The sequence below is a fragment of the Pseudomonas sp. LS1212 genome, assembly GCF_024741815.1.
In the GTDB taxonomy this organism is placed as follows: Bacteria; Pseudomonadota; Gammaproteobacteria; order Pseudomonadales; family Pseudomonadaceae; genus Aquipseudomonas.
On sequence record NZ_CP102951.1, the window covers coordinates 5015376 to 5071248 of the forward strand.

Here is a 55873-nt window from a genome sequence, read left to right on the forward strand (position 1 = left end):
TGTGCCCGGTTGATGTCCAGCACGGGCTTGGCGCGGACCGGCGTGGCCTGCTGCTGCGGGCGACTGGTAGAGCAACTGGCCACCATCAGGGCCAGCGTTGCGCAGGTCAGCAGCTTCAACGGTGTGCGACTCGGCAGTGCCCGCATTATTTGACGCCCCGTGCTTGAACCAGCATTTCCGACAGTTGATGCACCGCCATAGCGTACATCACGCTGCGGTTATAGCGCGTGATCGCATAAAAGTTCTTCAGGCCCATCCAGTATTCGGGGCCGTTCTCACCTTCAAGCCGGAAAGCGGTGACCGGCAGATCGTTGCGCAGCGCATCATGACTCGACCAGCCCAGTGCTCGCAACTCCCCGGCTGTCTTGACCGGTTCGATGCCCGGGGTGAGCCCTTCGTCGACGCGCTCGCCGCGGACCTGCGCCCGGCTCACTACCCCTTCCCCCGCCACCCAGCCATGACGCTTGAAATAACTGGCGACACTGCCGATGGCATCGTCCGGGTTGTTCCAGATGTTGATGTGGCCGTCGCCGTCGAAATCCACCGCATAGGCCCTGAAGCTGCTCGGCATGAACTGCGGCAAGCCCATGGCCCCGGCGTAGGAGCCCTTGAGGGTCAGCGGGTCGAGCTGCTCTTCACGGGCCAGCAGGAGGAATTCACGCAGCTCCTTGCGGAAGAAGTCGGCACGCGGCGGATAATCGAAGCCCAGTGTCGAGAGGGCATCGATCACCCGGTAGTTACCGGTATTGCGGCCAAAAAAGGTCTCCACACCGATGATCGAGACGATCACCTGGGCGGGCACGCCATAGTCCTTTTCGGCACGGGCCAGGGCCACTTCATGCTGACGCCAGAAGTCGACGCCGCGGGCAATGCGCGCATCGGTGATGAACATGGGGCGGTATTCTTTCCACGGCTTGACTCGCTCGGCCGGGCGCGAAATGGCGTCGAGAATAGACTGCTTGCGCTCCACGTCGCGGAACACACTCATCAATTGCTCTCCTGCGAAGCCATAGTCGCGGGTCATCTCGCCCACGAACTCGGCCACTTGCGGCGAACCTTCATAGTCGCCGGCCGCCGCGTGTTGCGACGCGCCAAGGATGCTTACCAAGCCGACCCAAGGAACACATCGAGTCGCCCAGTTACGCACTACTTGCATGAAATTCTTCACCTTAATCAAACCTGTGCGATCCACTTGCGATGGGTATGGATCGACATTAGCACCCCAAACGCCGACAGCAGCGTCACCAGCGAAGTTCCGCCATAACTAATGAAGGGCAGCGGCACGCCTACGACGGGCAAGAGGCCACTGACCATACCGATATTGACGAAAACATAAACAAAAAAAGTCATGGTCAGGCTACCTGCCAGCAATTTGCCGAACAGGGTCTGCGCCTGGGCAGTGATCACCAGGCCGCGACCAATCAGCAGCAGGTAAATCAGCAACAACGCGCAAATACCGACCAGCCCGAACTCCTCGCCCATCACGGCAATGATGAAGTCGGTGTGGCTCTCGGGCAAAAAGTCCAGGTGCGACTGGGTACCCAGCAGCCAGCCCTTGCCGAATACACCGCCCGAGCCAATGGCCGCCTTCGACTGGATGATGTTCCAGCCGGTCCCCAGCGGATCGCTTTCGGGGTCGAGAAAGGTCAGCACGCGCTGCTTCTGATAGTCATGCATGACAAAGAACCACATGGCTATCGCGACCGGCACGGCCGCTGCGATAACGCTGATAATCCAGCGCCAGCGCAGGCCACCGATGAACAGCACGAAGGCCCCGGAAGCCAGAATCAGCAGCGACGTGCCGAGGTCCGGCTGGCGGACGATCAGAATGAAGGGAAGACCTATCAGCATCAGACTGATTGCGACATGCTTGAGATGCGGCGGCAGCGAGCGTTTGGCCAGGTACCAGGCGATAGTCGCCGGCATGATGATCTTCATGAATTCAGACGGCTGGAAGCGAATCACCCCTGGGATGTTGATCCAGCGGGTGGCCCCCATGGCGTTGTGCCCCATCACATCCACCACGACCAGCAATATCACCCCGAACACGTAGGCCAACGGCACCCACCGTGCCATGAAACGGGGTTCGAACTGGGCGATCACGAACATCGAGACCAGGCCGATACCGAAGGAGGTGGCCTGTTTTATCAGCAGGTCCCAGTTCTTGCCACTGGCCGAATACAGCACGAACAGGCTGCCAGCGGCCAACGTCAGCAGCAGGATCAGCAAGGGGCCGTCGATATGGATGCGCTGCAGCAGGCTGGCGCGGCGACGCATCACATCCTCGCTGGAGAGCATGCGGTCGAAATTACTCTTCACGGGCCGGAGCCTCCGCTACTGAAGCGCTGGTAAATTCCGGCTTGAGGTGTCCATCGGCGCCGAGCAGCCAGGCATCCATCACCTGACGCACCACGGGCGCAGCGACACCGGAGCCGGATTCGCCGTTCTCGACCATCACCGACACGACAATCTTCGGATTGTCGGCCGGGGCAAAGCCGACGAACAAGGCGTGGTCGCGATGGCGTTCCTGCACCTTGGAGCGGTCGTATTTCTCGCCCTGCTTGATCGCCACCACCTGGGCGGTACCACTCTTGCCGGCAATGCGGTATTGCGCGCCGATCGACGCCTTGCGCGCTGTACCACGCGCACCGTGCATGACCTGCTCCATGCCATGGGCGACCTTGTTCCAGTCCGATTTGTCGCGCAGCACGATATCTTCCATCGGGTTCTCGTCGACCGGCGGCAAGCCCTCGATGGTCTTGGCCAGGTGCGGACGATTCCACTTGCCCTTGCTGGCGATCAAGGCCGTGGCCTGGGCCAGCTGCAGGGGAGTGGCCTGCATATAACCCTGGCCGATCCCCAGGATCAGGGTTTCACCCGGGAACCAGGCCTGGCGCCGCGTTGCCCGCTTCCATTCACGCGAGGGCATCAAGCCGGGGGATTCTTCGAACATATCCAGGGAGACCTTCTGGCCGATGCCGAAACGGTTCATGTAACCGGACAACCGATCGATGCCCATCTTGTGCGCCAGGTCATAGAAGTAGGTGTCGTTGGAACGCATGATCGCGGTGTCCAGGTCCACCCAGCCATCGCCGGTACGGTTCCAGTTTCGGTACTTGTGGTCGTAGTTGGGCAGCTGATAATAGCCCGGGTCGTAGACCCGCGAAGCGGCGGTGACCACGCCACTGTCGAGGCCGGCAATCGCCACTGCCGGCTTGATCGTCGAGCCCGGTGGATACAGACCGCGCAGGACCCGGTTGAACAATGGCCGGTCGATCGAGTCGCGCAGCTCGGCATAGGCCTTGAATCCGATGCCGGTAACGAACAGGTTGGGATCGAAGCTCGGCTGGCTGACCATGGCCAGTACTTCCCCGGTGCTCGGATCGAGCGCCACGATCGCCCCCCGGCGACCGCCCAGGGCAGCCTCGGCTGCTTCCTGCAACTTGATGTCCAGGCTCAGGACGATGTCCTTGCCCGGAATCGGGTCGGTGCGCTTGAGCACGCGCAACACACGGCCGCGGGCGTTGGTCTCGACCTCTTCGTACCCCACCTGGCCATGCAGTTGCGGCTCGTAGAAGCGCTCGATACCTGTCTTGCCGATGTGGTGGGTGCCACTGTAATTGACCGGATCGAGGGTCTTGAGCTCTTTCTCGTTGATCCGCCCGACGTAGCCGACCGAATGCGCGAAATGCGCGCCCTGTGGATAGTGGCGAACCAGCTGCGCCACCACTTCGACGCCAGGCAGGCGGAACTGATTGACCGCAATCCGGGCGATCTGTTCTTCGGTCAGCTCGAACAGGATCGGCACCGGCTCGAATGGCCGGCGCCCTTGCTTCATGCGCTTTTCAAAGAGCGTGCGGTCTTCGGGCGTTAATTGCAGGACTTCGACGATGACATCGAGCACCTGCCGCCAGTCACCCGAACGCTCGCGCGTCATGCTCAGACTGAAGCTCGGCCGGTTGTCGGCAACGATTACCCCATTGCGGTCGAATATCAGCCCACGTGTCGGTGGAATCGGCTGCACATGCACCCGATTGTTCTCGGACAGGGTCGAGTGATACTCGTACTGGATCACCTGCAGGAAATACAGCCGGGCAATCAGCACGCAGATCAGCACGACGACCGCGACTGCGCCGACCATGACGCGGCCACGCACCAGACGGGCGTCTTTCTCGTGATCCTTTAGGCGAATCGGCTGCGACATTAAGAAAGGCTTACGGCTTATTTGTGATAAGGGTGCCCGGACAGGACGGTCCAGGCGCGATACAACTGCTCACCGATGAGTATCCGTACCAGCGGGTGTGGCAAGGTCAGCGGCGACAGCGACCAGCGCTGCTCGCTGCGCGCACAGACTTCCGGCGCCAGCCCCTCGGGGCCGCCGACCATGAAGTTCACGGTACGCGAATCCAGCCGCCAGCGGTCCAGCTCGACCGCCAGTTGCTCGGTACTCCAGGGCTTGCCATGGACCTCGAGCGTGACGATCCGTTCCCCCGGCTGGACCTTGGCCAGCATGGCCTCACCCTCCTGACGAATCAGGCGGGCCACGTCGGCATTCTTGCCACGGGTATTGAGCGGGATTTCCACCAGTTCCAGTGCCAGCTCGGAGGGCAGACGCTTGGCATATTCATGCCAGCCGTCTTCCACCCACTTGGGCATGCGCGAACCGACCGCGATCAGGCGCAGGCGCACAGCAGTCCCTTATTCCTGGTCTTTGTTGAGCTTGGTGAAATGCTCATGGGTGACCTCGGGGCTGTGATGCTTGCCGTCGGCGGCACGGCTTTGCTCGGCACCTTTCCACAGACGCTCGAGGTCGTAGAACTGACGAGCGGAGGCAGTCATCATGTGCACGATGACGTCGTCCAGGTCCAGCAGAACCCAATCGCTGTCGCCCTTGCCTTCTTCACCCAGCGGCTTGGCGCCCTGGGCCTTGACCATTTCGCGAACTTTTTCGAGCATCGCGTTGATCTGGCGGTTGGAGGTACCGGTGGCGATGATCATGTAATCGGTGATGCTCTGCTTGTCGCGAACATCGATCACCAGGACGTCCTGGGCTTTGACGTCTTCGAGAGCGGCGACTGCCACTTTGACCAGTTCTTCGCCTTTCATTACTTGGTTCTTCATATAAAACTCGTTCAGCTCGTATGTTTGGAACGCTTCAAAGCACAGGCTCGAAGCATTCCTTCAGTTCGACGCACGGTACAGACCGTGCGCATCGATGTAGGCCAGTACCGCGTCAGGCACCAGGAAACGTACCGACTTCCCGCTGGCCAGCAGTTGACGGATCTGGGTGGCCGACACCGCCAGGGGTGTCTGCCAGACGAATGCAATCTGCCCGCAGGAGCCCTTGAGGGCCTGCGGGTCACTGACCGAACGCGCCGCCAACAGGTTGCGCAGGGCATCCGGTGGCTCGATGTCGGCATCCGGTCGTTGCAGCACCAGGATATGACAGTACTGCAGCAGCTCTTCCCAGCGATGCCAGGTCGGCAAACCACAGAAGGCATCCCAGCCCAGCAACAGAAACAATTGGTCGTCAGCGGCCAGTTCGGCCCGCATCAGCTCCAGGGTGTCGATGGTGTAAGACGGCTTGTCCCGTTGCAATTCGCGGGCATCGACCGTCAAGGGCGCAACGCCTTGCACCGCGCATTCGACCATTGCCAACCGGTCCATTGCCGCGACCTGCGGCGTGTCCCGATGTGGCGGCCTTGCGTTGGGCGTCAGGCGCAGCTCATCGAGCCCGAGCATTTCGGCCACTTCCAGCGCACTGCGCAGGTGACCGATGTGCACCGGGTCGAAGGTCCCGCCGAGCACGCCAATGCGCCGAGCTAACGGCGCGGGCACAGCTTTGCTGGCTGACGGGCTGTGATGGGCCAAGTCAGATCGGCTCCTGACCGCGCAACTGGCCATCGCCGATGACCACGTACTTCTCGCAGGTCAGGCCTTCCAGGCCAACCGGGCCACGGGCGTGCAGCTTGTCCGTGGAAATGCCGATTTCCGCGCCCAGACCGTACTCGAAGCCATCGGCGAAGCAGGTTGGTGTGTTCAGCATTACCGAACTGGAGTCGACTTCGGCCATGAAGCGCCGGGCCTGGCCCTGGTGTTCGGTGACGATCGAATCCGTATGGTGCGAGCCATAGTGGTTGATGTGTTCGATGGCCTGGTCCAGCCCATCGACCACCCGAATCGACAGAATCGCCGCCAGGTATTCGGTGTGCCAGTCTTCTTCGCTGGCCGCCACGGCATCGATCAATTGGCGGGTGCGCTCGCAACCGCGCAACTCAACGCCTTTCTCCCGGAATTGTGCGGCCATCGCCGGCAAAAACTCGGCAGCAACGCGCTCATCGACCAGCAGGGTCTCCATCGCGCCGCAGATGCCGTAACGGTAGGTCTTGGCATTGAAGGCAATGCGCTGGGCCTTTTCCAGGTCGGCATCGGCGGCTACATAGACGTGGCAGATACCATCCAGGTGCTTGATCACTGGCACGCGTGCATCGCGGCTGACGCGTTCGATCAGGCCCTTGCCGCCACGCGGCACGATCACATCGACGTACTCGGGCATGCTGATCAGGGCACCGACAGCGGCGCGATCGGTCACTTCCACCACTTGCACCACGGCGGCCGGCAGACCGGCATCGGCCAGACCGCGCTGGATGCAGGCGGCAATGGCGCGGTTGGAGTGAATCGCTTCGGAGCCGCCACGCAGAATGGTCGCGTTGCCCGACTTCAGACACAGGCTGGCTGCATCGATGGTCACGTTCGGCCGCGACTCGTAGATGATTCCCACGACGCCCAGCGGCACGCGCATCTTGCCAACCTGGATACCCGATGGTCGGTAGCTCATGTCGCGGATCGCCCCGACCGGGTCCGGCAAGCTGGCTACCTGACGCAGACCGACGATCATGCCGTCGATACGTGCCGGCGTCAGCGCCAGACGTTCGAGCATGGCCGGCTCGAGCCCATTGGCCCGGCCTGCGGCCAGGTCCAGCTCGTTGGCGGCGGTCAATTCGGCGCGAGCCTGATCCAACGCAGTGGCGGCGGCCAGCAGGGCGCGGTTCTTCTGCGCGGTGCTGGCACGGCCGATCACGCGCGAAGCTTCGCGGGCGGCGCGACCCAAACGGGTCATGTAGTCAAGAACGGACTCAGTCATGGTCTCAGTGGTCTTGGCAAAGAGGAAAGCGGCTGATTATAGCTGTCGTACCCGTCCACGGACAGCGGTGGCAGGCGGATGGTCGAAATGAGCTGGAGGAAATCGTGCATTCAGCTGCGATTAAGCCAGAAATTGCTATCATCGACGTCCCGTTCTCCTGGTGACCGCCGATGCGCGACAAGCCCTGCGCCCTGCCTTGGCATGACGCTCGACAGCTGCCCGACGATTTTTTTGACCGTGACGCCCAGGTTCTGGCCAAGGAGCTGCTCGGCAAAGTCATCCGTCATCGTCATGGCCCGTATTGGCTTTCAGCACGCATCATCGAGACCGAAGCTTATTATTGCGCCGAAAAAGGCAGCCACGCCTCCCTCGGCTATACGGAAAAGCGTAAGGCGCTGTTTCTGGACGGCGGCCACATCTATATGTACTACGCCCGTGGTGGCGATTCGCTTAACTTTAGCGCCCAAGGGCCGGGCAACGCGGTATTGATCAAGGCAGGCTACCCTTGGCTCGATCAATACAGCGACAGCAACAGCCTGGCGCAGATGCAATTGAACAACCCCGACGCCAGCGGCAATCCGCGCCCGATCGAACGGCTGTGTGCGGGCCAGACCTTGCTGTGCAAGGCGCTGGGCCTGAAAGTGCCGGCCTGGGACGCCAAACGCTTCGACCCCGAGCAACTGTTCGTCGAAGACCGCGGCATTATCGTTCAACGCATTATCCAAACCACGCGCCTGGGTATACCGAGCGGTCGCGACGAACACTTGATGTACCGTTTCGTCGACGCAGACTTTGCCCGTCACTCTACCCGCAACCCCTTGCGACGGGGACAGGTCGAAGGTCGCGACTACATTTTACTGGCACAAGGAAACTGAAGCATGGGCCAATGGCTCGACAGCATGACCGGCTGGTTGACGGCAAATCCTCAATGGCTGGGGCTGGCAGTTTTTCTGGTGGCTTGTATCGAATGCCTGGCAATTGCCGGGATCATAGTGCCCGGCACCGTGCTGCTGTTCGCCATAGCAGTGCTGGCCGGCAGTGGCGCCCTGACCCTGGGCGAAACCTTGCTGCTGGGATACGTGGGCGGCATGCTCGGCGACGCGGTGTCCTACTTTCTGGGACGACGCTTCCACCAGAACATTCGACGCCTGCCGCTGCTCCGGCACCATCCTGAGTGGATCGGCAGCGCTGAGCTCTATTTCCAGCGCTATGGCATCGCCAGCCTGCTGGTCGGCCGCTTCATCGGCCCGCTGCGACCGATGCTGCCAATGGTGGCCGGAATGTTCGACATGCCGCTGCCGCGCTTCATTATTGTCAGCCTGATCGCGGGTGCTGGCTGGTCGGTCGCCTATCTCTTGCCCGGCTGGGCGACCGGGGCGGCCATGCGCTTGCCCCTGCCGGAAGGTTTCTGGCCTGAAGCGGGCGTTGTCGCCGGCGCACTGGCGTTGCTGCTGGGGCTGGGCATCAACAGCAGTCTGCGCAATCAGCCGAGGGCGACCCAAATGGTCGCGGTACTGTGCCTGAGCCTGCTTATCGCCCTGTTCATTGGCTGGCCGTATCTGACCCAGCTCGATCAAGGCTTGATGACCTTGATCCAGGAGCACCGAAGCAGTGCGATCGATAGCGCAGTGGTAGTGATCACACGGTTGGGCGATTTTCGTACCCAGCTCATGGTCGGTGGCTTGCTGACAGGGTTGTTGTTGCTGGCGCGGCAATTGCGACCAGCGCTCTTCGCCGGCTCCACCCTGCTTTTTACCGCCCTGGCCAATGGCAGCATCAAATGGCTGTTCGCCCGGGCACGCCCGGAAGTGCTGACGAGCCCGCTGACGACTTACAGCATGCCCAGCGGCCACAGCTCGGCATCCTTTGCGCTCTTTCTGGTACTGGCCGTCCTGGCAGGACGAGGACAACCGCCACGCATGCGCCTGACCTGGCTGCTGCTGGGCAGCCTGCCGGCCCTGTCGATTGCATTATCACGGGTGTATCTGGGCGTCCATTGGCCGACCGATATCCTCGCCGGCATGATGCTGGCCTGCAGCGTTTGCGCCATCAGCCTGAGCCTGATCCAGTTGCGCACGCCATTGGTTGCCATGCCGTTGCGAGTCTGGTGGCTGATCGTACCGGGCTGCGTTGCACTGCTGACATTTTCCGCCCTCTATGCACTGCCGCACGCCTTGGTGCGCTATCAGTACTAGCACGCCCTAAGCGAACAGTTCGCCCTGCAGATCATCGAGCAACGCCTGAATGGCATCCAGGCGTTGTTGCGGATCGTCGAGCGTCAGCAGATCGATCTTGTCCAGCTCCGAGAATGGCAACAGGTAAGCCAGCTGATTGGCCAGCGACTGTTGCCCGGTCGCCCTGGTACCCATATTCAGTGCCGCTACCATCGGGTGCTCGGCCAACGCATTGAGCAATGCGACCAGGTCGGCGTCCTCCTCCTGCAACGGCGCTTCAGGGAAATCCGGCAGCCATTGGACTTCTGCCAGAATCAACTGGTCGCGCTGGACCTCGGTACTTTCCACGCGAAAACGCCGCCCGCCCTCCACGCGAATGCCGAGCAAGCCGTTATCCTGCTGCTGGAAATCCCGAATCAACGCTTCACAGCCGATCAGGGCATAACCTTCGGGAGCTCGCCCAACCTCTTCGCCATCGAGGAGGCAGACCACGCCGAAGCCTGCGCCTTGCTTCATGCAGCGGCCAATCATGTCCAGGTAACGCGCCTCGAATATCTGCAAGTCGAGGATGCAGCCCGGAAACAGGACGGTATTGAGCGGAAACAGCGGCAACGTCATAACAATTTCCTTAGGCAATCAGGCTTACGGCCAATGGCAGGAAGACGGCGGTGGCGACACCCATCAGGCTCATTGCCAGGGCGGCGAACGCCCCGCACTCCTCTCCCTCCTGCAACGCCACGGACGTGCCGACGGCATGAGCAGTCATGCCCAGCGCCATGCCCCGGGCTGCCGGGCTATGAACACCACAACGGGACAACACAGCAGGACCGAAGATGGCACCGATCACGCCCGTGATCAGCACAAACACCGCCGCCAATGCCGCGACACCCCCCATCTGCTCAGCCACCAGCATGGCAATTGGCGAAGTCACCGACTTTGGCGCCATGGTCATGAGAATCATGTGTTCGGCACCAAACCACCAGCCCAGCAACAGGCAGGCCCCTGTAGCCACCACACCTCCCACTACCAGCGTAGTAAAAGTTGGCCAGAACAACTGACGGATGCGGCGCAAGTTGAGGTAGAGCGGAACCGCCAGCGCCACTGTGGCCGGCCCGAGCAAAATGCTGAGAATCTCGGTGCTTTTTCGGTATTCGGCGTAAGTCAGGCCACAACCCAGCAGTACGCCGATGACCAACAGCATCGAAACCAGCACCGGCTGCAGAAAAATCCAGCGGGTCTTTTCATACGCCGCAAGCACCAGCTGATAAGCCCCCAGGGTAATACCGATGCCGAACAGGGGATGGTGGACGACCGAGTCGAGCGCACCTTGCCAATCCAGCGTCATGAGCGCTCCTCTCGGCGCGCCTGACGCGTGATCAACTTTTGCATCAAGACCCCGGCAAAGGCGACCGATATCAGCAACGAGAGCACCAGTGCCCCGGCGATGGCCCAGAAGTCCGCGGCAATGTCGGCGGCATGGACCATCACCCCGACCGCCGGCGGTACCAGCAACAGCGGCAGGTAGCGCAACAGGCTCGAAGAGGCTTCGTTCAATGGCGCTCCCACTTCACCGCGGATCATGAGGTAGGCCAGGAGCAACACGAGACCGATGATCGGGCCCGGCAACACCGAGAGAAATAGATGATTGATCGCCGTGCCGAGCAATTGGAACAGCACCAGCCACGTCAAACCGCGTAACAGCATAGGAATCTCCATCAGGCTCGCCGGGCATTATAAGCACGCAGCCGCCGTGCCTATATATCGCCATTCGCCGCAGGCATTCGGGCTTGACCCGCGCGGGCTGCCATGCTGATCTAGGCGCGCTGAAGATATTTGCCAGAAAACTATAAAAGCAATGACATCAAGGAGAGTCTCTATGCCCCAAGTACCCGTTGCGGAGCTCAAGGATTATGTTGGAAAGGAACTCGGATATTCCGAGTGGCTCACCATCGATCAAGAGCGCATCAATCTCTTCGCCGAAGCCACTGGCGACTACCAGTTCATCCACGTAGACCCGGTCAAAGCCGCCCAGACCCCGTTCGGCAGCACCATCGCCCATGGCTTCCTGTCCTTGTCACTGATCCCGAAACTGATGGAAAACATCCTCGTCATGCCTGAAGGCCTGAAAATGGTCGTCAACTATGGCCTGGACAGCGTTCGTTTCCTTCAGCCGGTCAAGGTCAACTCCAAAGTCCGACTCAAGGTAGACCTCACTGAGGTCACTGAGAAAAAGCCTGGCCAGTGGCTGCTCAAGGCAACCGCCACCCTGGAAATCGAAGGCGAGGAAAAACCGGCCTATATCGCCGAACCCCTGTCGCTCTGCTTCGTTTAAGCGCGGCATGATGCGAAACAGCCATCGTGGCTGTTTCGCACAGGACATTCTGCGGCATACTCGAGCCCTTACTTGTCCGGACCCTGCCATGCGCTCACTCGTTCCTCTCGCCCTGACGTTATTGCTCACTGCCTGCGGTGACGGTGAACCCCTTTCACCTCCCGATGCACGCCTGCCCGACGGTGGCCGTTATCGGGGTGAAGTGGTCAACGGCGCTCTCCAGGGGCCAGGGCGCGTGGACTACCCCAATGGCAGCTGGTACGCCGGCAACTTCATCAACGGCCAATGGCAGGGCGAGGGCGAATGGCATGGCAGTAATGGCGAAGTCTATCGCGGCCAGTTCGAGCAGGGCCTGTTCCATGGCCAGGGCAGCCTGCTGGCCAACGGCAGCAGTTACACCGGGGGCTTTCGGATGGGCCGACGCGAAGGCGAAGGCACCCTCAAGGATGCAGACCTGACCTATCGCGGCGGTTTCAAGGCCGATCAGTATTCCGGTGCCGGTCACCTTGAACTTCAGGACGGCAGCCAGTACCAGGGCCTGTTCGCCCGAGGCAAACCCAACGGCGAAGGCATCCGCAGCGACGCCAGCGCCAATCAGTTCAGCGGCCACTTCGTCAATGGCCAGCTGGAAGGCAACGGCACCTTCAACAGCGCCGAGGGCGACCAGTACATCGGTGGTTTCCATCACAACCAGTTGCATGGCCGAGGCCGCTACGAGAACGCCAATGGCGATGTCTGGATCGGTCAGTTCAAGGAAGGCTCGCTCACCGGCAAGGGTGAGTTGATTGGCGCCGACGGCAGCCATTACAAAGGTTTTTTCCGCGACTGGCGCTTCTCTGGCCAAGGCCAACTGGCCCTGCCCGATGGCAGCGTCTATGTCGGCGGTTTCGAAAACGATACCTATCACGGCATCGGCCGCCTGACCCAGACCGACGGCAAAGTGCAGAGTGGGCGCTGGCTCAACGGCCAGCGCGTACGCGATGAAAAAGGTCGACTGCTGCCTGACCCACTGGAACTGGCCCTGCTCAATCAAGGTCGCCTGCTTGATCAGGCCCTGGCCGGCGTGCCCGCCTCGACCCCGAACATCGAACTCTACAGCCTGACCCTGGCCGGCGATGGCAAGCAGAGCGTGTTCCTGCGCGAAGCCGATTTTGTCAGCCGGATGCTCGCCAGCCGGTTTGGCGCCAACGGCCAGATCAGTCTGGTCAATCACCGCGACCACCTCGGTGACCGGCCGATGGCAACCCGGGAAAACCTCGGCCGCGCCGTCCAGACCCTGGCCGAGCGTAGCGGCCCGGAAGACCTGATATTCATCTACCTGACCAGTCATGGCACCCACGAGCATGAACTGGTACTGGATCAACCGCGTTTGCAACTGTCGGATCTGCCTGCCGACGAGTTGGCGACCGTCCTCGCCCCCTTGAAGAGCCGCAACAAGATAATTGTCATCTCGGCGTGTTATTCAGGAGGCTTCATCGAGCCGCTCAAGGATGAAAGAACCCTGATCATGACCGCCTCGCGCGCCGACCGGGTGTCCTTTGGCTGCTCGGAAGAGGCTGACTTCACCTACTTTGGCGACGCCCTGTTCGCCCGGGCCCTGAACCAGACCGACGACCTGCAGCAGGCTTTCGACCTTGCCAGGACTCACGTCGCCGAGCGGGAAACGAGCGAAAATTTTGACGCCTCGGAACCGCAGATCTGGGCCCCCAAAGGCGTGCTGGAACATTGGCAGCGGCTGCGCCAACAGCAGGCCCGTCAAGCCTTGCGAAGTGCTTCTTCAACCGTCAAAGAGGCAAAATCCGCGAGCAGCCACTAAGCTGTGTGTATCAAGGGGGACACATTATGTACTTGACGCCTCAGCATGTACTGCTTGCCGGAGCCACCGGTTTGACGGGGGAGCATTTGCTCGATCGCCTGCTGAACGAGCCAACGATCACCCGCGTTCTGGCGCCAACCCGGCGACCGCTCGCCGAACACCCGCACCTGGAAAATCCGGTGGGTAAATTCACCGAGCTACTGCCGCAGCTGAAGGGTCGCGTGGATATCGCCTACTGCTGCCTGGGCAGCACCATCAAGCAGGCCGGGTCGAAAGAGGCGTTTCGCGAAGTGGACCTTGACCTGGTGGTTGCCTACGGGAAACGTGCCCGTGAGCTGGGCGCCCGGCACTTGATCGTGATCAGCGCCGTGAATGCCGATGCCCGGTCCGCGATCTTCTACAAGCGGATCAAGGGTGAGGCTGAACAGGCACTCAAGGAACAGGACTGGCCACAACTGACCATCGTCCGCCCTTCGCTGCTACTGGGTAACCGCTCCGAGCCGCGCATTGGGGAGAAACTGGCAGCACCGTTATCCAAGCTGATTCCCGGAAAATACCACGGCATCCAGGCCTGCGAGCTGGCTCGCGCCCTGTGGCGCCTGGCGCTGGAAGAGCAGGATGGGATTCGGGTGGTGGAGTCAGACGAGTTGCGCAAGCTGGGCAAGCGGGTCAAGTAACTGCCAAGGCCGCTTTTGTGGGAGCTGGCTTGCCAGCGATAGCATCACCGCGATGATGAAGACAGTCCACGGCGCCCGCATCGCTAGCGAGGGGAGCGCCGCCCGGCCTATCCCACAGGAGATGATTACAAGCCGCCGCTCGCCTGAAAACTGACGCCCAAAACCGTCAGCAACGAGAGCGGCAGCAACACGGTATCAAGCAAGGCGCTGGCCGGCAGATCCAGGCCGGGATAGCTCGGCGCCTGGGCACCGAAGCGATCCTCGGCGCAGCAGCCGCCTCGCAGCGCATACCAGTCCAACCGCGTGCCGGAATAGACGATCGGCGCCCCGGGCTTGGCCGCATCGAGCGTTCGCACGCTGGCACAGCCGACCAGCTGCAGCGCCAGCATTGCCCCGATCAACAGCCTGATCACTCATCGCCACCCATATGATGCTCGCCCCAACGCGGCAGCATGTCCTGTGGAATATCCAGCAGGTTGAGAATCCGCGCGACCACGAAGTCGATCAGGTCGTCGATGGTTTGCGGCTGATGATAGAACCCCGGCGCCGCCGGCAGAATCACCGCGCCCATGTTCGACAGCTTGAGCATGTTCTCCAGATGGATCGTCGAGAACGGCGCTTCACGGGGTACCAGAATCAGCTGCCGGCGCTCCTTGAGGGTGACATCGGCAGCCCGCTCGATCAGGTTGTTGCAGGCGCCGCAGGCTATCGCCGACAGGGTGCCGGTCGAACACGGCACCACCACCATCGCGCCGGGCGCACCGGAGCCGGAAGCGACCGGCGACATCCAGTCTTCCTTGCCATAAACCCGGATCTGCCCGGCCGAAGCGCCGGTGTACTCGGTCAGGAAAGCCTGGATGGCCTGGGGCTTGGCCGGCAGCACCACATCGGTCTCGGTCGACATCACCAACTGTGCAGCCTTGGAGATCAGGAAGTGCACTTCACGGTCTTCGCGGATCAGGCAATCGAGCAGGCGCAGGCCATACTGCGCCCCCGACGCACCGGTCATGGCCAGGGTAATGCGTTCCGGGCCGGTCATTGCAGCGCCTCGGCCAGCTTGCCGTGCAGCCCGCCAAAGCCGCCGTTGCTCATGATAACCACATGGGTACCGTGCTGCGCCTGGCTTTTGACGCGTTCGATGATCGCCTCCAATGTGTCGGCCACGATCGCCGGTACCGGACATTGCGCCGCGGTAGCGCCCAGGTCCCAGCCCAGGTTGGGCGGTGCGTACCAGATCACCTGATCGGCATCGCGTACGCTCTCGGGCAAGCCATCACGGTGCGCACCGAGCTTCATGGAATTGGAGCGAGGTTCGATGACCGCAATCAACGGTGCATCGCCGATGCGCTTGCGCAGGCCGTCGAGGGTGGTGGCGATGGCGGTCGGGTGGTGCGCGAAGTCATCGTAAATGGTGATGCCCTGCACCTCGGCGACCTTCTCCATGCGCCGCTTGACGCTCTTGAACGCGCTGAGCGCTGCAATGCCCATTGCCGGAACCACGCCAACATGCCTGGCTGCCGCCAGCGTTGCCAAAGCGTTGGCGACGTTATGTTGACCGGTCAGGTCCCACTCGACCACGCCCAGGGTTTCGCCTTCGAAGCTCACCTCGAAGCGCGAGCCATCTTCGCTGAGCAGCTTGACCTGCCACTGGCCACCGGCACCGGTGGTCTGCACCGGCGTCCAGCAACCCATCTCGATCACCCGTTGCAGGGCGGGCTCGGTGGTCGGGTGAATGACCAGCCCCTCGCTCGGAATCGTCCGCACCAGATGGTGGAACTGGCGCTCGATGGCCGGAAGGTCCGGAAAAATGTCCGCATGGTCGAATTCAAGGTTATTCAGAATGGCCGTACGCGGACGGTAGTGCACGAACTTCGAACGCTTGTCGAAGAACGCGCTGTCGTATTCGTCGGCCTCGACCACGAAGAACGGCGTGCCGCCCAGCCGCGCCGACACCGAAAAGTTCTGCGGTACGCCACCGATCAGGAACCCCGGGCTCATCCCTGCATGCTCCAGCACCCAGGCGAGCATGCTGCTGGTGGTGGTTTTGCCATGCGTTCCGGCGACTGCCAGCACCCAACGGCCCTGCAGCACGTGATCGGCCAGCCACTGCGGCCCCGATACATACGCCAGGCCCTTGTTCAGCACGTACTCCACCGCCGGATTGCCGCGCGACAGAGCGTTGCCGATCACTACCAGATCGGGTGCAGGATCGAGTTGCGCGGCGTCATAACCCTGGGTCAGTTCGATGCCCTGGGCTTGCAGCTGGGTGCTCATGGGCGGATAGACATTGGCGTCGGAGCCGGTGACGTGATGACCGAGCTCCTTGGCGAGTACCGCCAGCGAGCCCATGAACGTGCCGCAGATACCGAGAATATGAATGTGCATGATTGACCTCGTAAAACATCGAGGCAGGTTAGCCCAGGGCGGGAAAAATCGCATCCTGTGTTTCTACAAGGCTGCTCACCGGTACGCCGCGCACCGCTCTGAGTGCGGGCGTGCCGGTGCATCAAGGGCTACGCCCCGCGAGCAATCCCGTGCTTGCGCAATTTTCGATACAGGGTATTTCGACTCACCCCCAACTGCGCCGCCACATGAGTCATGTGCCAGCGCTGTTGCTCCAGGACCGTCAGCAGCGCGTTGCGCTCGGCGTCATCGAGGGGGTTTTCGGGGTTATCCACAGGGGTAGCCACCTGCGGGGCGGGCTTGCTCCGGCGAATGATGGCCGGGAGATCTTCAAGGCAGATGCGGCCGTCTTCGCTCAATGCCACCAGGGTGCGCAAGACGTTGCGCAGCTGGCGTACATTGCCGGGCCAGGTAAAGTCGAGCAGCGCCTGGCGGGCGGCGGGTTCGAGGGTCACCTGATGTTCGCCGGCTTCTTCGGCCAGTACGAAGTCCAGCAGTGGCGACTTGTCGCTGCGCTCGCGCAAGGCCGGCAAGGCGACCTCCAGGCCGTTGAGGCGGTAGTAGAGGTCTTCGCGGAAGCTGCCGTCCTCGACCCGGCCAAGCAAATTGCGGTGGGTCGCGCTGATGATGCGTACATCCACCGGCTGCGGCTCGCCACCGATCGGCACCACCATGCGGTCTTCCAGCACGCGCAGCAGCCGCGTCTGCAACGCCAGCGGCATGTCGCCGATTTCATCGAGCAGCAGGGTGCCGCCATCGGCCTGTTGCAGCTTGCCGCGCATGCCTTCCTTGCGCGCACCGGTGAAGGTGCCGCCGCGATAACCGAACAGTTCACTCTCGATCAGGCTTTCCGGAATCGAGGCGCAGTTGAGTGCGACGAAAGCCTTGTTGGCGCGGCCACTGGCATGGTGGACAGCCTTGGCGAAGGCCTCCTTGCCCGAGCCGGTCTCGCCGTTGATCAACAGTGGCACATCGCGCTCGAACACCCGCAGGGCACGACGAAAGTCGGTCTGCAAGGCCGGGTCGACCAGGCAGATGCCGGCCACGGGACGTACAGGCAGCGACACTGGGCGGGCTTGAATCGGTTGCGGTATCACTCGTGGCTGGCCGCGCAGGGTCGCGAACAATGGCCGGCCGTCGCGCGTGCGCAGCGGCCAACTGGCGCTGGCCAGGGTACTGGCACGGCCGAGCAGCTCGTCCAGCGAACAATCGAAGAAGGTCTCGACCGGCTTGCCGAGCAAGCCGCCGCGAATGTGCCCCAGCAGGTTCAGCGCACTCTGGTTGACGGCACAGATGCGCCCTTCCCCGTCAAACGCCAATAGCCCTTCGCTGAACAGGCCGAGCGACTCGGCCTGCAGATGAAAGCGCAGCAACCACTGGTTCTCGAAGTAGCGCAGGAAATAACAGCTCTCGATCATTTTCGCCGAGAGGTTGACCAGCGCCATGGTGTGGAACTGGCTCTGGCGCGAGACTTCCTGGCGTGCCGACGACACGTCGAGCACCGCCAGCAATTCACCGTGCGGGTCGAATACCGGGCTGGCCGAGCAGGTCAGGCCGGTGTGGCGCCCACGAAAATGCTCTTCCTGGTGGATGGTCAGGGACTGTCGTTCGACCAGGCACGTGCCGATACCGTTGGTGCCTTCGCGGGCTTCGCTCCAATCGGCGCCCAGCCACAGGCCGGCGCGCTCGAAAATCTTGCGCTCGGTCGGCGCCGTGACGCAGTTGAGGATGATGCCGCGCGCATCGGTGAGCAATACCGCATGACCGGCGCCGGAAAGCTGTTGATGCAGGCTGCTCATCTCCGTGCCGGCGATCTGCAGCACCTGCTGCAGGCGCTCACGGCTTTCGAGGATCCGGCCATGTTCAAGCACGGTCGGCGCCATGGCCATGGCCGGGTCGAGGTGGTAATCCTCGAGGCAGCGCAGCCAGGAGCGGGCGATCGACGGATCGCTGCCGGGCCCCTCCAGGCGGGCCTTGCCTTGGGTGACGGTGAGCACTTGCTGGGCGTGCCGACTCAGATGATTGCTCTGCACTTTTATTGTTCTCCCGGGAGGGTTGCGCCCAGCATCCTCCAGGCTGACGCGCATTGCAACGCTGGCTCGGCCGGTGAGTCACAGGCTGTACCGCGAGCGGTACAAAGTGTCACTCCCCAGCGTTCCATCCCTGCCACAACTATACTGAACAGATGCCTCCCACAGACGTCAAAACCCTATCCAGTCAGGGGTTTCAAGGCGCTGGCCTGACCTTTGCTCTACATTTCTCAGGCGCAACAGCGCACTCCCCAACCAAATACAAGAACCAGGAGATACTCACCATGCGTTATGCACATCCCGGTACTGAAGGCGCCATCGTTTCCTTCAAGAGCCGTTACGGGAACTACATCGGCGGCGAATTCGTAGCGCCGGTCAAGGGTCAGTACTTCACCAACACTTCGCCTGTGAACGGCCAGCCGATTGCCGAATTCCCACGCTCGGGCGCCGAAGACATCGAAAAAGCCCTTGATGCCGCCCACGCTGCTGCCGACGCCTGGGGGAGCACGTCGGTGCAGGCACGTTCCCTGATCCTGCTGAAAATCGCCGACCGCATCGAGCAGAACCTCGAAACCCTGGCTATCACCGAAACCTGGGACAACGGCAAGGCGATTCGCGAAACCCTGAACGCAGACATCCCGCTGGCCGCCGACCATTTCCGCTACTTCGCCGGCTGCATCCGCGCCCAGGAAGGCAGCGCTGCGGAAATCGACGGTAACACCGTGGCCTATCACATCCATGAACCGCTGGGCGTGGTTGGCCAGATCATCCCGTGGAACTTCCCGATCCTGATGGCCGCCTGGAAACTCGCACCAGCCCTGGCAGCGGGCAACTGCGTGATACTCAAGCCGGCCGAACAGACGCCGCTGGGCATCACCGTACTGGCCGAATTGATCGGCGACCTGCTGCCACCTGGCGTACTGAACATCGTGCAGGGCTATGGCCGCGAAGCCGGTGAAGCGCTGGCCACCAGCAAGCGCATTGCCAAGATCGCCTTCACCGGTTCCACTCCGGTCGGCTCGCACATCATGAAATGCGCGGCCGAGAACATCATTCCCTCGACCGTGGAACTGGGCGGCAAGTCGCCGAACATCTTCTTCGCCGACATCATGCAAGCCGAGCCCAGCTTCATCGAAAAAGCCGCAGAAGGCATGGTTCTGGCGTTCTTCAACCAGGGCGAAGTCTGCACCTGCCCTTCCCGTGCACTGGTGCAAGAGTCGATCTACGACGAATTCATGCAAGTGGTGATGAAGAAGGTCGCGCAGATCAAGCGTGGCGACCCGCTCGACACCGAGACCATGGTCGGCGCCCAGGCCTCCGAACAGCAGTTCGACAAGATCCTCTCCTACCTCGACATCGCCAAGGAAGAAGGTGCCGAGCTGCTGACCGGCGGCAAGGTGGAAAAGCTCGAGGGTAGCCTCGCCAGCGGCTATTACATCCAGCCGACCCTGCTCAAGGGCCACAACAAGATGCGCGTGTTCCAGGAGGAAATCTTCGGCCCGGTGGTCAGCATTGTCACCTTCAAGGACGAAGCCGAAGCCCTGGCCATCGCCAACGACACCGAGTTCGGCCTCGGCGCCGGCCTCTGGACCCGCGACATCAACCGTGCCTACCGCATGGGCCGCGGGATCAAGGCCGGTCGCGTCTGGACCAACTGCTACCACCTGTACCCGGCGCATGCCGCGTTCGGCGGTTACAAGAAGTCCGGCGTGGGTCGTGAAACCCACAAAATGATGCTCGACCACTACCAGCAGACCAAAAACCTGCTGGTCAGCTACGACATCAATCCGCTGGGCTTCTTCTGATCAAGCGGTAAACAGTGCGGCCTTCTTCTGAAGGCCACACTGGCTTGAGGGATGTTGCACCCATCACACCAGACCGGCACAAAGCCGGCTAAAAGAATAATAATCAGGTGAACTCTATGCCCAGCGAACATTCCGGCGTTGCGCCGGCAGGCTCCTCCGTTGACTTCGAAAAAGTCGGCTCCGATTACTTTCAACAACGCGAATTGAAAAAAGGTGCGGCAGGCTGGGTCCTGCTGGTCGGCCTTGGCGTCGCCTATGTGATTTCCGGCGACTATGCCGGCTGGAACTTCGGCCTGGCCCAGGGTGGCTGGGGCGGGATGTTCCTGGCGACCCTGCTGATGGCGACCATGTACCTGTGCATGTGCTTCTCGTTGGCCGAGTTGTCCTCAATGATCCCCACCGCCGGTGGCGGCTACGGCTTTGCCCGCAGTGCATTCGGGCCTTGGGGTGGTTTCCTCACGGGTACCGCGATCCTGATCGAATATGCCATCGCCCCGGCGGCGATCGCCGTATTCATCGGCGCGTATTGCCAATCACTGTTCGGCATCGGCGGCTGGATGATTTACCTGGCCTTTTATGTGGTGTTTATCGGCATCCACATCTTTGGCGTCGGTGAAGCCCTGAAGCTGATGTTCATCATAACCGCCGTCGCGGCGATTGCCCTGGCGGTCTTTCTGATTGCCATGGTGCCGCATTTCAGCATCAGCAATCTGCTCGATATCGCACCGACCAACGCTGTCGGCGCCAGCAGCTTCCTGCCGTTCGGTTACGTCGGGGTCTGGGCGGCGATTCCTTACGCCATCTGGTTCTTCCTGGCGGTGGAAGGCGTGCCCCTGGCTGCCGAAGAAACCAAGAACCCGCGCCGTGACCTGCCACGCGGCCTGATCGGCGCGATGCTGGTGCTGGTCAGCTTTGCCCTGCTGATCCTGGTGATCGGCCCGGGTGGCGCTGGCGCAAAAGCCTTGATGACCTCCGGCAACCCGCTGGTAGAAGCCCTGGCCAAGGCCTATGGCGGTTCGACCTGGATGGGGAGTTTCGTCAACCTGGTCGGGCTTGCCGGCCTGATCGCCAGCTTCTTCTCGATCATTTACGCCTATTCTCGGCAAATCTTCGCGCTGTCACGCGCCGGCTACTTGCCGCGCAAGCTGTCGGAAACCAACAAGAACAAAGCGCCGGTCATGGCCTTGATCATTCCTGGCATCATCGGTTTCGGGTTGTCGCTGACCGGCCAGGGTGACCTGTTGATTCTGGTCGCGGTGTTCGGCGCTACCCTTTCCTACGTTCTGATGATGGCCGCGCACATCACCCTGCGCATTCGCCGCCCCAAAATGGACCGCCCATACCGTACACCGGGTGGCATATTCACCTCGGGCATCGCCCTGGTATTGGCCTGCATTGCCTTGGTCGCAGGCTTTCTGGTGGATCCGCGCGTGGTGATTGGCGCCGTGGTCATTTATGGAGTGTTAATTGCTTATTTTGCTTTCTATAGTCGCCATCACTTGGTAGCCGGAACGCCCGAAGAAGAGTTCGCGGCGATTCAAAAGGCCGAAAAGGCCCTGCACTAAGCGGGACGACAACCTCGCCGCAGGTACTGCCTGCGGCGTCATGGAGAATCTGTATGGCACATTTTGTTCATACTGTCGGCGGCCAGACATACCGCTTCGACAGCCTCAAGGAAGTGATGGCCAAGGCCAGCCCGGCGCGCTCCGGGGACTTTCTTGCCGGTGTCGCTGCCAGCAACGATGGCGAGCGGGTTGCCGCGCAAATGGCCCTGGCCGATATCCCGCTCAAGCACTTTCTCGAAGAAGCGTTGATCCCCTACGAAGCCGATGAAGTCACCCGGCTGATCATCGACAGCCACGATGCGCAGGCCTTCGCCGCTGTCAGCCACTTGACCGTGGGCGGCCTGCGTGACTGGCTGCTCAGCGAGCAGGCCGACGAAAACAGCCTGAGGGCACTGGCCCCTGGCCTGACCCCGGAAATGGCCGCCGCCGTGTCCAAGCTCATGCGCGTGCAGGACCTGATTCTGGTGGCCCAGAAAATTCGAGTCATCACGCATTTTCGCGGCACCCTGGGCCTGCGCGGCCGCCTTTCGACCCGCCTGCAGCCCAACCACCCCACCGACGACCCGGCCGGCATTGCCGCGAGCATCCTTGACGGCCTGCTGCACGGCAACGGCGATGCCATGATCGGCATCAACCCGGCCACCGACAGTATCGCTTCGATCTGTACCCTGCTGGAAATGCTCGACGCGATCATCCAACGCTACGAAATCCCGACCCAGTCCTGCGTGCTGACCCACGTCACCACCTCGATCGAAGCGATCAACCGGGGCGTACCGCTGGACCTGGTGTTCCAGTCGATCGCCGGCACGGAAGCGGCCAATGCCAGTTTCGGCATCAACCTGAATGTACTCCAGGAAGGTTACGAGGCCGGCCTGAGCCTCAACCGCGGCACGCTCGGGCAAAACCTGATGTACTTCGAGACCGGCCAGGGCAGCGCGCTGTCGGCCAACGCCCACCATGGCGTCGATCAGCAAACCTGCGAAACCCGCGCCTATGCGGTGGCGCGCCATTTCAAGCCGTTCCTGGTCAACACCGTGGTCGGCTTCATTGGCCCGGAGTACCTCTATAACGGCAAGCAGATCATCCGCGCCGGCCTGGAAGACCACTTCTGCGGCAAGCTGCTCGGTGTGCCGATGGGTTGCGACATCTGCTACACCAACCATGCCGAAGCCGACCAGGACGACATGGACACGCTACTGACCCTGCTCGGCGTCGCCGGTATCAACTTCATCATGGGCATCCCCGGTTCCGACGACATCATGCTCAACTACCAGACCACCTCTTTTCACGATGCGCTCTACGCCCGGCAGACCCTGGGCCTGAAACCCGCACCGGAGTTCGAGGCCTGGCTGGCACATATGGGTATTTTCACCCAGGCCGATGGCCGGGTACGTTTTGGTGACAACCTGCCACCGGCCTTCCGCCAGGCCTTGGCGCAATTGGGATGAGAGAGCCAACCATGGACCCGAAAAACCCAAGCCTGGATAACGCCGCCAACCCGTGGCTCGAGCTGCGCCGCCTGACCCCGGCCCGGATTGCCCTGGGCCGCACCGGCACCAGCCTGCCGACCAGTGCCCAGCTCGACTTCCAATATGCCCATGCCCAGGCGCGCGATGCCGTGCACCTGCCGTTCGACCATGCCGGGCTCAGCGCGCAGCTGAGCGAGCGCGGCCGCGACAGCCTGCTCCTGCACAGCGCCGCCCATAACCGGGACAGTTACCTGCAACGCCCCGATCTGGGACGGCGCCTGCATGAAGACTCGGCTCTGCAACTGCGCGAATACGCCAAGGCCAATCCGGGCGGCGTCGACCTGGCCATAGTGATCGCCGATGGCCTGTCGGCATTGGCTGTACACCGCCATGCGGTGCCGTTTCTGACGCGCATGGAAGAACAGTCACAGGCCGAAGGCTGGTCGATGTCGCCGGTGATCCTGGTGGAGCAAGGTCGCGTCGCCGTGGCCGACGAAATCGGCGAACTGCTGGGTGCGCGCATGGTGGTCATCCTGATCGGCGAGCGCCCGGGCCTGAGCTCACCGGACAGCCTGGGCCTGTATTTCACCTACAACCCCAGGGTCGGCCTGACCGACGCCTACCGTAACTGCATCTCCAACGTGCGTCTCGAAGGCTTGAGCTATGGCATGGCGGCCCATCGCCTGCTGTACTTGATGCGTGAAGCCTGTCGGCGTCAGTTGTCAGGGGTCAATTTGAAGGATGAGGCGCAGGTGCAAACCATTGAATCAGAAGCAAATGACTCAAATAAGGGAAACTTCCTACTCTCCAGGCCCCATTGAACCAGGGTTAGCCCGATTGCGCTTTTACTCCGCTTTGGGCAGCATTTGGCCAACGGCTGCCCGAGATTCGCCGCCAAAACCCGATAGAACATGAGGCCTGTTATGCGAATCATCCAAGCAACCCTTGAGCATCTGGACTTGATTGCACCGCTGTTCGTCAAATATCGCGAGTTTTATGGCGAGCTGGCCTACCCCGACTCCTCCAGGGCATTCCTGGAAAAGCGTCTGCGCCGCAAGGAATCGGTCATCTACCTGGCCCTGTCCGACGATGACGACAGCAGGCTGCTGGGCTTCTGCCAGCTCTACCCGAGCTTTTCCTCCCTGTCGCTCAAGCGTGTCTGGATCCTCAACGACATCTTTGTCGCCGAAGATGCCCGCCGCCAGCTGGTCGCCGACCACCTGATCAAGACGGCCAAGAAAATGGCCAAGGAAACCCAGGCCGTACGGATGCGTGTGTCCACCAGCAGCAATAACGACGCCGCGCAGAAGACCTATGAGTCGATTGGCTTTCGCGAAGACAAGCAGTTCAAGAACTACATTCTGCCCATCAACTCGGACTAAGCCCTGGGTATGTCGCTCGCCGATCACCCGGCGGGCGTCGCTCTGACATTCGCCGCTACAAACTGCTCGGGCAGAATCAGCCACTGCCCGTATAATGCCGGCCTCCAAAGTTGTGTGAATTTTTACCCAAGTGCCCATCGCTTGGGCGGCAGACCGCATTGTGCAAGCCAATTTCACACAAGCTTCTCGCATTACCCGTAGTATCGGGTTCTAAACACAGGTGTCGCACATGGAATTCAACCCGCTGGACCTCATTCTGCATCTCGATGTCTACCTCGACATGCTGGTCACCAATTATGGGAACTGGATCTACGCCATCCTGTTCCTGGTGATTTTCTGCGAGACAGGTCTGGTGGTCATGCCCTTCCTGCCGGGCGACTCGTTGCTGTTCATCGCTGGCGCAGTCGCCGCAGGCGGCGGCATGGACCCGGTACTGCTCGGGGGTTTGCTGATGGCCGCCGCGATTCTGGGCGACAGCACCAACTACATCATCGGACGCACGGCCGGCGAACGCCTGTTCAGCAATCCGAACTCAAAGATATTCCGTCGCGATTACCTGCAACAGACCCACGACTTCTATGACCGCCATGGCGGCAAAACCGTGACCCTGGCGCGCTTCCTGCCGATATTGCGCACCTTCGCGCCATTCGTCGCCGGTGTCGCGAAAATGCCTTACCCACGGTTCCTGACCTTCAGCGTCGTCGGCACCATCGGCTGGGTTGGCGGGCTGGTCACACTGGGCTACTTCTTCGGCAATGTGCCCTTCATCAAGCAAAACCTGTCGTTGATGATCGTGGCAATCATCGGCATATCGCTACTGCCGATGATCATCGGGGTGGTCCGCAGCCGCATGCAGCGCAATGCCGCCAAGGCCCATACGCGCTAGGCCATGTGGTCCCTGCAGGCCTGGCGCCGCCGACGCACTCTCGCCCGTCATCCGGTAGACCCGCAGCTCTGGCAGCGGGTACGCCATCGCCTGGCGATTCTCGATGGGCTCAGCGCCGAGGAAGACCAGCGCCTGCGCGAGTCCAGCGTGTTGTTTCTTCAGGACAAGGTCCTAAATGCCTTGTCCGGTGTCGAGCTGGACGCAGAAGCGCGGCTATTGCTCGCCGCCCAGGCCCAGCTGCCCCTGCTGCACCTGGGTGATTTGAACTGGTATCAGGGCTTCCATGAAATCGTGCTGTACCCGGACGACTTCCTCAGCCCGCAGCGACACCGCGACGCCAGCGGCGTGGAACACGAGTGGGAAGGCGAGCACAGCGGCGAGGCCTGGCAACAGGGCCCGGTGATCCTGGCCTGGCCAGGCGTGCTGGCCAGCGGTGGCTGGGAGGGCTACAATCTGGTGATCCATGAGTTGGCGCACAAACTCGACATGCTCAACGGCAACGCCAATGGCCTGCCGCCGCTGCACAGCGACATGCGCGTGAGTGACTGGGCCAGCGCCATGCAACACGCCTTCGACGACCTCAACCGGCAACTGGACCACAACCCCGATGCCGAGACGGCAATCGACCCCTATGCGGCAGAAGACCCCGCCGAATTCTTCGCTGTGACCAGCGAATACTTCTTCAGCGCGCCGGACCTGCTGGCCAAGGCCTATCCAGAGGTTTATCGTCAACTGAAGGGATTCTATCGCCAGGATCCGCTGGCACGCCTGCAGCATCTGCACGGCACTCATCCCGATTACCAGGCCCACCACGACCAAAGTAGTGGCTGAACCAAGCGCCGGGTATCCGAGCAGACGTGGCAAGCGCCACGGAATGTGCCTATAATCGCGACCAATTTTTGGCCAAACATGGGGGCAAAGCCCAATGAGCTACAGCAAGATTCCGGCTGGCAAAGACCTGCCGAACGACATCTACGTCGCCATCGAGATTCCGGCCAACCACGCGCCGATCAAATACGAAATCGACAAGGAAACAGATTGCCTGTTCGTCGACCGTTTCATGGCCACCCCGATGTTCTACCCGGCCAACTATGGCTTCATCCCCAACACCCTGGCCGACGACGGTGACCCCCTCGACGTGCTGGTCGTGACCCCTTACCCGGTTGCCCCAGGTTCGGTCATCCGCGCCCGTCCGGTCGGCATCCTGAACATGATCGACGACGGCGGCGGCGACGCCAAGGTCATCGCCGTACCGCACGACAAACTGTCGCAGCTGTACGTCGACGTCAAAGAGTACACCGACCTGCCACCGCTGCTGCTGGAGCAGATCAAGCACTTCTTCGAGAACTACAAGGATCTCGAGAAAGGCAAGTGGGTCAAGATCGAAGGCTGGGGCAATGCAGACGCAGCCCGCGCTGAAATCATGAAGTCGGTTGCCGCCTACAAGGGCTGAGTCGACAAATGATGCAAAAAGCCCCGAATCACCGAGGCTCAGACGGCCGAAAACCCTGTAGCCGCTGCCGCGGGCTCGGTGCGCCGCTGCGACGCTGAGGTCCAAAGGACCTCCAAACCTGCACCCCACGGTCGCATGCAACGCCGACAATCTGAGCCCCGGTTATCCGGGGCTTTTTTATGCCCAACACTTTTCCATCAGCCACCACCCAAAAATCCTACAACACCTGAAGCAACGACTGTACGCCAGGAGCAAAAAGCCCCCTTCAATTGAACACCCCGTTTATTTAAACGGCGCCAGCAGCTCATTAAACTTCATCCCCATGAACACATCAGGCGACCGCTTAAAAGCCCTCCTTCGCGAGTGCGAACTTTCCCCCTCGGAATTTGCGACCCACCGCAACGTCACGCCACAGCACGTGAACAATTGGTTCAAGCGCGGCGTACCGCTGGCAAGGGTCGACGAAATCGCCGAGCTGCTCTGCGTGCAGAGCAAATGGCTGCGTACCGGCAAGGGCCCAAAACACCCGCCCAGCCCGCCTCCGTCTGCAGAACCGCGCTCGTCACGGCGAAAGCCCCCCGAACCACTGGATCACTGGAGCAACCTGGCCGCCCACACCACCGACGACGCCCACCTGCCCCTGTTCCAGGTGGAAGGCGCCCGCCTGCGCCAAATCCCCGAACGCAGCATCCGCCTGCCCCTGGCTGCCCTACACACGCTTGGCGTGGACCCCGCGCAGGCTTATTGCCTGCGCATGCCCGACGACAGCCTGGGCGAGAAACTACAGCGCGGCGCAAGCCTGGCCATCGACCGCCGCATGACCCGCATCGTCGAAGGCGAAATCTACGCCCTGCTGCACAACGGCCTGCTGCGCGTGAAGTACCTCTCCCCGCTCCCGGCCGGCGCTGTGTTACTGCGAAGCCACAACGAAACCGAGCACCCGGAAGAGATCATCAGCGCCCAGGACATCCAGTCTCAGCGCTTGCAGGTATTGGGTTGGGTATTCTGGTGGGCCACCCTGAGCGCGCGCCGACCGGGCTAAAACGGCCCTGGTAACGTTCAGTAACCTGTCCGCACGGCGAAAACGTTACTTTTTTGCTGGGCATCGAGGCGCATTATCAGTATGCTACGCCCCACATTTTGGCATCGGCCTGCTACTTGCAAGCCCGACTGCCTGGCGACACAGATGACTTTCTCGTCTCGCCTCCCCAGCCGACATCAGGTCGCTGGAGCAACAATTTGAAGGCGATTGCGGTTTACCAAAAATAAGCCAAGAACGTCCCCGAGAAGCCGGCCACAAGCCGGCTTTTTAATTCCTATAGGCCGCAGATTATAAGGGCTCTAGGAAGCACCGCCTCTCAGACCCACACTTTGACCCACACATCCGCGCCACCACCGTGCGCATATTCGATTCAGTCTCTTCGACGTAGCCTGACCCTTCCGAACCCAAAGCTAAAGGGCTGCTCCCCAGCCTCAAAAACCTTTGCTAATCACTGCCATAACAGATGGTAAACTCCTGACATTTTGCGCCTGACGCGCCCGTAATAGGCAAAAGGAATTTCTGATGTCCGCCCTAATTACCTTGCTAGATCACTATCGCAACGCTTCCGTAACTGAGCGCGAAAAAGGTACTTATTTCGAGGAGCTGATCTACACATACCTTCGTAACGAGGCCACCTATCGAGACCTATACGAGCAGGTCTGGACGTACTCAGACTGGGCGAAGGAGCAGGGCTTAGACAAGCGCGACACCGGCATTGACCTAGTAGCTAAAACCCAAGGCACAGGTGAGTATCACGCGGTTCAGTGCAAGTTGTACGCATCGGATTACCGGGTACAGAAGAAGGACATCGACAGTTTTTTTACCGCTTCCGGCAAAAAACCTTTTACCCACCGCATCATCGTAGCCAGCACTAACAACTGGAGTGAGCACGCGAACGATGCATTGCAAAACCAGCATCAGACGGTCAGCAAAATTGATCTCAATGATCTTGAAAACAGTCAGATCGACTGGGCCAAGTTCAAGCCCAGCCAGGCGCCTGTTCTCAGGGCAAAAAAGAAGCTTCTTGAGCATCAGCAAACTGCTCTAAACGCTACTGAGTTCGGGCTAAAAACTGCGCATCGCGGCAAGCTGATCATGGCTTGCGGTACAGGTAAGACCTTCACTAGCCTGAAGATCGCAGAAAAGCTGGCCGGTAAAGGCAAGCGTGTTCTGTTCCTAGTGCCGAGCTTGTCACTCTTGTCACAAACCCTCACCGAATGGACTCAAGAGAGCGGGACTCCGCTGCATAGCTTCGCAGTGTGCTCTGATAGCGATGTAGGTAAGAAGCGCAAGCAAGACGACGATGTGGTGCAAACATTCACCCATGAGCTGCGATATCCAGCTACAACCGAACCTAAGCGCCTGGCGTCGGAAATGGCTAAACGTCATGACGATGAGCACATGAGCGTGGTGTTTTCTACCTATCATTCGATTGATGTGATCAGTCGTGCCCAGCATGAACACGAGTTACCGGAGTTTGATCTGGTTGTCTGCGACGAAGCGCACCGCACCACAGGTGCGACCTTCGGTGAAGACGACGAAAGCAATTTTGTCAAAATCCATGATGCCGATTACATCCGCTCGGTAAAGCGCCTGTACATGACCGCCACTCCGCGCATCTATGGCGACAATGCCAAGATCAAGGCCGAATCCGGGGACGTGACGCTGTGCTCAATGGATGACGAAACTCTTTATGGCAGAGAATTGCACGTCATTACCTTTTCCGAGGCAGTAAAGCGTGGCCTCTTGGTCGATTACAAGGTGTTAGTTCTAGCTGTAGAAGAAAGCCATGTCAGCCGCAGCCTGCAAAAAATGCTGGCCAGTGAAGACAACCAGCTCAAGGTCGATGATGCTGCCAAGATCATCGGTTGTTGGAAGGCGCTGGCTAAGCAAAGCATGGCCGAGGATCTCGTAGGTGATAGTGAACCGATGAAGCGTGCAGTGGCCTTCTGTCAGGTCATCGAGCCCAATTACAAAGGCAGCAAGCATAAGGTCAGCTCCAAGAACATCTCCAGCATGTTCCAGTCGGTAGTCGAGGCCTACCAAGAGTCAGAAAGCGTTGAGGCGGCTTCTCGTCTAACCTGCGAAGCAGCACACGTGGACGGCGGAATGAACGCCAGCCAGAAGGAAGAAAAGCTCACATGGCTTAAGGGTGATACTCCAGAGAACACCTGCCGCATTCTCAGCAACGTTCGCTGCCTATCTGAGGGCGTGGACGTACCTTCCCTAGACGCTGTGCTGTTCCTTACCCCACGTAACTCGCAGGTAGATGTGGTGCAGTCGGTAGGTCGGGTGATGCGTAACGCCCCCGGCAAGAAGCGCGGCTATGTGATTCTGCCTGTGGTGATTCCGGCTGGCGTTGAAGCACATGATGCTCTCAACGATAACCAGACCTACAAGGTGGTCTGGCAAGTATTGCAGGCTCTGCGCTCTCACGATGACACCTTCGATGCCATGGTTAATAAACTCGACCTGATCGGCCATGACCCACGCAAAATGGAAGTCATTGCTATCACCGACAAGGTTGAGAGGAAGCAAAAGAACAGTTCTGGCACCAAGAATAAAGATGCTGGTAAAGGTCGGTACGGCATTGGTAGTAAAAACAAGCACGATGCCGAAGGGCAGATAACCCAGCAGGCAGACTTGAGCTACGAAGTTGGCGACATCGAGCGCGCCATCTACGCCAAAATCGTGCAGAAATGCGGTAATCGTCACCATTGGGAAGACTGGGCTAACGACATTGCCAAGATTGCTCGCACGCACATAGACCGTATCCAGGGCATTCTGGAAAACTCAGAATATGTCTCTGAGAAGGCCGCTTTCGAAGCTTTCGCTATCGAATTACGTGATGATCTGAACGACAGCATCTCGGATGAAGAAATTATCGAAATGCTGGCCCAGCACCTGATTACCAAGCCGGTCTTCGACGCTCTCTTTGAAGATTACAGCTTCGCCAAGCACAACCCCATGTCACAGACCATGCAAGGCGTACTGGACGCGCTGAACGAGCATCGGTTGGATAAAGAAGCCGATACCCTCGAAAAGTTTTACGCAAGCGTCAAGCAACGCGCGGAGGGTATCGACAACGCAGCGGGCAAGCAGAAAATCGTGGTCGAGCTGTACGACAAATTCTTCCGCAACGCTTTCCCGAAAATGACTGAGCGTTTGGGCATCGTCTACACACCAGTCGAGGTAGTGGACTTCATCATCCACAGCGTTAATGACGTGCTGCAAAGCGAATTCGGTCAGAGTCTGGGTAGCGATGGCGTCCATATCATCGATCCCTTCACAGGCACCGGCACCTTTATCACTCGTCTCCTGCAATCGGGGTTGATGACTCCTGAACAGATCAAGAACAAGTATCAAGGGCAGATCCACGCCAATGAATTGGTGTTGCTGGCCTACTACATTGCTGCGATCAACATCGAGGCTGTCTATCACAGTCTAGTCGGTGGTGATTATGTGCCTTTCGAAGGTATTTGCCTTACAGACACCTTCCAGATGTACGAAAAGGAAGACCTGGTGGATGCGTTGTTGGAGCAGAACAGTGCCCGGCGAAAGAAACAGAAGCAGTTGGATATCCGCGTGATTATTGGTAACCCGCCGTATTCCGCAGGGCAAACTAGCGCCAACGATAATAATGCCAACGTCGCCTACCCTCATCTTGATGACCGCATTCGCAGCACCTATGCCGAACGATCCACGGCAACCAATAAAAATGCACTATACGACAGCTATATTCGTGCCATTCGTTGGGCTAGCGACCGCGTTGGAGACAGTGGTGTGATTGGTTTTGTCACTAATGCCGGGTTTGTCGAGGCCAACACCGCAGATGGACTTCGCCAATGCCTGGCTGATGAGTTCTCTAGTATCTATGTATTCCATCTACGTGGTAATCAACGTACTTCGGGTGAACTATCTCGAAGAGAGGGAGGAAAGATATTCGGTAGCGGTAGTCGCGCTCCTATTGCCATTTCGCTTTTGGTGAAGAACCCTCAGGCCAAGCAGCATGGAAAGATTTACTTTCACGATATTGGCGACTACCTGAGCCAGTCGGAGAAGTTGGAGAAAATCAGCGGTTTTGCCAGCATTGCCGGAATCACGGCAGACGAAGCCTGGCAGGTAATCACTCCGGATGAGCATGGGGACTGGCTGCAACAGCGTGACGGTAGCTTTGCTGAGTTTATTGTTTTGGGAGATAAAGACAGGAATCCGGCTCCCAAGCTGTTTGCAAACTACTCAAGTGGTGTAAAAACTCAACGTGATGCCTGGTGCTACAATTCGAGCAAAAAAAACGTAGTTGCCAATATGCAAGGCATGATTTCTTTCTACAATAATGAGGTGACGCGTTTCAATTCTGCTCATGTTGGTTTAGATAGACCAGGCCGAGAGTTGAAGATAGATAGTTATATCAATGCCGATCCGACGAAAATTAGCTGGACGCGAGCATTGAAGCAAGATTTGGTGAGGGATCGAAAGTTTTCTTTTGATGAAACTTGCCTTGTTACTAGCCTGTATCGCCCGTTCACTAAACAGTGGCTGTATTTCAATCGTCGTTTTAATGAGATGGTTTATCAGATGCCGCGCATCTTTCCGGATGCGAATGCAAAAAATCTTATGATTATGGTAAAGCAGCGCTGGGCTGGCGAAGGCCAACTAGCTTTAATGGTTGATAGTATCCCAGAGCTACAAACTGACGGGGGAACCCAATGTTTCCCGCTGTACCTTTATGACGACATTGAGACAGAGGCGCAGGAAGGGGGATTATTTGAGCAGCCAGGTTCAGTTCAACGCACGCGTCGTGATGCCCTTACCGACGAAGGGTTGGAGCATTTTAAGGCGGCCTATCCTGGAGAGCAGATCAGTAAGGAGGACGTTTTCTATTACGTCTACGGCGTACTGCATTCACCGGAATATCGCGAAAAGTACGCGGATAATCTTTCCAAGGAGCTGCCGCGCATACCTCGCGTAAAAACAGCAGCCAGTTTTTTTGCATTCTCAAAAGCAGGCCGTACTCTCACGGAGCTGCACATCAATTACGAAACGGTCACCCCCTACCCGGCCAAGGTAGTAGGTGGTAGCCAGGACACTGATTATCGTGTCGAAAAAATGAAGTATGGTAAGAATAAGGATAAGACCATCCTGCACTACAATGAGAAAATCACCATTACTGGTATCCCGCTGGAGGCTTATGACTATGTTATCAACGGCAAGCCGGCTCTGGATTGGGTGGTGGAGCGCCAATGTGTGAAGATTGAAAAGAATAGCGGCATTGTTAGTGATTCCAATGATTGGGCTATGGATACTATGGTCGATCCTAAGTATCCACTAGAGCTATTTCTGCGGGTGGTCACTGTAAGCCTCGAAACGATGAAGGTTGTAAAGGCGCTTCCAGCGTTAGCGATTTAACGGAGAGGTATCTTGTGGAATGAAGTACGTAGGAGAGGAAGAATTGGAACGGCTGTCTAGAGTTCAATTCTTCACTCTTGTTATCCTCCGCGTATGACAATTTTTAAATGACATTCGGTAGAAAATAGATTGGTGCACCTGCCCACATCCGTTAAATTGCATCAAGGCTGTCAAGGGAGAATGCGGAAGCCGCAGCCCGCGCAGCCCCGTAGGGGTGAGCAGGAACGGGTGAGCAATTCAGCAGCGCGGCCCTTGATAGCGATTTCCTAAGTAGCCTGGTGATGGTGTGCGGGGAGTGCTCTTCTCCTCGCGCACCTGCCCTGGCGGCGAGGCATGGGTTGACAAGGGGCAACGCCCCTTGGTGTTTGCAGTCCAGCGGCACGCTGGCCCACCTTCCGGCACGGAAGTGTAGTGGGTTACACATAGTGTTCCAGTTTAGAGTTGCGCCACCAGTTGCTCCATTTGCATAATGGAAGAACAATAATAAGAACACCACGAGGTGTCACCATGATCCAAAGAAACATCTTTTTATTACCCGAAGACAAGTGCGCACTATGGGCAAAAGCTAGTGCAAATTTCCCCGGGGAAAAGCTCGGTGAAATAATGAAACGAACACTTTCTGACCTCTCGAAAGAGCGGTTTGTCCCAGACTTTTATGAAATCCGTCGAGTAGACGTTCCTGCTGCTTTTGATGCGCTACTAAAGCTTCAGAGTACAGGTTTGGCGCACAGACACTTCGAAACAGACAATGAGGAAATTCGGGAAGTCTTGGAAATTGAGATGACGCTTCTGAACGCTATCATGATTGCCTTGGCACTGTTACTCGATGTATTTTTTTACATGTTGCCGCCAAATGCCAGCGGAGGCGACAAGCTGCCTCCTACAGCCTCTGGAGTTGAAAACAAGCCATACGTGCCTACGTGGAAGAGGCAGCCTCAAGTCGGCTACGACGGGCCATCGCTATGACTTATGCGATCCTGCGCACAAAAAAGCTCAAGAGCTTTGGTGCTGTAGCGCGTTCAGCGCGTCACACTTTTCGAGAGCAGCCGACACCGAATGCAGACCCTGAATTGAGCCAGTTCAACAGGGGCACCGGAGCAAAAACCACCGCCAAGCTCGTGGAAGCCCTGAAGAAGGGCTTGCCGGAAAAGTTGAGGGCTGGATCAGTGTTATGCATCGAGTACATGATCAGCGCGTCCCCGGAAGCTTTTAAGCGACACGGGGGCAAGCTGGATGACCTGGGTGATGGGTATTTCAACGACGCTTTGAGATGGCTCAGGAAGAAACACGGCAAAGAAAACGTGATCGCTACAACTGTGCACTTGGACGAGCGCACACCGCATTTGGTCGCTTACGTCGTGCCGCGTACTAAGGATGGCCGGCTGTCGTGCCGCGATTTTCTGGGCGGCCCGGCGAAGTTGAAAGCGATGCAATCGGACTTCTATGAAGTCTGTGGGAAGCCATGCGGGCTCGAGCGCGGCATCGAAGGCAGCAAAGCAAAGCATCAGGAGCTAAAACAGTTTTACGGCGCGCTGGTGGGCTCAGGTGAAGCTCCAAAGCTTGAAGCCAGAGACTATGCGGCTGCCGCCATAGGCATTAAAACAGCCACTTGGCGGAAAGCTGAGGCTTTAGCGAAGTCACATTCACAGGCCGCAGCGGTGGCACCAACGATGAAAAAATCCTTCGCATCGAGGCAGAGGGCATTGCACAAAAAGGCTGAACAGCTGAGCGAACGCCTTCATGTTTTCGAGCATAAACGCCTTTTGCTCAAACAAGCGGAATCAGGGCTTGAGGTGCGCGCCAATGCGCTCGTCGAGCGTGAAAGAGCCGTCAGTGCATCGGAGCTTAATGTCTTGGCTTTAGAAACTGAGAGAGACGCTTTTGAGCGTCGTATTGAGATACTTGAGGCGAGTCAAAAAAATCATAAAGCCCCTATTCGGGGCCTGAAATATGAAAGCTCACATACACTGGGCTAGTTACAATGTTGCTTTAAAACTCCTCGCGGTAAGAATTGAATTCGCCGCATACCTTGCATTCTTCAGTAATCGCAACAACCCAGTCACCCTCGTCGTTCTTCCCCAGGTTTCTTTCTTCGACCACTTCAAACGCATGGTCGCTAAATTGTTCGCATTTTTTGTCAGGCATCGGCATTGCTCTTATAATTGCTGAATGTATAAAATCAAACGTCAAGATAGACGTCGATCATCCCGCAAATGGCGCATTCCCGGGTGATTTCATAAACCGGATCTTCATCCGTGGGATTAGTGAGACCGAGATTAACTTCAGAGACTTTCTCAAACTCATGATCGCTAAACTTTTCGCATTTTTCGTCAGGCATTGGCATTGCTCTTTATGTGTGCGTTTGAACACTGACCGAGGAGAGAAACCTCGGTTTCAATCAGGCGATCAAGCGCATAGAGCTTTTTGTTGAGCTCGTGAAGCGCTGTGCTACCAGGAGTCCGAGAAGCCGTATCAATCATGTTTTCGATGGGGTCAAGCTTGCACATAACGGCCATCAGGCTGTTGAGGCACGCGCGATAATTCTCTTCTTTTTCGAGTTGAGCATATTCAGTGGGAACCATTATTTCCTCCATTTTGTAGGTGCTTTAGCACGCTTGTCTTTCGGGGGCACTTTCATTCATTTATCTCATTGGCTTGTAGCTGTTAAGACCGAATGTAATGAGCCACTGTTGCACCTGAGCCGAATTGTTCGATGGCGCTATAGGTGGTGATGACGGGAGTGTTTCCATCCGTTACCAAATTGAGGAGCTTTTTATGTGCACGACTTTGTATCGGTTAAATTTTTTCGGGTAGTAGTAAGTCCCACTTCTCAACCGCAAAAAGAGCCACCTCGTGAAGTGCGCAGTCATTCCAGTCCGTGTGCGTACGTAAGTTGAGCATTTTTTCAAATAACTTCTTGTTTGAGCTATCCAGGCTCTGATAGCCATTTAAGTTCACCTTCCAAAAATCGGAGCACCAGTACCAAGACGCATAGGCCCTGGCGAACCATCCAGACGCACCCCCTCCAAGAGCTATGAAATCCCTGACATCAGAAAGGTTTTCTTCAAAGTTATCCGACATAAAGTCTCCGTGGTGCGTTTTAGCTGTATCAGCTGATTGTGGAAATTAAGCGGGTGACGACGCCTGCTTTCTAGATAAGCTTACGACCGATCACTACGAGCAGGTCTGAAGGTAAAGTGGGGCAGAGAGCTCTACCCTACTTGAATAATTAACAATAATTGCGTTCTGGCCCGCTCAACCACCTGCGATGATTTTCTCGGCTAATTTTGTGTCAATATCCTCACACAACCCGGATATCGCCACCGAAGTTACGTCGTCTTGATGCTTGATCCCGACAATCTTCTCTACACGTTCGCCAAATGAGTTCAGCCCAAGCTCCTTAATGAATTGAAGCTTACTGGCCTCACCTAGAAAAAAATCTACTCTTGCTCCCAACTGAATGTCGTTCCGACCCTCAACATCCTGGTCAACATGCAGACGATTGGCCAGCTTAAGAATATTCTCTGGACATCCTGACATTCGCTTTACTTTCGCCAGAGCCCTCAGTTTTCCGCTAGCCCCTTTGACTCCAAATGGCTGATATTGCCTACCGCCCATAGCTTTGATAGCGCACTGGTATTTATACGCAGTGCCAGAATTGGCACTGATGTTTTGACCACCTGAAAGCGCAAAAACCAAATACCCATAGATGTAGGTTGCCGCGCTCGCCGCCGATGCGTTTTCTTTGGGCAACCCGATACGGATAATATTCTTTTTATTATTCTCAAAATATGAATGTGGCCTATTTGAATAGATCCGCCTGATGGCTTTTTCGACCACCGTTTCTACACCGGATGCGTGGAAGACGAGGATGTGCCAGTGCGGACAACCATCTTCGTGCACCTCTGTAACTCTGAATCCGAAATAACTCTCAGAGGGCTTAAGCCCCTGCTCCTTGAGCGCCCCTCCTATTGCTTTCCAATCCTGACCGATAGATTTATTAGCATCACGCGGACTGAGATTTTTGTTATAGCTGTTTTTCCCCATAGACGGATTCGAGTGATACTCACTTGACGCTGTAAGTGTGATGAACATCCACCCCCATCCCTTACTGGCCGCAATTTTTTCCATGGCCTTGATATTCACGTATAGCTCGTTGATCCGATTGGCCTGTTGAGCCCGAGCCACCTCTAACAACGAAAACACCACTGGACGATCATGCTCGACCGAGCCACTGACCACTTTGTAGACTCCGCTCAAAAATTTATCTGTCTTTGATTTCCTAGCTTTCATCATGGCCATAGTTGCGTCACTACAACACTGCTCGCGAGCAAATTTACCCAACTGCCGCCTCATCTGCGCCAGATGCTCCCGTCTTTGATCTGCTAGTCGATTGATCTGTCGGCGCCACCAGCGGGAATCACTAAGCCTGCTAACCAAACCGTCCAGCGTTGATTGCTTTGTAACTCGCACCCTCACACCAAAAGCATGTGCCGACCGTACATGGGTAGTTTTTTCTAACTGAGTGGCGTTTTTTAAATATTGGTCATGAGCCATAGCGATTACTCGCGCCAGCTGTGTTAATCCGACTTCATCATAGTCCGCAATTTGATCGAGAGGAGACTCCGGGCTAGGAAGAATCGAAAAGTAAATGTCATCGTCCCACCCTTGAAAATAACCATACTCGTTTTCGGTTTCGAAATAAAAACCAAGCTGAGCCTTAGTTGGGAAAAGCTCTTCAAAAATATCGGCAGGAGTGACCAACGGAATGATTGCAGAGACGGGAATCTTCTTCATGTAATGACACTCACACAAAGACGGGCATCGACCCACGCTTGAATCTCTTCAGAACTCCATCCCACAGCTCGTGCGCCAATTGATTTGGCCTGAGGGAATTTTCCTTTCTGCATCAGCTCATAGATTGAGGAACGCTTATAGCCAGTAGCTTGCATGACTTCAGGTAAACGCATGACACGACGATTCACGATCAGGCTCCAGGGCTCTTTCGAAGCTAGGGTTGGTGACCGTGAACTCTAATGACTTTTTGAAGCATGAAAACTCCCAGCCGTATCGGATATCCCCATATCCGTTACGTCCTTGATGGTTTTCGACGCCCGCCTTTTTGGGCGTACTCAGGGGCCTCCGGCTTGATCCATTCCCTCAGGCGGTCAGCCGAGCCAGGCAAGAACTCGAATAAATTAAGACTGATCATCGCTTTGTAGACCTTCTCAGCCATTTCTCCGCTCCGGATCTCCTGTCGCGTATCATCGGCCCAGAACCGGCGAGCCTGAGCCCTCGCCAGAGTTATCATGAGTCCTTTCGTCTTGCTTTGACGCTCGAGTGGCGCCATCCTTGCGACTTCAACATCGATGCGATCACTCGCAATTACGATGGCGATATTGCACATAGCGATCAGGATCTTCTGCGCCCCATATCTAATTTCTCTGGCCGATTCAGGGCTCTCGTATGCAGCCATCTCAAGCTTAAAAAACCCTTCAGCGAAATCCTTCAAGGCCATGCCTTTTACTTCCTCATCACTAATCAGGAGGCATATTGTCTCGGCCATATTGTACAACCGTATATAATCTAGCGGCTTATCTGAATCGCGCAACTCTTCGTCGATCTGGTCTGTCAATTGCAACAGTGCAGCACCAACAGATTTATAAGTCGGAGTGGATGTAGCTTTCATATCTCGCACCCTATGTTCAACCTTGTAACATTTGACTCACCGGTAGCAAATTTTGCCCAAGCGCTCATCAGATTTCGACGCTTTTCAAAATAATCAGTCCGGGAATAGGCACTCTCCGTTTGGGTACGTTCATCATGTGCCAAGGACATCTCACAAATTTCGCGTGGGAAATCCGTGGACTCAGCAGCCCAGTCTCTGAACGAACTTCGAAAGCCATGCCTGGTGATGTCTTCATACCCTAACTGGTGAAGTAAATTCCTGATAGCATTCGCATGCATTGCTCCGCTTGCCCCCCTCCCAGGAAAAAGAAAGTCAGTATCGGCCCTCTTTTTTAGCTCTGCTAAAAAGACTACAACTTCATCTGCCAGTGGAATTTTAAATTCCACCTTCATTTTCATTCTTTCTGCCGTTAATGACCAAACTTTTATGTCCAAGTCAAATTCATCCCACGTAGCCAAACGAATCATGTGGCTACGTGCGCCAGTGAGAATTAGTAACCGGGCTGCGTAAGCGTCACGGGACGATATCTCAGCGAGCTGGGACATCAGGCTCGGAACCCTCATCCAGTCCATGGCGGCATGATGCACCCGTTTCCTAGCTTTCTTTTTCTCTTGATTGTCTAGAAGGTTGACTAGATGGCCGCGCCATCTGGCAGGATTATCACCATGTCGCCAGCCCAGCGCCTTGGCGGCATCGAGTATTAGCTCAATCTGTCCCCGCACCTCGTCAGCCGTGCGCGTTTTACTCGCCCAAATGGGAGTTAGTATTTTCAGCACCGCATCTGTATCAATCTCTCCAACTGGCATCGCACCAGCCAGTGGAAATGCGTGAAGCTCGAGCTTCCTCCACCACCCCCGGTACCATTTTTCAGACCACGCGCGGCCATGCCTTTGACGGTAGTCCTCCGCTGCCGCCATGAATGTTACCTTTCGCGCCTCATTGTCGCTGGCGGCTTTTCGTCGCGATTCTCTGTCAGCCGCACGCGCATTTAATGGATCTACTCCTCGGGCAATCCCGCGACGGGCGTCTTCGGCAGCTTCCCTAGCCACAGCCAAAGAGGCGGTTGGAAACGCGCCTAGCCCCATATATCTAGTTTTTCCATCGATCTTGTAGCGGTAAATCCAGCTCATTCCCCCAGTTTTACTGACTTGGAAATAGAGTCCCTTACCGTCGCCGGTCATCCCCGGCTTCGCCGCTTTCGCCAAGCTTTTGATCTTTACAGTCGTCAACCCTGCCATCTGCTTCCACCCACACTTTGACCCACACCAAAACACCAGATTTCAATGCATCGCACTGGATGTTAATGGATGGATACTACCCTTAAGACCCATTAAAACAAAAGGATAGCTGGAGGCTCACAGACATTAGCGGACGTAAGAAAAGCCGGCCACAAGCCGGCTTTTTAATGCTCAAATGAAAGTTATTCTCGCCCACCAAACTCTTCTCCAGACAAGCGTCGGCCCAATGATTCCACCGAGCTCGCTTGCCCCCCCACAAAACTCAGTTGTCACGTTTGTTGCCTTTTTTTGTTCTCGTGACGTTAACTGTTCATTTGCACTCACGCCCCTGCGTGCGATGCGGTGAGGAGCCTCACCAGCCCTCTGGAGCACTCATGAAGATAGGCCTGATTTCTGACACCCATGGACTGCTCAGGCCTCAAGCCGTGGCCGCTCTGCAAGGCTGCGATCACATCATCCACGCAGGTGATATCGGAAAACCGGAGATCCTTACAGCATTGCGGCAACTGGCACCGCTGACCGTCGTGTACGGCAACATAGACCGCGATCGAGATTGGGCGCAGCACTTGCGGAAGGTCGAAATCGTCAAGCTGAAAGACTTTGCCCTGCTTGTCACTCACGAACGGAAAGACGTTCCTGAGCCGTTACCACAGGGTGTGCAAGTGGTTGTGACGGGACACTCTCATAAACCGTGCATCCATAAAAAAGATGGGGTGCTTTATATCAACCCTGGCAGTGCCGGTCCCCGGCGGTTCAAACTACCGATCAGTATGGGTTATGTGACCTGCACGGCAGGCAAGGTCAGCGGACAGCTGATCGACTTGGCGCCCGATACTCCAGTTATCGCCTGATCCGTCCGACACCCATTATCAGCAACGTCGCCTTGCACCACTCCCGCAAACAACGATAGGCTTCCCCTGTCGCTGCAAATTCAGCGACCAGGCGTGAGAACCTGCGATGATTATTGAAAGGCGCACAAGCGCCCACCATTCACCGGCGCTTTTTTGTTGTCTGTGTTATGGCGGCTGTGCGTGGGCACGTTTCGGCGTGGCCGGTGTCCTTTCAAGCCGGTTTCTCACACCCGCGTACAGCTGCCACCCCAGCCCGTGAGAAGGCCGGTAGCAGCTCCACTATTGAAAGGAGTTGTACCATGATCAAAATCGTTCCCGATCCACCACCAGCCTCAGACGAAACCTCTCCCGCCGGTACCATCCACAAAACTGCCGAAACCCTTTTCGGCTCCTGCGACGCAGGCCATGCTCCCCTCTTCTCCGTACGCGCCGGTATCAATGCCGAAGATGCGCTGATCCATGCCTCGCTGTACTTGAAATGCGCCTGTGATACCGCCAATGCGGCGTGTAACAGTGATGCCCATGTGCCGAAGGGGTTGTTGTGGTCGGTACTGCATTCGGCCGAGATTGCCAAGGCGTTGGTCGATGCATTGGTGGATGGGGCTGAGGCTCGGGCTTTGAGCAAAGCCAGCAGTTCGGAGACGTAGGCGATATAGCTGGCGACCGCTCTGCGGTCGATCGCGGGCAAGCCCGCTCCCACATGGAAGCGGGTTCAGTACTTCAAAGGACTCGGTAAGTTTTCGCTCAATCTCAAACAGGCTGTAGATCGCGCAAGGCCTCAGGATGCTGGCTCGCCACACGCAGCAGCGTTTGTGCAGCACCAGTTGGCTGGCGTCGGCCCTGCTCCCAGTCTTGCAGCGTACGCAGGCTGACGCCCAGTAACTGAGCAAAAGCGCTCTGAGAAACACCGACCTTGGCCCGGGCCTCGGTAGCAGCTGAAAGTTTTACTTCTGTTACACGAGCAGCCTTACCGGCCTTCATTTGGCGAACTGAAGTCAGCAAGTCCTTCTGAAATTGTTCCATTTCATTGTCCATTACTGATTTCCTCTTTCAATTGGCTCAGAAATGCTGAGGGGAGATTGTCAAACTTCGCCTTGGTGTACGCAATCAGCAACCAGATACAGCCTTCGGAAAGCGTGTTGTAGTAGATGACTCGCGTACCACCTCGCTTGCCTATCCCGGCGCGGGACCAGCGGACTTTGCGCAAGCCTCCAGTACCGGGAATGACATCACCGGCCAATGGATTGGATGCCGGCCAGGTGATGAACTCCTGGCGCTCACCATCGCTCCATATAGCCTCGGCATAGCGCTTGAAGATTTCAGTCTCGATAATGGTGTACATGGCAAAACTATACGGCAAAGCCGTACAGTCGATCAAGGTACGATCTGCGTTTCCAGGCCTATCGTTGGCGAGCGCTCTGGTCGAGCGCGACTCCGAGGCGGTCGCGGGCCTCGTCTCCCTCGACGTATTGCGCTATTTCGATAGGAGTCGCCAAAGTGAAACCCTCGTCAGGTATTGCCCTTTAATAATCTAGCGGTCATCCGATAGCGGTGTCCACGTTACCCACAAACTTCACATAGCCCACCACCTCTCAACCGACGGTCGCCCACTCGGCAATCCCCCCAAAAATACGCTTAGCTAAAACACCATGACCTGGTCACCCAGGAGCCCTGACAGCGGATGAGGGATCAATCATGGTTGCACTCACCATCAATGCCAAAGCGCAGCGACTCGACGTACCCGACGACATGCCCCTGCTCTGGGTGCTGCGCGATGTCGCGCATCTGACCGGAACCAAGTTCGGTTGCGGGATCGCGCAGTGCGGCGCCTGTACGGTGCATGTGGATGGCGCGCCGTTGCGGTCATGCATCACGCCCGTTTCGGCGGTGGCCGGTAAGTCCATTACCACCATTGAAGGGCTGTCGGCCGATGCTTCGCACCCTGTGCAGCGGGCCTGGGCCGAGTTGGATGTGGTGCAGTGCGGTTATTGCCAGTCTGGTCAGATCATGTCGGCGGCCGCGCTGCTGGCGAAGACGCCGAAGCCGACCGATGCCGATATCGATCAGGCCCTGGCCGGCAATATTTGCCGGTGCGGTACCTATCCGCGCATCCGGGCCGCCGTTAAGCGCGCGGCCGAGTTGGTTTAGCCGGGGAGCATGTCATGGATAGCCACAACGATATTTCCCGACGCCGCTTTCTCAAGAACACCGTCGTCGTCGGTGGAGCGTTGGTGATTGCCTTTGCCCTGCCCGGCGGCAAGCGTCTGGCCTGGGCTGCCGACACCAATACCACCACTTTCAGCCCCAACGCTTTTCTGCGCGTGGGCAGCGATAACAGCGTCACCGTTCTGCTTGCGCACTCGGAGATGGGCCAGGGCATCTGGACAGGCCTGGCGATGCTGATTGCCGAGGAGCTGGATGCCGACTGGTCGAAGATCAAGGTCGAGCATGCCCCGGCGGATGCGGCATATGGCAGCAAGGTGTTCGGCGGCTTGCAGGGTACCGGTGGCTCGACCAGCATCTGGTCGGAGTTCGACCGTTATCGTCAGGCGGGCGCCGCAGCGCGAACCTTGCTGATACAGGCAGCTGCGAAACGTTTTGATGTGCCTGTGACGGATATTCGGACCGAGAACGGTGAAGTCATTGTCGGTGACAAGCGCGTACCTTACGGCGACCTGGCGGTCGAAGCCAGCCAGTTGCCGGCGATCGACCCGGCCAGCCTGACACTCAAAGAAGCGAAAGACTGGAAGGTGATCGGCAAGCCAACCAAGCGCCTGGATACGCCGGAGAAGATCGACGGCAGCGCGCGTTTCGGCATCGATGTTCAATTCGAAGGGCTGATGACCGCCGTGGTGGCGCGCTCGCCGTTTTTTGGTGGCACTGCCAAGTCGTTCGATGCGACCAGGGCCAAGGCTGTGCCCGGCGTCCGCCAGGTGGTCCAGGTGCCGAGCGGTGTCGCGGTGATCGCCGATCATTATTGGGCCGCAAAGCGTGGCCGAGATGCGCTGACCGTCGATTGGGATCCGGGCCCTCATGCGGGCCTCGACAGTGTCCAGTTGCTCACCGACTTCAAGCGCCTCGCCACGACCAAGGGCCAGCCCGCCGCCCAGGCCGGCGATGTCAGCGCCGGCCTGGGCAAGGCGGCCAAAACCATCGATGTCGAGTACAACGTCCCTTATCTGGCCCACACGCCGATGGAGCCGCTCAATTGCACGGTCAAGCTGAGCCCTGACAAGTGCGAGATCTGGACCGGTACGCAATTCCAGACCGTGGATCAGCAGGTCACGGCGAAGATCACCGGCCTGAAGCCCGAGCAGGTGGAAATCCATACGATGTTTTTGGGTGGCGGCTTCGGTCGACGCGCCACACCGACCTCCGATTTCGTCGCTGAAGCCGTGCAGGTGGCCAAGGCTGCCGGTGTACCGGTCAAGACCGTCTGGAGCCGCGAAGACGATGTGCACGGTGGCTATTACCGCTCGATGTTCCTGCACAAGGCGCGTATCGGGCTTGGCGACGATGGCCTGCCGCTGGCTTGGGAGCATGTGATTGTCGGCCAGTCCCTGGCGACCGGCACCGCGTTCGAGGCCATGCTGGTGCATGAAGGCATCGACCATACCTCGGTCGAAGGTGTCGCCGACTCGGCCTATCTCAAGCGCTTTGCACACCATGTCAGCCTGCACTCGCCCACGACCGGCATTCCAGTGCTGTGGTGGCGCTCGGTGGGGCACAGCCATACCGGCTTTGCCATGGAATCGATGATCGATGAATTGGCCCACGCTGCCGACAAGGACCCGGTCGAATACCGGCGCATGCTGCTCAAGGACGACCCACGCATGCTCGGTGCGCTCAACCTGGCCGCGCAAAAGGCCAACTGGGGCTCACCCCTGCCCAACGGCCATGCCCGCGGCGTGGCCGTCCATGCGTCGTTTGGCAGTTACGTCGCGCAGGTGGCCGAGGTTTCGGTGACGGACGACATTATCCGCGTGCATCGGGTGGTCTGTGCGGTCGATTGCGGTGTCGCGGTCAATCCCCAGGGAATCGCCGCGCAAATGGAGTCCGGGGTTGCCTTTGGCCTCAGCGCTGCCCTGCACAGCAAGCTCACGCTCAAGAACGGGCAGGTGCAGGAGTCGAACTTCCACGACTTTCAGGTGCTGCGCCTGAACGAAATGCCGGAGGTGGAAACCCACATTGTGGCCAGCACCGACAAGATGGGTGGCATAGGCGAAACCGCGGTTCCGCCGGTTGCACCTGCGGTGGCCAATGCCGTGTACGCATTGACCGGGCAACGGTTACGCGAGCTGCCCCTGCAATTGGCCGGGGTGTGAGGAGAATCCTAAGTCGCGCAATGGCGGGCGCGATTTTCCAGCCTTGCTCAAACATGTCAGCGAAGACAAACTGGTGCTGTGGGGCTGGAGCCCTGGCGGCAATCGGGCGCCGGTCTCGGTCCCGCACGATGAGTTCGTCGCTCAATTCGAGCGTTGGGCGCAAGCGGGTGGGCCCTGCCCGGATTCCGGCGGCTGATGGGGGTACGGTTTGACGGTATACTTCAGCCCCTCGATTTGCCCGCCAGCCCCGGCTCTGCTAGTGTCGCGCCGTTCGACACCTACCGAGATAGCCGCCATGGCCCGAAAAAAAGCTGCCGTTGATTTCGAGCAATCCCTCGCGGAGCTGCAAACGCTGGTCGAGCGTCTGGAAAACGGCGAGCTCTCGCTGGAAGACTCCCTGACTGCGTTCGAACAGGGCATCCGCCTGACCCGCGAGTGCCAGCGTGCGCTGGCCCAGGCCGAGCAAAAGGTCCAGGTGCTGCTCGAGCGTGACGGCGAGCTCGCGCAAGAGCCCTTCGATGTGGAACAACCTGAATGATTGCCATCTACCAGGCCAATTGCCAAGCGCGCGTCAACGATGCCCTGGACAGCTTGTTCATCGCACCTTCGGTTGAACTGACCCGCCTCTATGAGGCCATGCGCTACAGCGTGATGAACGGCGGCAAGCGTGTACGCCCACTGCTGGCCTACGCCGCCTGCGAAGCGCTCGGCGGCGCGGCGGAACAGGCCAACGGCGCAGCCTGCGCGGTCGAGCTGATCCACGCCTATTCGTTGGTGCACGATGACCTGCCGGCCATGGACGACGACGACCTGCGTCGCGGCCTGCCGACCACCCACAAGGCCTTCGACGAAGCCTGCGCGATCCTGGCCGGCGACGGCCTGCAGAGCCTGGCGTTCACCGCCTTGCTCGACCCGCGCCTGAGCCCGCAGGACGAGACGACCCGCCTGGCCATGGTCCAGGCCCTGGCCCTGGCCGCAGGCCCTGCCGGCATGGTCGGCGGCCAGGCCATCGACCTGGGTTCGGTCGGCCTCAAGCTGGACCAGAAGGCCCTCGAATTCATGCACCGGCACAAGACCGGCGCCCTGATCGAAGCCAGCGTCACACTGGGCGCGCTGGCCAGTGGTCGAGCTGAAAAAGCCGAGCTCAAGTCCCTGCAAGCCTACGCCCGGGCCATCGGCCTGGCGTTCCAGGTGCAGGACGATATCCTCGACGTCGAGAGCGACACCGCGACCCTTGGCAAGCGCCAGGGCGCCGATATCGCCCGCGACAAGCCGACCTACCCGGCGCTGCTCGGCCTGGACGCCGCCAAGGCCTATGCCCTGGAGCTGCGCGATCAGGCCCTGCACGCCCTGCGACCGTTCGACGCAGCCGCCGAGCCGCTGCGTGAATTGGCCCGGTATATTGTCGATCGGCGTAGTTGACAGGTTCTGTATCGCCTGCGATGGCCTCATCGCTGGCAAGCGGAACGCCGCCCGGCCAGCTCCTACGAGCAGTCTGCGATGCAATAAGGTAAACTGCCGCCCTCTTCAAACTTATAACGATTCGCCTGATGCCCACGACGTTTCAAGAGATTCCCCGCGAACGCCCGATCACGCCCCTGCTCGACCGCGCCGACACCCCTGCCGGTTTGCGCCGGCTCGGCGAAGCGGAGCTGGACACCCTGGTCGACGAGTTGCGCCAGGAGTTGCTCTATACGGTTGGCCAGACAGGCGGACATTTCGGTGCCGGCCTGGGCGTGATCGAGCTGACGGTGGCCCTGCACTACGTCTTCGACACGCCGGACGACCGTCTGGTGTGGGACGTTGGTCATCAAGCCTATCCGCACAAGATCCTCACCGGTCGCCGCCAGGCGATGGGCAGCCTGCGCCAGAAGGACGGCATCGCCGCGTTCCCACGCCGCTCCGAGAGCGAGTACGACACCTTCGGCGTCGGCCACTCCAGTACCTCGATCAGCGCCGCCCTGGGCATGGCCATCGCCGCGCGCCTGCAGAACAGCTCGCGCAAATCGATCGCCGTGATCGGTGACGGTGCGTTGACCGCCGGCATGGCCTTCGAGGCCTTGAACCATGCGCCTGAAGTCGACGCCGATATGCTGGTGATCCTTAACGACAACGACATGTCGATCTCGCGCAATGTCGGCGGGCTGTCGAACTACCTGGCCAAGATTCTCTCCAGCCGCACCTACGCGAGCATGCGCGAAGGCAGCAAGAAGGTGCTGTCGCGCCTGCCCGGCGCTTGGGAAATCGCCCGTCGTACCGAGGAATATGCCAAGGGCATGCTGGTCCCCGGTACGCTGTTCGAAGAACTGGGCTGGAACTACATCGGCCCGATTGACGGCCATGACCTGCCGACCCTGATCGCGACCCTGCGCAACATGCGCGATCTCAAGGGGCCGCAGTTCCTGCACGTCGTGACCAAGAAGGGCAAGGGCTTCGCCCCGGCCGAGGCCGACCCGATCGGCTACCACGCGATCACCAAGCTCGAACCGCTCGACGCGCCTGCCGCCGCCCCGAAAAAGGCCAGCGGGCCGAAGTACTCCGCAGTCTTCGGTCAGTGGCTGTGCGACATGGCCGCTGCCGACGAACGCCTGGTCGGGATCACCCCGGCCATGAAGGAAGGCTCGGACCTGGTCGCCTTCAGCGAGCGCTTCCCGGAGCGTTATTTCGATGTGGCCATCGCCGAACAGCATGCCGTCACCCTGGCGGCCGGCATGGCCTGCGAGGGCGCCAAGCCGGTCGTCGCTATCTATTCGACCTTCCTGCAGCGTGCCTACGATCAACTGATCCACGACGTTGCCGTGCAGAACCTCGATGTGCTGTTCGCCATCGACCGCGCAGGCCTGGTCGGTGAAGACGGCCCGACCCACGCCGGCAGTTTCGACCTGTCTTTCTTGCGCTGCATTCCCGGCATGCTGTTGATGACGCCGAGCGATGAAAACGAACTGCGCAAGATGCTCAGTACCGGCCATCGCTATGTCGGCCCGGCCGCTGTGCGCTACCCGCGTGGCACCGGCCCGAATGCGCCGATCGAGGGCGATCTCGAACCCCTGGAGATCGGCAAGGGCGTGATTCGCCGCCAGGGCCAGAAGACTGCGCTGCTGGTGTTCGGCGTGCAACTGGCCGACGCCCTGAAAGTGGCCGAGAAGCTCGATGCCACGGTGGTGGACATGCGCTTTGTCAAACCACTGGACGAGGCCCTGGTACGCGAAATAGCCAACAGCCACGCACTGCTGGTCACCGTCGAAGAAAACGCCGTGATGGGCGGAGCCGGTGCCGCGGTCAGCGAGTTCCTCGCTCGCGACAACCTGCTCAAGCCGATTCTGCACCTGGGCCTGCCGGACATCTACGTCGAGCATGCCAAGCCTGCACAAATGCTCAGCGAATGCGGCCTCGATGCGGCTGGTATCGAAGCGTCGATCAACCAGCGCCTCGCAGCTCTCGCCAACGGCTAAGCCCTACCGCTTCACGGCACTCAGGTGTCGTGAAGCGCGATTTCGGTTATCGGGAAGAAGGTCGCGCATGGATGTTTGGCCTGACCTGGACGCCGGAGTCATAGCGCCGAAGGTTCATCGCTCTGGCGCTATCAGCTCGCAGAGTTTGGCGATCGCTGCAATCATCTGCCCGCTCGGCCGTTCAAGGCCTTTATCGGTCACCAGCAGCAATCGCCCGCGCGCCACCGCCGCGACCTGCGGCCAGGCTTTCCAGGCGTCCAACTGCGCCTGGCTGCTGGCGAGGATCGCTTGCGGATTGCGTTGCAGCACCGATTCGACATTGACCTGCGGTGCGGGCAGTGTCAGGTCGGCAAACACATTGCGCGCACCGCACACAGCCAGGGCATCGCTGATGATCTGCCCACCACCGACGGTGAAGAGCGGCTTGTCCCAGACCTGATAAAACACCGGCACTGGCTCGTCGCGTCGATAACGCTGGCGCAGGTTGTCCAGTTGCTGGCGCAAGTGTGCTGCCAGTTTTCGGCCACGCTGCGGGTGCCCGAGCCGGTCGGCAATCGCTTCGATCTGGACGATGAGTTGTTCGAGGCTGCGGGGTTCGGCGACGTAAGTGGGAATGCCGAATCGGCCAAGCTGCTCACGCTGAGCCGGGCCGACACTGCCGGGCCAGAGCAACAACAGGTCAGGCTTGAGGCTGAGCAGACGCTCCATATCCAGTTGGCCATATTGCCCCACCGACGGCACGCCGTTGAGCGCTGGCGGCCGCTCGCCCGCATCGAGCACGCCCACCAATCGATCGGCGGCGCCCAGCTCGAGGACGATTTCGGTCAGCGAAGGCGCCAGCGAAACGACGCGCTCGGCAGCCTGCACAGGCCCGAACAACGCCAGCAACAGACAAGCAAGCAGGCGCAGCATCAACCCAGCTGGCGAGGAATACGGTAGAGGTACAGCAGCACCACGCTGGAAATGGCCAACAGGATCAGCGGGACCGCTTCCAGGCCAATCGGCACCGCCAGCGCGGCAATCCAGGCCGGCAAGCTCGCCATGTGCAGGGCAACGCGACGCGTTTGTGCCAGGGCATTCCAGGCACCCGGTTCTTCGGGAGTATCCAGGGCCTTCTGGGTCGCGATCAAGGTGTGCTTGTAAGCACGAAAGCGCGGCAGGCTGATGAACATCGAAGCAACGCCAACGATGAAACACGGCATGACCAGGATCGGCCACAGGGGTTTGTTGTCGCCAAATATCCAGCCCATCACCAACAAGGGCAGCAAGGCCAATACCAGCTGCAACCACCAGGCCACGGCCAAGCGGCGGCGTATTTGCGGCCGGGTCACGCCGAACCGACCTCGCCCTGGTGCTCGCTACCCATCATATGGCCGAGCTTGCCCGCCTTGGTGGCCAGGTAGTGCTTGTTGTGCGGGTTATGCCCGGTATGCAGCGGCACACGCTCGGCCACGGCAATGCCCATGGTGGTCAGCGCCTTGACCTTGCGCGGGTTGTTGGTCATCAGGCGCAGCGACTTGACGCCCAGGTGTTCGAGCATCGGCAGGCACATGGCGTAATCACGCTGGTCAGCGGCAAAGCCCAGGCGCTCGTTGGCCTCGACGGTATCGGCGCCGCCATCCTGCAATTCATAGGCACGGATCTTGTTCAGCAGGCCGATGCCGCGGCCTTCCTGGCGCAGATACAGCAGGACGCCACGGCCTTCACGGGCAATCGCCTGCAAGGCTGCCTCGAGCTGGGAACCGCAATCGCAACGCTGGCTGAACAAGGCGTCACCGGTCAGGCATTCGGAATGCAGACGACCCAATACCGGATCCCCATCCGCCACATCCCCGAGGCTGAGCACAACGTGCTCGCGACCGGTGGCCTCATCGAGAAAACCATGCATGATGAATGTTGCAAAGGGGGTAGGCAGCTGAGAAGCGGCAACGAAGACGACGGGCACCTTGTGCTCCTGATCAATATTGGACTTGAAATTGGCAAGGAGGTGCATTGTAACAGCAGCGTCCTGCCGACGCTCAGGCTCAATTATCGGACATAACGATCGAAAAGTTTGATCACTGGCTGGCCTGCTTCTGTTCCCCATCGAATGGATAAGGCTGCTGCCAACGCTCGAAAATCTCTCGCAACTCTCCGCTGGGTACCAGGCTGTCCATGCGTTGATCGAACAGCACCAATAAAGCCCGACCCTGCGGGGTATCGGCAAAAGCCAGGTACAGAGGAAGTTCGATCAGATGCGTACGCCGGTATTCGGAAGGCCTCTGCGAAAGGCTCAGGACGTATTCGACCTCGGTCTGCGCATCGATGTAGTAGTCCGCCCGGCCGTTCTGCAGCATCGAGAGAATGCTGCTGCGCCGTTGAATCTCGTAAAACCGTTTGATATTCGGCAGATAGCGCTGAAACTCATAGCCACGAACCCAGGTCAGACGGTACTGGCCCAGCGTCTCGAGCTGCGGTACCGGTTTGCTGGTCAGGCTCAGGGCATAGATATGATCGACATCGAAATGCCAGCGCGGGTAAAGGTTGTTATCGACTTCGCGATCATAGGAGCCTACCCAGGCCTCCGCTTCGGCCTTCTGGACCAGGCCGATTGCGCGGGTATAGGGCTCGCTGCGAATCTGCAGGGTAACGCCGGCAGGTTCGAAGACCTTGCGCAGGATGTCCCAGGCAAGCCCGGTGCCATCCTTGTTGGTGTAGTCGATCCACTCCTCGCTCACCACACGCATATGGGTGGGCTGTGCGGTCGGCGATGCAGCCCATGCCGTGGTGCCCCCCAATACCCAGAGCAGCGCCAGCAATCCCCATTTGCGCATTCCCTTGCCTCCCTTTAAGTGAAGCTCCATACGAGACCTTGCATGGCCAGCCAGGCAAAGACTCCGGCCAGCACATCATCAAGCATAATCCCGACGCCGCCGTGGACGTGCCTGTCAATCCAGTGTATCGGCCAGGGTTTGAGAATATCGAAGAAGCGAAACGCCAAAAAACCCGCCAGCAACCAATACCAGCCTTCCGGCACCAGCCAGAGGGTTATCCACATGCCGACCATTTCGTCCCAGACGATGCCTTCGTGGTCATGCACCCGCAAATCGTCGGCGACCTTGCCGCACAGCCAGAAGCCGAACAGCATCGTCACCCCGAGCATCAACCAGTAGCCCCAGTCGGGCAACATCTGCCACAGCGGGATGAATGGCAGCGCCACCAACGAACCCCAAGTGCCAGGGGCCTTGGGCAGGGTCCCTGAACCGAAGCCAAAGGCGAGGAAATGCCAGGGATTGTGCCAGACCGAAGGCGGAATATTCTCCGCAGGGACCTGGTTGGGGTGGTCTGTCACGGTGTCTCCCGAAAATGTTGATAACCCCGGGTCACCGGGGTGATGTCCTTGCCATCGCGATCATGCAGGGTAACCCCCTGCCCCTCGAGCACTTTGCCGATCACCGTGATCGGCAAGCCGGCTTCGAGCAGACCGGGCAACTCGGCGGCAGGCAAGGTGAAGGCCAGGATGTAATCGTCGCCGCCGGCCAAGGCTGCCTTTTGTGCCTGCGCAGGATCGAGAAAAGCCTGCAACGCCGCAGACAGAGGGACTTTGTCCAGCTCAACCTGCAGGGCAACCTTCGAAGCGAGCGCGATATGCCCGCAATCGGCCAGCAGCCCGTCCGAGATATCCAGTGCCGCCGTAGCCTTGCCGCGCAGGCTCTGGCCCAAAGCCAATTGTGGCGACGGCGACCAATAACGGGCCAGCAACGGCTCGGCGATCGCCGGTTCAGCGCTGCGCTCACCCAACACCAGGGGCAAGGCCCCGGCCGCATCACCCAGCGCCCCACCTACACACAGCAGATCGCCTGGTTGCGCGCCTGCCCGGGTCAACGCCTTGCCGGCCGGCACGCTGCCGAACACAGTGACGGTCAGGCTCAAGGGACCACGGGTGGTGTCGCCGCCGATCAGACTCAAGCGGCAATGCTGGGCCATCTGGTTCAAACCGCGGGCATAGGCTTGCAACCAATCGGCAGTCACCGTCGGCAAGGTCAGAGCAAGGGTAAACGCGATGGGGGTGGCGCCCATGGCAGCCAGATCGCTGGCGGCGACGGCAAGGGAGCGTTGCCCGAGGAGAAAGGGGTCGCTGTCGTCGGGGAAATGCACCCCGGCAACCAGCGTGTCGGTGGAAATCGCCAGCTGTTCACCAGCAGCGACCGCCAACAAGGCGCAGTCGTCACCAATACCCAGCGCGACGCCCTCGCCCGCCTGCGCACAAGGCGCAGCGGCGAAGTAGTGTCGGATCAGCTCAAACTCGCCCATTGGCAGCAAGCGCAACGATCAGCGCTTTTGGGCCCGCACTTCGGCTTCGCGAAGCCGCGGCGCCAGTTTGTCCAATACGCCATTGACGAACTTGTGGCCATCGGTGGAACCATAGACCTTGGCCAGCTCGATACCTTCGTTGATCACAACGCGGTAAGGCACGTCGACGCGCTTGAGCAATTCCCAGGTGGACAGGCGCAGGACGGCCAGTTCAACCGGATCGAGCTCTTCGATGGTGATGTCCATGCACGGTGCGAGCGCAGCGTCGATTTCAGCCTTGTGGGCCGGAACGCCGTGCAGGATCTCGCGGAAGTACGCACCATCGATGTCGCTGAAATCGTTGTCGACCCGAAACTGCGCTTCGATCTCGTTCAGCGAATGCTTGGCCATATGCCATTGATACAGGGCCTGCGTCGCAAGCTGACGAGCTTCGCGGCGCTTGGCGCTCCTGGATGGCTTGCCGGCGTCCGCCGGCTTTGGATCGCGCGGGTTGAAACGATCGCTTTCGTCGCTAATCACTTGGCCTCCAACTGCGCCAGCAGGCTGACCATTTCCAGAGCGGACAGCGCGGCTTCAGCACCTTTGTTGCCGGCCTTGGTGCCGGAGCGTTCGATGGCCTGTTCGATCGAGTCGACGGTCAGGACGCCGAAGGAGACCGGTATGCCGAACTCCATCGAGACCTGGGCCAGGCCTTTGGTGCACTCGCCCGCCACGTATTCGAAATGCGGGGTTCCGCCACGAATGACCGCGCCCAGCGCGATGATCGCAGCGTATTCGCTTTGCTGGGCGACCTTCTGTGCCACCAGCGGAATTTCGAACGCGCCGGGAGCACGGATGATGGTGATGTCGCTTTCGCTCACGCCATGGCGAACCAGGGCATCAACGGCACCGCTTACCAGGCTTTCGACGACGAAGCTGTTGAAGCGGCCAACCACCAAAGCATAGCGACCTTTGGGGGCAATGAAGGTACCTTCGATGGTCTTCAGGGTCATTCAGGAATTCTCATCTTAAAGAGCCAGGCCGCCCGGATGCGGCCTGCAGGAGTTTGGGTCACGAATTTCAGCCAGGAAACATGCTGTCTTTATTCGGAGGGCACGTATTCTACAACTTCCAGATCGAATCCGGATATCGCATTGAACTTCATTGGCGAACTCATCAGGCGCATTTTGCGCACCCCGAGGTCGCGCAGGATCTGCGAACCGGCACCGACGGTGCTGTAGGTGGTCGGGGATTTCACCGTCGTGCTCTCGGCGCTTTCGCGAATGTGCGCCAGCAGGACGTCTCCATCCAGCGGATGCCCCAGCAGCAGCACCACGCCGCTGCCCGCCTCGGCCACGGCGCTCATGGCCGCACGCAGGCTCCAGCGGCCCGGTTGCTTGACCATCAGCAGGTCGCGCAGCGGGTCCATGTTGTGCACTCGCACCAGGGTCGGCTCTTCGGCGCAGATGTTGCCCAGGGTCAGGGCCATGTGCACGTCGCCTTCGACCGAATCACGGTAGGTCACCAGGTTGAACTGGCCCAGCTCGCTGTCCAGTGGCTGCTCGGCAATCCGCTGAACGGTACGTTCGTGGATCATCCGATAGTGAATCAGGTCGGCGATGGTGCCGATCTTGATGCCGTGTTCGGCGGCGAAGGTTTCAAGCTCAGCGCGACGCGACATGGTGCCGTCATCGTTCATCACTTCGCAGATCACGCCGCTGGGCTCGAAACCGGCCATGCGCGCCAGGTCGCAGGCAGCTTCGGTGTGGCCGGCGCGAGCCAGGGTGCCACCGGCCTGGGCCATCAGCGGGAAAATATGACCAGGGCTGACGATGTCTTCGGCCTTGGCGTCCCGGGCAGCGGCGGCCTGCACGGTACGGGCGCGGTCGGCGGCGGAAATGCCGGTGGTGACGCCGGTGGCTGCCTCGATCGAGACGGTGAACTTGGTACCGAAGCCCGAACCGTTGCGTGGTGCCATCAGCGGCAGCTTGAGCAGCTCGCAGCGGTCGCGGGTCATGGGCATGCAGATCAGGCCACGGGCGTGCTTGGCCATGAAGTTGATGTGCTCGGCCTTGCAGCATTCGGCGGCCATGATCAGGTCGCCTTCGTTCTCACGGTCTTCGTCATCCATCAGGATGACCATCTTGCCTTGGCGAATGTCTTCAACCAGTTCTTCGATGCTGTTGAGCGCCACGCGGCACCCCCTTTCAATTCAGGATTTGAGGTAGCCGTTGGCGGCCAGGAAACTTTCGGTAATGCCACCCTGGGCAGGTTCGGCAGCCTTGTCACCGAGCAGCAGGCGCTCCAGGTAACGGGCCAGCAGGTCCACTTCCAGATTGACCCGGCGACCCGGACGGTAGTCGGCCATGATGGTCTCGGCCAGGGTGTGCGGCACGATGGTCAGCTCGAACTCGGCGCCATCGACCGCATTCACGGTCAGGCTGGTGCCATCGACGGTG

59 protein-coding genes and 1 pseudogene (2 of these 60 only partly in view) are annotated in these 55873 nt (G+C 59.1%); 25 read left to right on the forward strand and 35 right to left on the reverse strand.

Annotated features, from left to right (window positions below):
* The 8 genes in view from NVV94_RS23375 to NVV94_RS23410 are tightly spaced (at most 60 nt apart) and all read right to left on the reverse strand, a layout consistent with a single transcriptional unit that may run on beyond the window.
* Window positions 1–146: the 5' portion of a septal ring lytic transglycosylase RlpA family protein gene (locus NVV94_RS23375; protein ID WP_258444697.1), read on the reverse strand. Its footprint begins 856 nt before the window's first position; the window shows 146 of its 1002 coding nt (coding positions 1–146); it begins with the start codon at window positions 144–146; the stop codon falls past the left edge of the window.
* Window positions 146–1156, reverse strand: a complete 1011-nt coding sequence (gene mltB, locus NVV94_RS23380) for a lytic murein transglycosylase B (protein WP_258444698.1) — start codon at window positions 1154–1156, stop codon at window positions 146–148. Before mltB ends, NVV94_RS23375 begins: the two co-directional genes overlap by 1 nt.
* Before the next feature lie 17 nt (window positions 1157–1173).
* Entirely contained in the window at window positions 1174–2277 is a 1104-nt protein-coding gene (gene rodA, locus NVV94_RS23385; protein WP_258447799.1) for a rod shape-determining protein RodA, read from the reverse strand.
* Window positions 2278–2308: 31 nt separating this feature from the next.
* The gene (gene mrdA / locus NVV94_RS23390) at window positions 2309–4204 is read right to left on the reverse strand and encodes a penicillin-binding protein 2 (RefSeq protein WP_258444699.1); all 1896 of its coding nucleotides are present in this window, start codon (window positions 4202–4204) and stop codon (window positions 2309–2311) included.
* A 17-nt stretch (window positions 4205–4221) separates the two neighbouring features.
* Window positions 4222–4689, reverse strand: coding sequence for a 23S rRNA (pseudouridine(1915)-N(3))-methyltransferase RlmH (gene rlmH, locus NVV94_RS23395; RefSeq protein WP_258444700.1), 468 nt, complete (start codon window positions 4687–4689; stop codon window positions 4222–4224).
* A gap of 9 nt (window positions 4690–4698) precedes the next feature.
* Complete coding sequence (gene rsfS / locus NVV94_RS23400; protein ID WP_258444701.1) at window positions 4699–5121, reverse strand: ribosome silencing factor; 423 nt, start codon at window positions 5119–5121, stop codon at window positions 4699–4701.
* 60 nt (window positions 5122–5181) lie between these two features.
* Window positions 5182–5904 carry a nicotinate-nucleotide adenylyltransferase gene (gene nadD, locus NVV94_RS23405; protein ID WP_258444702.1) on the reverse strand — a complete coding sequence of 241 codons (723 nt, stop codon included), beginning with the start codon at window positions 5902–5904 and terminating at the stop codon, window positions 5182–5184.
* A complete protein-coding gene (locus NVV94_RS23410) occupies window positions 5873–7144 on the reverse strand; it encodes a glutamate-5-semialdehyde dehydrogenase (protein WP_258444703.1) in 1272 nt (423 codons plus the stop codon). Before NVV94_RS23410 ends, nadD begins: the two co-directional genes overlap by 32 nt.
* 170 nt (window positions 7145–7314) lie before the next feature.
* On the opposite strand from NVV94_RS23410, the gene NVV94_RS23415 reads away from it, so the two are divergent.
* A complete protein-coding gene (locus NVV94_RS23415) occupies window positions 7315–8019 on the forward strand; it encodes a DNA-3-methyladenine glycosylase (RefSeq protein ID WP_258444704.1) in 705 nt (234 codons plus the stop codon).
* 3 nt (window positions 8020–8022) lie between these two features.
* Window positions 8023–9339 (forward strand): bifunctional DedA family/phosphatase PAP2 family protein, encoded by a 1317-nt coding sequence (locus tag NVV94_RS23420; protein ID WP_258444705.1) that lies wholly within the window; start codon window positions 8023–8025, stop codon window positions 9337–9339.
* Between the two features lie 6 nt (window positions 9340–9345).
* On the opposite strand, the gene NVV94_RS23425 is transcribed toward NVV94_RS23420, so the two are convergent.
* Genes NVV94_RS23425 through NVV94_RS23435 form a run of 3 tightly spaced genes read right to left on the reverse strand, consistent with a single transcriptional unit; the run spans window position 9346 to window position 11022 of the window.
* The gene (locus NVV94_RS23425) at window positions 9346–9936 is read right to left on the reverse strand and encodes an LON peptidase substrate-binding domain-containing protein (protein WP_258444706.1); all 591 of its coding nucleotides are present in this window, start codon (window positions 9934–9936) and stop codon (window positions 9346–9348) included.
* A gap of 10 nt (window positions 9937–9946) precedes the next feature.
* Window positions 9947–10657: an LrgB family protein gene (locus NVV94_RS23430; protein ID WP_258447800.1), complete on the reverse strand. Its 711-nt coding sequence runs from the start codon at window positions 10655–10657 to the stop codon at window positions 9947–9949.
* Between the two features lie 2 nt (window positions 10658–10659).
* Window positions 10660–11022: a CidA/LrgA family protein gene (locus NVV94_RS23435; RefSeq protein ID WP_258444707.1), complete on the reverse strand. Its 363-nt coding sequence runs from the start codon at window positions 11020–11022 to the stop codon at window positions 10660–10662.
* Between the two features lie 172 nt (window positions 11023–11194).
* Here NVV94_RS23435 and NVV94_RS23440 point away from each other — a divergent pair, with 172 nt between their 5' ends.
* The 3 genes from NVV94_RS23440 (at window position 11195) to NVV94_RS23450 (ending at window position 14143) form a co-directional block, all read left to right on the forward strand.
* On the forward strand, window positions 11195–11650 hold the full coding sequence (locus NVV94_RS23440) for a MaoC family dehydratase (RefSeq protein WP_258444708.1): 456 nt from the start codon (window positions 11195–11197) through the stop codon (window positions 11648–11650).
* 88 nt (window positions 11651–11738) lie between these two features.
* A complete protein-coding gene (locus tag NVV94_RS23445) occupies window positions 11739–13466 on the forward strand; it encodes a C13 family peptidase (RefSeq protein WP_258444709.1) in 1728 nt (575 codons plus the stop codon).
* A gap of 26 nt (window positions 13467–13492) precedes the next feature.
* Window positions 13493–14143, forward strand: coding sequence for an NAD(P)H-binding protein (locus tag NVV94_RS23450; RefSeq protein WP_258444710.1), 651 nt, complete (start codon window positions 13493–13495; stop codon window positions 14141–14143).
* Between the two features lie 125 nt (window positions 14144–14268).
* On the opposite strand, the gene NVV94_RS23455 is transcribed toward NVV94_RS23450, so the two are convergent.
* From NVV94_RS23455 to NVV94_RS23470, 4 genes are all read right to left on the reverse strand, one after another.
* On the reverse strand, window positions 14269–14532 hold the full coding sequence (locus NVV94_RS23455; RefSeq protein WP_258447801.1) for a YceK/YidQ family lipoprotein: 264 nt from the start codon (window positions 14530–14532) through the stop codon (window positions 14269–14271).
* A gap of 20 nt (window positions 14533–14552) precedes the next feature.
* Window positions 14553–15182: a flavin prenyltransferase UbiX gene (gene ubiX, locus NVV94_RS23460; protein WP_258444711.1), complete on the reverse strand. Its 630-nt coding sequence runs from the start codon at window positions 15180–15182 to the stop codon at window positions 14553–14555.
* Window positions 15179–16528, reverse strand: coding sequence for a UDP-N-acetylmuramate:L-alanyl-gamma-D-glutamyl-meso-diaminopimelate ligase (gene mpl, locus NVV94_RS23465; RefSeq protein ID WP_258444712.1), 1350 nt, complete (start codon window positions 16526–16528; stop codon window positions 15179–15181). Before mpl ends, ubiX begins: the two co-directional genes overlap by 4 nt.
* A 128-nt stretch (window positions 16529–16656) precedes the next feature.
* Window positions 16657–18579, reverse strand: a complete 1923-nt coding sequence (locus NVV94_RS23470; RefSeq protein WP_258444713.1) for a sigma-54-dependent Fis family transcriptional regulator — start codon at window positions 18577–18579, stop codon at window positions 16657–16659.
* Between the two features lie 281 nt (window positions 18580–18860).
* Between NVV94_RS23470 and NVV94_RS23475 the strand changes: the two genes are divergently transcribed.
* From NVV94_RS23475 to mobV, 12 genes are all read left to right on the forward strand, one after another.
* The gene (locus NVV94_RS23475) at window positions 18861–20381 is read left to right on the forward strand and encodes an aldehyde dehydrogenase family protein (RefSeq protein WP_258444714.1); all 1521 of its coding nucleotides are present in this window, start codon (window positions 18861–18863) and stop codon (window positions 20379–20381) included.
* A gap of 116 nt (window positions 20382–20497) precedes the next feature.
* Complete coding sequence (gene eat / locus NVV94_RS23480; RefSeq protein WP_258444715.1) at window positions 20498–21946, forward strand: ethanolamine permease; 1449 nt, start codon at window positions 20498–20500, stop codon at window positions 21944–21946.
* 53 nt (window positions 21947–21999) lie between these two features.
* A complete protein-coding gene (locus tag NVV94_RS23485) occupies window positions 22000–23394 on the forward strand; it encodes an ethanolamine ammonia-lyase subunit EutB (RefSeq protein ID WP_258444716.1) in 1395 nt (464 codons plus the stop codon).
* Window positions 23395–23405: 11 nt separating this feature from the next.
* Window positions 23406–24236: an ethanolamine ammonia-lyase subunit EutC gene (eutC, locus tag NVV94_RS23490; RefSeq protein WP_258444717.1), complete on the forward strand. Its 831-nt coding sequence runs from the start codon at window positions 23406–23408 to the stop codon at window positions 24234–24236.
* 102 nt (window positions 24237–24338) lie between these two features.
* Complete coding sequence (locus tag NVV94_RS23495; RefSeq protein ID WP_258444718.1) at window positions 24339–24797, forward strand: N-acetyltransferase; 459 nt, start codon at window positions 24339–24341, stop codon at window positions 24795–24797.
* Between the two features lie 229 nt (window positions 24798–25026).
* Entirely contained in the window at window positions 25027–25683 is a 657-nt protein-coding gene (locus NVV94_RS23500) for a DedA family protein (protein WP_258444719.1), read from the forward strand.
* A gap of 3 nt (window positions 25684–25686) precedes the next feature.
* The gene (locus tag NVV94_RS23505; protein WP_258444720.1) at window positions 25687–26514 is read left to right on the forward strand and encodes a zinc-dependent peptidase; all 828 of its coding nucleotides are present in this window, start codon (window positions 25687–25689) and stop codon (window positions 26512–26514) included.
* 94 nt (window positions 26515–26608) lie between these two features.
* The gene (gene ppa / locus NVV94_RS23510) at window positions 26609–27136 is read left to right on the forward strand and encodes an inorganic diphosphatase (protein ID WP_258444721.1); all 528 of its coding nucleotides are present in this window, start codon (window positions 26609–26611) and stop codon (window positions 27134–27136) included.
* A 418-nt stretch (window positions 27137–27554) separates the two neighbouring features.
* Window positions 27555–28178, forward strand: a complete 624-nt coding sequence (locus tag NVV94_RS23515; RefSeq protein WP_258444722.1) for a S24 family peptidase — start codon at window positions 27555–27557, stop codon at window positions 28176–28178.
* Between the two features lie 522 nt (window positions 28179–28700).
* Complete coding sequence (locus NVV94_RS23520) at window positions 28701–33587, forward strand: type ISP restriction/modification enzyme (protein WP_258444723.1); 4887 nt, start codon at window positions 28701–28703, stop codon at window positions 33585–33587.
* A 507-nt stretch (window positions 33588–34094) separates the two neighbouring features.
* Window positions 34095–34553: a hypothetical protein gene (locus NVV94_RS23525; RefSeq protein WP_258444724.1), complete on the forward strand. Its 459-nt coding sequence runs from the start codon at window positions 34095–34097 to the stop codon at window positions 34551–34553.
* Window positions 34550–35563 (forward strand): MobV family relaxase, encoded by a 1014-nt coding sequence (gene mobV, locus NVV94_RS23530; RefSeq protein WP_258444725.1) that lies wholly within the window; start codon window positions 34550–34552, stop codon window positions 35561–35563. Before NVV94_RS23525 ends, mobV begins: the two co-directional genes overlap by 4 nt.
* Before the next feature lie 13 nt (window positions 35564–35576).
* On the opposite strand, the gene NVV94_RS23535 is transcribed toward mobV, so the two are convergent.
* From NVV94_RS23535 to NVV94_RS23570, 8 genes are all read right to left on the reverse strand, one after another.
* Window positions 35577–35732 (reverse strand): hypothetical protein, encoded by a 156-nt coding sequence (locus tag NVV94_RS23535; protein ID WP_258444726.1) that lies wholly within the window; start codon window positions 35730–35732, stop codon window positions 35577–35579.
* A gap of 34 nt (window positions 35733–35766) precedes the next feature.
* On the reverse strand, window positions 35767–35925 hold the full coding sequence (locus NVV94_RS23540; protein WP_258444727.1) for a hypothetical protein: 159 nt from the start codon (window positions 35923–35925) through the stop codon (window positions 35767–35769).
* Window positions 35918–36169, reverse strand: a complete 252-nt coding sequence (locus NVV94_RS23545) for a hypothetical protein (RefSeq protein ID WP_258444728.1) — start codon at window positions 36167–36169, stop codon at window positions 35918–35920. The genes NVV94_RS23540 and NVV94_RS23545 overlap by 8 nt, the downstream gene beginning before the upstream one ends.
* 214 nt (window positions 36170–36383) lie before the next feature.
* A complete protein-coding gene (locus NVV94_RS23550; RefSeq protein WP_258444729.1) occupies window positions 36384–36668 on the reverse strand; it encodes a hypothetical protein in 285 nt (94 codons plus the stop codon).
* A 174-nt stretch (window positions 36669–36842) separates the two neighbouring features.
* Complete coding sequence (locus NVV94_RS23555) at window positions 36843–38384, reverse strand: replication endonuclease (protein ID WP_258444730.1); 1542 nt, start codon at window positions 38382–38384, stop codon at window positions 36843–36845.
* On the reverse strand, window positions 38381–38572 hold the full coding sequence (locus NVV94_RS23560; protein WP_309304269.1) for an AlpA family transcriptional regulator: 192 nt from the start codon (window positions 38570–38572) through the stop codon (window positions 38381–38383). Before NVV94_RS23560 ends, NVV94_RS23555 begins: the two co-directional genes overlap by 4 nt.
* A 104-nt stretch (window positions 38573–38676) precedes the next feature.
* On the reverse strand, window positions 38677–39276 hold the full coding sequence (locus NVV94_RS23565; protein ID WP_258444731.1) for a hypothetical protein: 600 nt from the start codon (window positions 39274–39276) through the stop codon (window positions 38677–38679).
* A complete protein-coding gene (locus NVV94_RS23570; protein ID WP_258444732.1) occupies window positions 39273–40514 on the reverse strand; it encodes a phage integrase central domain-containing protein in 1242 nt (413 codons plus the stop codon). Before NVV94_RS23570 ends, NVV94_RS23565 begins: the two co-directional genes overlap by 4 nt.
* A gap of 374 nt (window positions 40515–40888) precedes the next feature.
* On the opposite strand from NVV94_RS23570, the gene NVV94_RS23575 reads away from it, so the two are divergent.
* Both NVV94_RS23575 and NVV94_RS23580 read left to right on the forward strand, forming a co-directional pair.
* Complete coding sequence (locus NVV94_RS23575) at window positions 40889–41365, forward strand: metallophosphoesterase family protein (RefSeq protein ID WP_258444733.1); 477 nt, start codon at window positions 40889–40891, stop codon at window positions 41363–41365.
* 299 nt (window positions 41366–41664) lie between these two features.
* Window positions 41665–42012 carry a DUF3077 domain-containing protein gene (locus NVV94_RS23580; protein ID WP_258444734.1) on the forward strand — a complete coding sequence of 116 codons (348 nt, stop codon included), beginning with the start codon at window positions 41665–41667 and terminating at the stop codon, window positions 42010–42012.
* Between the two features lie 103 nt (window positions 42013–42115).
* Here the strand turns inward: NVV94_RS23580 and NVV94_RS23585 are convergent, their stop codons facing one another.
* Entirely contained in the window at window positions 42116–42400 is a 285-nt protein-coding gene (locus NVV94_RS23585; protein ID WP_258444735.1) for a DNA-binding transcriptional regulator, read from the reverse strand.
* A complete protein-coding gene (locus NVV94_RS23590; protein ID WP_258444736.1) occupies window positions 42390–42707 on the reverse strand; it encodes a transcriptional regulator in 318 nt (105 codons plus the stop codon). The genes NVV94_RS23585 and NVV94_RS23590 overlap by 11 nt, the downstream gene beginning before the upstream one ends.
* A gap of 353 nt (window positions 42708–43060) precedes the next feature.
* Between NVV94_RS23590 and NVV94_RS23595 the strand changes: the two genes are divergently transcribed.
* The 6 genes and pseudogenes from NVV94_RS23595 (at window position 43061) to dxs (ending at window position 49142) form a co-directional block, all read left to right on the forward strand.
* The gene (locus NVV94_RS23595) at window positions 43061–43513 is read left to right on the forward strand and encodes a (2Fe-2S)-binding protein (protein WP_258444737.1); all 453 of its coding nucleotides are present in this window, start codon (window positions 43061–43063) and stop codon (window positions 43511–43513) included.
* Between the two features lie 14 nt (window positions 43514–43527).
* Window positions 43528–45690 carry a xanthine dehydrogenase family protein molybdopterin-binding subunit gene (locus NVV94_RS23600; protein WP_258444738.1) on the forward strand — a complete coding sequence of 721 codons (2163 nt, stop codon included), beginning with the start codon at window positions 43528–43530 and terminating at the stop codon, window positions 45688–45690.
* A gap of 10 nt (window positions 45691–45700) precedes the next feature.
* A pseudogene (locus NVV94_RS23605) lies at window positions 45701–45886 on the forward strand (hypothetical protein); the annotation flags it as partial.
* 99 nt (window positions 45887–45985) lie between these two features.
* Window positions 45986–46228, forward strand: a complete 243-nt coding sequence (locus NVV94_RS23610) for an exodeoxyribonuclease VII small subunit (protein ID WP_258444739.1) — start codon at window positions 45986–45988, stop codon at window positions 46226–46228.
* Window positions 46225–47112, forward strand: coding sequence for a (2E,6E)-farnesyl diphosphate synthase (gene ispA, locus NVV94_RS23615; RefSeq protein WP_258444740.1), 888 nt, complete (start codon window positions 46225–46227; stop codon window positions 47110–47112). Before NVV94_RS23610 ends, ispA begins: the two co-directional genes overlap by 4 nt.
* 128 nt (window positions 47113–47240) lie before the next feature.
* Window positions 47241–49142 carry a 1-deoxy-D-xylulose-5-phosphate synthase gene (dxs, locus tag NVV94_RS23620; protein ID WP_258444741.1) on the forward strand — a complete coding sequence of 634 codons (1902 nt, stop codon included), beginning with the start codon at window positions 47241–47243 and terminating at the stop codon, window positions 49140–49142.
* A 114-nt stretch (window positions 49143–49256) separates the two neighbouring features.
* Here the strand turns inward: dxs and NVV94_RS23625 are convergent, their stop codons facing one another.
* The 10 genes from NVV94_RS23625 to NVV94_RS23670 form a co-directional block, all read right to left on the reverse strand.
* Window positions 49257–50054 carry a cobalamin-binding protein gene (locus tag NVV94_RS23625; protein WP_258444742.1) on the reverse strand — a complete coding sequence of 266 codons (798 nt, stop codon included), beginning with the start codon at window positions 50052–50054 and terminating at the stop codon, window positions 49257–49259.
* Window positions 50054–50473: an MFS transporter gene (locus NVV94_RS23630; RefSeq protein WP_258444743.1), complete on the reverse strand. Its 420-nt coding sequence runs from the start codon at window positions 50471–50473 to the stop codon at window positions 50054–50056. Before NVV94_RS23630 ends, NVV94_RS23625 begins: the two co-directional genes overlap by 1 nt.
* Window positions 50470–51087, reverse strand: a complete 618-nt coding sequence (gene ribA / locus NVV94_RS23635; RefSeq protein ID WP_258444744.1) for a GTP cyclohydrolase II — start codon at window positions 51085–51087, stop codon at window positions 50470–50472. The genes NVV94_RS23630 and ribA overlap by 4 nt, the downstream gene beginning before the upstream one ends.
* 112 nt (window positions 51088–51199) lie before the next feature.
* The gene (locus NVV94_RS23640) at window positions 51200–51955 is read right to left on the reverse strand and encodes a transporter substrate-binding domain-containing protein (protein WP_309304270.1); all 756 of its coding nucleotides are present in this window, start codon (window positions 51953–51955) and stop codon (window positions 51200–51202) included.
* 14 nt (window positions 51956–51969) lie between these two features.
* Window positions 51970–52473 carry a phosphatidylglycerophosphatase A gene (locus NVV94_RS23645; RefSeq protein ID WP_258444745.1) on the reverse strand — a complete coding sequence of 168 codons (504 nt, stop codon included), beginning with the start codon at window positions 52471–52473 and terminating at the stop codon, window positions 51970–51972.
* Window positions 52470–53435: a thiamine-phosphate kinase gene (gene thiL / locus NVV94_RS23650; RefSeq protein ID WP_258447804.1), complete on the reverse strand. Its 966-nt coding sequence runs from the start codon at window positions 53433–53435 to the stop codon at window positions 52470–52472. The genes NVV94_RS23645 and thiL overlap by 4 nt, the downstream gene beginning before the upstream one ends.
* An 18-nt stretch (window positions 53436–53453) precedes the next feature.
* Window positions 53454–53954: a transcription antitermination factor NusB gene (gene nusB / locus NVV94_RS23655; RefSeq protein ID WP_258444746.1), complete on the reverse strand. Its 501-nt coding sequence runs from the start codon at window positions 53952–53954 to the stop codon at window positions 53454–53456.
* On the reverse strand, window positions 53951–54427 hold the full coding sequence (gene ribE, locus NVV94_RS23660; protein WP_258444747.1) for a 6,7-dimethyl-8-ribityllumazine synthase: 477 nt from the start codon (window positions 54425–54427) through the stop codon (window positions 53951–53953). Before ribE ends, nusB begins: the two co-directional genes overlap by 4 nt.
* A gap of 89 nt (window positions 54428–54516) precedes the next feature.
* On the reverse strand, window positions 54517–55608 hold the full coding sequence (gene ribBA, locus NVV94_RS23665; protein WP_258444748.1) for a bifunctional 3,4-dihydroxy-2-butanone-4-phosphate synthase/GTP cyclohydrolase II: 1092 nt from the start codon (window positions 55606–55608) through the stop codon (window positions 54517–54519).
* A gap of 18 nt (window positions 55609–55626) precedes the next feature.
* Window positions 55627–55873, reverse strand: partial view of a riboflavin synthase gene (locus NVV94_RS23670; protein WP_258444749.1) — the end only. Its footprint extends 416 nt past the window's final position; the window shows 247 of its 663 coding nt (coding positions 417–663); the start codon falls outside the window, past its right edge — the gene reads right to left on this strand; the stop codon is at window positions 55627–55629.

Excerpts from the sequence above, each read along its gene's own strand:
- NVV94_RS23580 (WP_258444734.1), top strand. The coding sequence starts at position 41,665 with ATGATCAAAATCGTTCCCGATCCACCACCAGCCTCAGACGAAACCTCT.
- nadD (WP_258444702.1), bottom strand. The coding sequence starts at position 5,904 with ATGGCCAGTTGCGCGGTCAGGAGCCGATCTGACTTGGCCCATCACAGC.
- ispA (WP_258444740.1), top strand. The coding sequence starts at position 46,225 with ATGATTGCCATCTACCAGGCCAATTGCCAAGCGCGCGTCAACGATGCC.
- NVV94_RS23495 (WP_258444718.1), top strand. The coding sequence starts at position 24,339 with ATGCGAATCATCCAAGCAACCCTTGAGCATCTGGACTTGATTGCACCG.
- eutC (WP_258444717.1), top strand. The coding sequence starts at position 23,406 with ATGGACCCGAAAAACCCAAGCCTGGATAACGCCGCCAACCCGTGGCTC.
- NVV94_RS23475 (WP_258444714.1), top strand. The coding sequence starts at position 18,861 with ATGCGTTATGCACATCCCGGTACTGAAGGCGCCATCGTTTCCTTCAAG.
- NVV94_RS23425 (WP_258444706.1), bottom strand. The coding sequence starts at position 9,936 with ATGACGTTGCCGCTGTTTCCGCTCAATACCGTCCTGTTTCCGGGCTGC.
- NVV94_RS23410 (WP_258444703.1), bottom strand. The coding sequence starts at position 7,144 with ATGACTGAGTCCGTTCTTGACTACATGACCCGTTTGGGTCGCGCCGCC.
- NVV94_RS23565 (WP_258444731.1), bottom strand. The coding sequence starts at position 39,276 with ATGAAAGCTACATCCACTCCGACTTATAAATCTGTTGGTGCTGCACTG.
- NVV94_RS23485 (WP_258444716.1), top strand. The coding sequence starts at position 22,000 with ATGGCACATTTTGTTCATACTGTCGGCGGCCAGACATACCGCTTCGAC.
- mltB (WP_258444698.1), bottom strand. The coding sequence starts at position 1,156 with ATGCAAGTAGTGCGTAACTGGGCGACTCGATGTGTTCCTTGGGTCGGC.
- mobV (WP_258444725.1), top strand. The coding sequence starts at position 34,550 with ATGACTTATGCGATCCTGCGCACAAAAAAGCTCAAGAGCTTTGGTGCT.
- thiL (WP_258447804.1), bottom strand. The coding sequence starts at position 53,435 with ATGGGCGAGTTTGAGCTGATCCGACACTACTTCGCCGCTGCGCCTTGT.
- rsfS (WP_258444701.1), bottom strand. The coding sequence starts at position 5,121 with ATGAAGAACCAAGTAATGAAAGGCGAAGAACTGGTCAAAGTGGCAGTC.
- NVV94_RS23625 (WP_258444742.1), bottom strand. The coding sequence starts at position 50,054 with ATGCTGCGCCTGCTTGCTTGTCTGTTGCTGGCGTTGTTCGGGCCTGTG.
- ubiX (WP_258444711.1), bottom strand. The coding sequence starts at position 15,182 with ATGACCGGCCCGGAACGCATTACCCTGGCCATGACCGGTGCGTCGGGG.
- NVV94_RS23440 (WP_258444708.1), top strand. The coding sequence starts at position 11,195 with ATGCCCCAAGTACCCGTTGCGGAGCTCAAGGATTATGTTGGAAAGGAA.
- NVV94_RS23450 (WP_258444710.1), top strand. The coding sequence starts at position 13,493 with ATGTACTTGACGCCTCAGCATGTACTGCTTGCCGGAGCCACCGGTTTG.
- ribE (WP_258444747.1), bottom strand. The coding sequence starts at position 54,427 with ATGACCCTGAAGACCATCGAAGGTACCTTCATTGCCCCCAAAGGTCGC.
- dxs (WP_258444741.1), top strand. The coding sequence starts at position 47,241 with ATGCCCACGACGTTTCAAGAGATTCCCCGCGAACGCCCGATCACGCCC.
- rodA (WP_258447799.1), bottom strand. The coding sequence starts at position 2,277 with ATGCGTCGCCGCGCCAGCCTGCTGCAGCGCATCCATATCGACGGCCCC.
- NVV94_RS23550 (WP_258444729.1), bottom strand. The coding sequence starts at position 36,668 with ATGTCGGATAACTTTGAAGAAAACCTTTCTGATGTCAGGGATTTCATA.
- NVV94_RS23525 (WP_258444724.1), top strand. The coding sequence starts at position 34,095 with ATGATCCAAAGAAACATCTTTTTATTACCCGAAGACAAGTGCGCACTA.
- NVV94_RS23545 (WP_258444728.1), bottom strand. The coding sequence starts at position 36,169 with ATGGTTCCCACTGAATATGCTCAACTCGAAAAAGAAGAGAATTATCGC.
- NVV94_RS23520 (WP_258444723.1), top strand. The coding sequence starts at position 28,701 with ATGTCCGCCCTAATTACCTTGCTAGATCACTATCGCAACGCTTCCGTA.
- NVV94_RS23575 (WP_258444733.1), top strand. The coding sequence starts at position 40,889 with ATGAAGATAGGCCTGATTTCTGACACCCATGGACTGCTCAGGCCTCAA.
- mrdA (WP_258444699.1), bottom strand. The coding sequence starts at position 4,204 with ATGTCGCAGCCGATTCGCCTAAAGGATCACGAGAAAGACGCCCGTCTG.
- ppa (WP_258444721.1), top strand. The coding sequence starts at position 26,609 with ATGAGCTACAGCAAGATTCCGGCTGGCAAAGACCTGCCGAACGACATC.
- NVV94_RS23535 (WP_258444726.1), bottom strand. The coding sequence starts at position 35,732 with ATGCCTGACAAAAAATGCGAACAATTTAGCGACCATGCGTTTGAAGTG.
- NVV94_RS23595 (WP_258444737.1), top strand. The coding sequence starts at position 43,061 with ATGGTTGCACTCACCATCAATGCCAAAGCGCAGCGACTCGACGTACCC.
- NVV94_RS23420 (WP_258444705.1), top strand. The coding sequence starts at position 8,023 with ATGGGCCAATGGCTCGACAGCATGACCGGCTGGTTGACGGCAAATCCT.
- NVV94_RS23640 (WP_309304270.1), bottom strand. The coding sequence starts at position 51,955 with ATGCGCAAATGGGGATTGCTGGCGCTGCTCTGGGTATTGGGGGGCACC.
- NVV94_RS23435 (WP_258444707.1), bottom strand. The coding sequence starts at position 11,022 with ATGCTGTTACGCGGTTTGACGTGGCTGGTGCTGTTCCAATTGCTCGGC.
- NVV94_RS23590 (WP_258444736.1), bottom strand. The coding sequence starts at position 42,707 with ATGTACACCATTATCGAGACTGAAATCTTCAAGCGCTATGCCGAGGCT.
- NVV94_RS23505 (WP_258444720.1), top strand. The coding sequence starts at position 25,687 with ATGTGGTCCCTGCAGGCCTGGCGCCGCCGACGCACTCTCGCCCGTCAT.
- NVV94_RS23570 (WP_258444732.1), bottom strand. The coding sequence starts at position 40,514 with ATGGCAGGGTTGACGACTGTAAAGATCAAAAGCTTGGCGAAAGCGGCG.
- NVV94_RS23445 (WP_258444709.1), top strand. The coding sequence starts at position 11,739 with ATGCGCTCACTCGTTCCTCTCGCCCTGACGTTATTGCTCACTGCCTGC.
- NVV94_RS23600 (WP_258444738.1), top strand. The coding sequence starts at position 43,528 with ATGGATAGCCACAACGATATTTCCCGACGCCGCTTTCTCAAGAACACC.
- NVV94_RS23415 (WP_258444704.1), top strand. The coding sequence starts at position 7,315 with ATGCGCGACAAGCCCTGCGCCCTGCCTTGGCATGACGCTCGACAGCTG.
- eat (WP_258444715.1), top strand. The coding sequence starts at position 20,498 with ATGCCCAGCGAACATTCCGGCGTTGCGCCGGCAGGCTCCTCCGTTGAC.
- NVV94_RS23455 (WP_258447801.1), bottom strand. The coding sequence starts at position 14,532 with ATGCTGGCGCTGCAGCTGGTCGGCTGTGCCAGCGTGCGAACGCTCGAT.
- NVV94_RS23500 (WP_258444719.1), top strand. The coding sequence starts at position 25,027 with ATGGAATTCAACCCGCTGGACCTCATTCTGCATCTCGATGTCTACCTC.
- NVV94_RS23555 (WP_258444730.1), bottom strand. The coding sequence starts at position 38,384 with ATGAAGAAGATTCCCGTCTCTGCAATCATTCCGTTGGTCACTCCTGCC.
- NVV94_RS23540 (WP_258444727.1), bottom strand. The coding sequence starts at position 35,925 with ATGCCTGACGAAAAATGCGAAAAGTTTAGCGATCATGAGTTTGAGAAA.
- NVV94_RS23610 (WP_258444739.1), top strand. The coding sequence starts at position 45,986 with ATGGCCCGAAAAAAAGCTGCCGTTGATTTCGAGCAATCCCTCGCGGAG.
- mpl (WP_258444712.1), bottom strand. The coding sequence starts at position 16,528 with ATGCACATTCATATTCTCGGTATCTGCGGCACGTTCATGGGCTCGCTG.
- NVV94_RS23585 (WP_258444735.1), bottom strand. The coding sequence starts at position 42,400 with ATGGACAATGAAATGGAACAATTTCAGAAGGACTTGCTGACTTCAGTT.